Below are 56,766 nucleotides of genomic sequence, written 5' to 3'. Positions count from 1 at the left end.
CTGCTCGGCCGGGACGAGGACGTCGCCGCGGTGGAGGCGCTGCTGCGGACCTCCCGCGTGACCTCGATCGTCGGGCCCGGCGGTCTCGGCAAGACCCGGCTCGCCAACGCCGTCGCCCGCCGCGCCGAGGTGCCGACGGTCACGCTCGTGCCGCTCGCCGGCATCGTCGCCGACGACGACGTGGCCCGCGAGGTGGCGACGGCCCTCGGGGTGGGCGAGCACCGGACGCCGGGCGCGGTCGGGCACACCTCGGGCACTGGCGACGTCGCCGTCGCCATCACGGCCGCGCTCGCCACCAACCCGTCCCTGCTGGTGCTGGACAACTGCGAGCACGTCGTCGCCGGAGCCGCCGACCTGGTCCACACGCTGGTGTCGATGACCGCCGAACTGCGGATCCTCACGACCAGCCGGACGCGGCTGGGATTGTTGTCGGAGTCGGTCTACCAGTTGCCGGCGCTGAGCCTGCCGGTGAGCGTCGAGCTGTTCGGGCAGCGGGCGCGGGCGGCGCGGCTGGGCGTCGACCTGCCCGCGGCAACCGTGGAGGAGCTGTGCCGCCACCTCGACGGGCTGCCGCTCGCGGTCGAGCTCGCCGCCGCACGGGTGCGGATCATGTCGGTGGCCGAAATCGCCCGGCGGCTCGACGACCGGTTCGGCCTGTTGCGCGGCGGTGCCCGGGATGCCCCGCAACGCCACCACACGCTGCACGCGGTTGTCGACTGGAGCTGGAACCTGCTCGAACCGGCCGGCCAGGCGGCGATGCGGGCACTGTCGGTGTTCCCCGACGGGTTCACCACCGGCTCCGCGCGCCTGCTGCTCGAAGCGCCGCCCACGGACACGCGCACGGTGGACGTGCTCATGGTGCTCGAGCACCTGGTCGACCACTCGCTGATCAAGGTGTACGACACCCCGTCGGGCAGCCGGCTGCGGATGCTCGAGACGGTCCGGGAGTTCAGTGCCGCGCGTTTGACGGCGGCGGGTGAGACCGACGACGTGACGACCGCGTTTCTGGGGTGGGCACGGGTGTTCGGCATGACCAACCACGCGAGCCTGCTCGGCGCCGACCCCTACGACGCGCTCGACGCGGTCCAGGCGGAGCAGGAGAACCTGCTCCAGGCGCTCCGGCTGGCGCTCGGCCGCGACGACCGGCCCACCGTCGCGGCGATCGCCGCGGTGCTCGGCGGCCTGTGGAGCCTCCAGTCGGACCACCCGCGGCTCACGACGCTGATCCGGCAGACCTCCTGGTCGCTGTCGCACTACCGGCCGGAGCCGGCCTTTGTCGAGCTGACCCGGGCCGCCCTGACCATAGCCGTGGTGTCGACGTTCGGCGCCGAGGGGCCACGGCCGGCGCGGGCGGTCGTCGCGCTGCGCCGGCTCGGCCTGGCCCAGCCGGACACGGTGATCCGGGCGATCGGCCCGGTGATCGGCGCGCTGGGCGACCCGGTGGCGTTGCAACGGCTGTGCGACAGCACCGAGCCGCTGCTGTCCGGCACCGCGAACCTGCTCGCCAGCTACTCCTGGCAGACCGCAGGCGACGTCGACACGGCGCTGAAGACCGCCCGGGAGGCGCTTGACGTCTTCACCGACCGGGACCTGCCGTGGCTGCGCTCGCTCGGCCACGGCCGGGTGGCCGAGCTCTGTCTGCAGCTGGAGCAGGGTGCGCAGGCCCGTGATCACCTGGTCGCGGCGCTGCCGCTGCTGCAGCGACTCGGCGCCCGGGTCGACGCGGTCGGTGTCCGGGCCTGGCTCGTGCTGGCCAACCTGCAGATCGGCGACACCGTCGAGGCAGAGCGGTGGCTGGACGGACTCACGCAGGTCGCGCTCGACGAGGAGGAGGTCAGGACGGTCGGCTACGACCTCGGCATCCGGGGCGAGGTGCTGCTCGCCCGCGGTGAGGTGGAGGCCGGCCTGCGGCTGTGGCGCCGCGTCGTCGACCGGGTCCGGGAGGTCGGCACCACCGCGTCCGCCGGTGTCCCGCTCGAACTGGACCCGTGGGTGGTGGAGGCGCGGTCGGTGGCCGTCGTCGCGCACGCCCGGCACGGCCGGCTCGACCTCGTCGCCGACGTCGCCGACGCGCTGCCGGGACGGCTGACGCACCTGTTGACCCATCCGCTGGTCAGTCCGCCGCCGCACCTGATCGAGCAGACGATCTGCGGCACCCTGCTGCTGGCCATCGCCACGGCGGACCTGGCGCGCCAGATGGAGCGACGACCCGGACCTCGCCCGGTCGGCGGCCCGGATGATCGCGCTGGCCGAGCGGAGCCGGTTCCTGCGCAACTTCCAGCCGACGATGGCCGCCGCGTCGGCCCGCGCGGATGCCGAGCAGGCCGACCGGGCAGCGTACGAGGAGGCCGTGTCGTCCTACGCCGGCCTGGACCGGGCCGGAATCCGCGCGGCGGCGGCAGACCTCCTGCTCGAGCGCCCGATCGATCAGGAGACGACCGCGGACGGGTGCCAGCTCGATCAGTGAGGCCCGACGACGCGGCCCGGGCCCGGCACGCCGGAACCGGGCCGCGAGGACTGGTCAGCGGGTGCGGTCCCGGTTGTAGAGCCGCTTCGCCCACACGTAGCCGACCAGTGCGATCACGGCGCACCAGCCGAGCGCGAGCACCACGCTGTTGCCGATCGGGGTGCCGAGGAGCAGGCCGCGCAGCGTCTCCATGATCGGGGTGAACGGCTGGTAGTCGGCGAACCACCGCAGCCCGACCGGCAACGTGTCGGTGGGCACGAACCCGCTACCGAACAAGGGCAGCAGCAGCAGGGGCATGGGCAGGTTGCTGGCCCCCGCGACGGTCTTCGCCACCAGGCCCATCGCGACAGCCAGCCACACCAGGGCGAGCGTCGTCGCGGCGAGGACCCCGGCCGCGGCCAGCCACTCGATCGCGGTCGCGTCGGGCCGGAAGCCGACGAGCACGGCCACGGCGAGGACGACGGCGAGCTGGAACAGGGTCTGCAGCACGCTGCCCAGCACGTGCCCGGTCAGGACCGACATGCGGGCGATCGCCATGGTCCGGAACCGCGCGATGATGCCCTCCGTCATGTCCATCGCCACCGCGATCGCGGTGGCCTGAACGGCGCCGGCGATGGTGATGAGCAGGATGCCGGGCGTGACGTAGTTGACGTAGACGCCACGACCGCCCGACCCGCCGCCAAGGCCGACGCCGAGCGTGCCGCCGAGCACGTAGACGAACAGCAGCAGGATGATGATCGGCACGGCGAGCAGCGACAGCATCGTGGACAGGTTGCGCGAGGTGTGCCGCAGCTGACGGCGCAGCATCGTGGCCGAGTCGCGGACGGCCAGGGTCATCGTGGTCATCGTGCGGTCACCTTTCCGGAGGCGGAAGCGATTGCCGGAGCAGCGGCCGAGGCGGCCTGACCGGTCACGGCGAAGAACACGTCGTCCAGGTCGGGTGTCTGCACGGTGAGCCCGTCCACCTGCACCGCGGCCGCGTCGAGGCGGTCGAGCAGCACCTTCAGCGAGCGGACGCCACCGTCGCCGGGCACCCGCAGGACCAGCGACTCGTCGGCCGGTTCCGGTGCGACGTCCAGGATCGCGGCGGCAGTGGTCAGGGCGCGGCCGTCGGCGAACCGCAGCTCGACGTGCCCACCGGGCACCAGCCGCTTGAGCTCGGCCGGGGTGCCCTCGGCGACGAGCCCGCCACGGTCGAGCAGGGCGATCCGGTCGGCGAGCTGGTCCGCCTCCTCGAGGTGCTGCGTGGTGAGGAGGATCGTCACACCCCGGGCGGCGAGGTCCCGGACGATCTGCCACATGTCGCGCCGGCTGCGCGGGTCCAGCCCGGTGGTCGGCTCGTCGAGGAAGACCACCCGGGGGTTGCCGATGAGGCCCATGGCGAGGTCGAGCCGGCGCCGCATGCCGCCGGAGTACATCACGGCGGGCTTCCCCGCCGCCTCCCCGAGGCCGAACCGCTCCAGCAGGTCCGCTGTCCGCCGCCGCCCCTCGGCCCGGCCCAGGCGGTGCAGGTCGGCCATGAGCCGCAGGTTCTCCTCGCCGGTGAGGAAGCTGTCCACCGCGGAGAACTGGCCGGTGACCCCGATCGCCGCTCGGACGCGATCGGGATCACGGAGCACGTCGTGACCGCAGACGCGGACCTCACCCGCGTCCGCACGGATGAGGGTCGACAGGATCTGGACCATGGTGGTCTTGCCGGCCCCGTTGGGGCCGAGCAGCGAGAAGATGATGCCCTCGGGCACCTGCAGGTCGATGCCGTTGAGCACCACCTGGCTGCCGTACGACCTGCGCAGGCCGGTGATGGCTATCGCCGGGATGTTCGTCATGCGCACGACGGTGCCGTCGGGCCGGATTACGGCGGTTTCACCGTGGTTTCAGCGCCCCCGTCCGACCGGCGTCAGGTCGACAGTGACCGCAACGGCCGCCCCGCCCCCGTCGGTCGTGCGTGTGCAGGCTGCCGGCCACCCGATCCGAAGCATGCCGATCGCGCCGGACTGCGCCGGCCGCCCACTCAGCTGCGGGTGACGCCGGCGGGCCAGAGGACGTGGACCGGGCGGCCGAGGGAGCGGGCGTGGGCGACGACGTCGGCGGTGCCGCCGCGGCCGGCGGCGGGCCGGCCGTCCCAGACCGCGAGCAGCACCGAACAGCGCTCGACGACGCGGATACCGGCGGCCATGAACGCCTCCTCCGATGGTGCGGGGAACGGCAACCACTCCACCGAGGCCGCGGCGGACAGCAGCCGTCGGTACCGCCGCGCGTCGGCCGGTGTGCCGAAGGCCGCGTCGTAGCCGTCGCACGGGACCACGACGTCGAGCCGCCCGCCGAGGTCGGCCACGACGGCCGCGAAGAGCTGATCCGCGCCCGCCGCGAGGCTTCCGACGCCCGTCACGGGTGGCTCGAACGCGCCGAGCAGGTCCCGGATGCCCGCCGTGACGTACGCGAGCGCGCCGGCCGGGATGTTCTGGTGCCCGGTCACCCCGATGGCGCTCACCGACCGCCGGACGAGGTGCCCAGGTCGGCCTTCTCCTTGACCCGCAGCTCATCGGGCTTCGCCTGCCAGGCCTGCCGGTCGGTGACCTGCGGAAGGGGCATACGAACCGTCTTACCCACTCGCGGGGCGCGCCGCAACCGCTCGTGTCCGCTTGGTGCGGGGGCGTACGGGGTGGTTCGGCGGGTGCGCAATCTGGTTCGCTGATCGGCTTCACCCTCATGGGATTCCGTCAACTCGGTGCCACGTGCGCCACGCCGCCCGGCGACGCGCCCGCACTCGTCAAAAGAGCTGTGTTCCCTCATGTCGGCGCGGATGGTCGCCCCGACGAACCTGACACCACCGGCGGGCGCCTCGAGGTGGGGCGCCCGCCCAGACCCGGCGTCAACGCCTCCGGCGGCGCGTGTGTCAATGACGCGGCGCGTACATGATGATGACGACGCCGACCAGGCAGACAGCGGCGCCGATGAAGTCGTAACGGTCGGGTCGGAACCTGTCGACGACCATTGCCCAGCCGAGGGAGCCGGCGACGAAGACACCACCGTACGCGGCGAGGATGCGGCCGAAGTTGGCGTCGGGCTGGAGGGTGGCGACGAAGCCGTAGGCGCCGAGCGCGGCGATGCCGGCGCCGATCCACAGCAGGCCCCTGTGCTCGCGGACGCCCTGCCAGATCAGCCAGGCGCCGCCGATCTCCGCGAGCGCGGCGACGAGGAACAACAGGATGGACCGGATGATCGTCATGGTCGTATCGCAGCACACCACCGCGGCTCGACCAGCCGTCGGGCCGGTCAGCAGCCACACCCGGCGCCGCCGCACCCGCACCCGGCCGCGGCGGCATCGTGGGTGCTGCGGCGGCGGTGGAGCCACCACATGCTCAGGGCCAGCACGACGAGACCGGCGGACACGGCCAGGAGGGTCTTCTCGATGATCGCGGCGCCGGCGGTGGTCAGTACCCCGGCGGCGATGAGGAGCGGCAGGGCGCAGCAGGCGGCACAGGCCACGACGGCCAGGCCGCCGGACACCTTGCTGCGGGTGGGCGGCGCGGTGTCGACGGCCGGTGCCCGGTGCTGGTCGCGGGTGGTGGGTGTCGGCAGGGGCAGGCTCATGCGGGTGCTCCGTCGGGGTGCTCGGTGGTGCCGATGGTGAGGAACGGGATCGGGCAGTCGGCGCAGGTGCAGTTGGTGAGGCTGTCGCAGCGGGCGTCGACGACCTCGGTGAGCGTGCCGCGGATCGCCACCAGATCGGCGATCTTCGCGTCGATCTCGGTGATCTTGTCGATCGCGCGTTGCCGGAGGTCGGCGGACGGGTGCCGGCGGCGGCCGGTGTCCAGGAGCTCGGCGACCTCGTCGAGGGTGAACCCGAGCCGCTGCGCCGCCTTGATCACGCCGAGCAGGGCGACGGTGTCGGCCGGGTACACGCGGTGCCCGCCGTTGCTGCGGGCCGGCTCGGCGAGCAGCCCCCGGCGTTCGTAGTACCGCAACGTCTGGATGTTGACCCCGGCCTGCTCGGCGACCTCACCGGTGCGCAGGCCGAAGCGTTCGGGCGGGGTCAAGCGGGCCGCCCGGTGAGGGACGCCAGGACGTCGGCGTGCTCGGCGGGCACCCGCACGTCCAGGGTCAGTGCCTCACCCTCGTCGACCGGCTCGGGGGTGACGGTGAAGGCGAAGAACGAGCAGCACGCGGTCTCCCGGGCGGCCAGGTCCCGCACCGTCGCCTCGAGCCCCGCGGGCCCGCTCAGCCGCAGCCGTGCGTGGGTGGCAGAGACGGTCTCGACGTGGCGGACGGCGGTGGTGAACAGGCGGTCGAACTCTGCCAGCCGCACCGGCTGCTCGGCCGTCGGCAGTGTGCAGGCGGCGGGGACGACGACGTGCATCGCAGGCTCCTTGCTCGGCTCGGTCGGCGCCATCGCGACGCCGTTCCTCCGACGGTAAGCCTGTACCTGGGTACCGGATGCAAGCCCGGCGCGTTGCGCGTCCCTGGCCGGACATACGGAGTCTTGACGGCCGGGGGCGTCGCGAGTGGGTTGACTGGCAAGGGATCCGCCGATTGTGCATGCGGTCCGGTCGGGTTCGTCCGTCGACCGATCCTCGCCGTCACGGTCCGTCGCGGGCGCTGCACGGCGCGGCGTCGGGTGTCGTGGTTCGCTGGGGCGCTGCTGTCCGGGCCCGGCTGCGGAAGGTCTTCGCCGGCGCCGCCGATGGGCGGTGCCGCCCGCATCCGGTGCTGCCCCCCACCCGAGCAGGGCCGCGAACCCGATCAGGGCCAGCTCGGGCCAGGTGTCGTTGTGCAGGGAGAGCTCGCCGAAGTCGTTGACGAGAAATCCGATGAACATGAGCATCGCGATGCCGGTGACACTCAGGACGGCCCACGAATCCCTGACCCTGGCCGCGTAGACTCCGACGGCGATCGCCAGCACGAGCACCCGTCCTGTCGTGTCACCGTCGGGGAACAACGCCGCGGCGGCCACAACGGCACCCACGACCGCCGCGCAGCCGCCGGCCACGCTGATCCCGGTCGGCGTGCGCAGCCGTCCGCTCGGGGATGAGGGACCACGTCGCATCGCTGTCATCGCCCTTCACGAGGCGGCGACCGAATGACCGCCGGCCGCCACCTCGATCACAGCCGCTTCCGGCCGACGCGACCAGTGCCCTTGACGAAACCAATACGCCGAACGCTGTCGGTGCCCGGTTGAAGCCCGCCGCCACGCCGGCGCATACATTTTCCTGACGTCCCACCGGCTCCTCCGTCGGCACCGCGGCCGGTCGCCGGACGTTGCAGTTCATCGTACGCTGAATACAGCTGGCGCTGTACAGTGGCGTTGTGGAGACCTTGACGCACGGACAGGTCCTGGCCAGATTCGGTCACGCTCTGTCCGATCCGGTCCGGGCCAAACTGCTGCTGGCGCTGCGGGACGGCCCCGGGTATCCGGCCGAGCTCGCGGAGACGCTGGGCACCAGCCGGCAGAATCTGTCCAACCACCTGGCGTGCCTGCGCGGCTGCGGTCTCGTGGTGGCCGTGCCGGAGGGCCGGCGCACCCGCTACGAGCTCGCCGATGCCCGGCTCGGACACGCGTTGGGCGACCTGCTGGGCCTGGTGCTGGCCGTGGATCCGGCCGCCTGCCCGGTCGCGGCCACCGAGGGGTGCTGCTGATGACCGTTCCGCTGTCGCTGACACCGGTCGGACCGTCGCCCGCCCGGCGGGCGGAGCTGACGCGGCGGGTGCGGCTGTTCGTCGCCGCCACGATCACCTACAACGTCGTCGAAGCGGCCATCGCGCTGACCGCCGGCACCATGGCGTCGTCGACGGCGCTGATCGGATTCGGTCTCGACTCGGTCATCGAGGTGTCGTCGGCGGCGGCGGTGGCGTGGCAGTTCTCGGGGTCCGACCACGAGCGTCGCGAGCGGACCGCGCTGCGGATCATCGCGGTGTCGTTCTTCGCGCTGGCCGCATACGTCGGGGTCGAGTCGGTCCGGGCGCTGCTCGGCGCGGACCAGGCGGGGCACTCCACGGTCGGGCTGGCGCTGGCGGCGGTGTCGCTCGCGGTGATGCCGGTGCTGTCAGCCGCGCAGCGACGCGCTGGGCGTGAACTGGGCTCGGCGTCCGCGGTGGCGGACTCCAAGCAGACCCTGCTGTGCACGTACCTGTCCGCGGTGCTGCTGGTCGGGTTGGCGGTCAACTCGCTGTTCGGATGGTGGTGGGCCGATCCGGTGGCGGCACTGGTGATCGCGGCCGTTGCCGTCAAGGAAGGGCGGGAGGCGTGGCGCGGCGACGCGTGCTGCGGTCCCGCCGCGGCACTGAGATCCGATGCGTGCACGGACGGCTGCTGCGAGCCGCAGGAGCGCGCGTAGCCACGCCGGCGGCGGCTCAGCCGACGTGGACCAGGGGGCGGCGCTCCGGGTCGCGCTCCGCCTCCCGCAGGACCTCGCGGGTGACGGGCGCGATCTCGCCGTCGCCGAGGAAGAGGTAGCGCAGCAGGTACACGACGGGGTTGCCCTCGGTCCAGTTGAAGTAGATGTGTGGCAGGTCGCCGGTGTCGTCGCGCAGGTGCAGCAGCAGTGCGGCGATCGCGTTGGCGATGGTGGGGCTGGTCATCTTCAGGATGCGGTAGCCGTGGCGCTCCTCGCCGGTCACGTGCAGCGCCGCCTCGAAGTCGGACGGGTCGGCGACGGTGACCTCGAGGAACAGCGGCCAGGAGCGGGCCGGGATGTGGTTGTGCTTGCGCTGCTCGAACTCCTTGTCCCGGTATTCGGCCTCGTCGCGGGCGTCGGGTTCGTTGGCGATGATGCGGATCTCGCCGGCCTCGGCGGCCTCGTCGACGAAGCGTTGCGCGAGCGGGTCCAGGCGGACCTCGGTGATCCGCAGTTCGGTGACGCGCAGGATGCGGGACAGCAGCGAGGTGGCCACGATGGCGAGGATGAACAGCGAGGCGATCTTGACGCCGTCCGGCCGTTCGACGACGTTGTCCACGGTGGTGTACGCGAAGACGACCGTGACGACGGCGAAGGCGATCGTCGTCTTGCGGTGACCACGGCGGCGGGCCGACATCGTGACCGCGACCGCGGCGGAGGTGATCAGGACCAGGACACCGGTGGCGTAGGCACCGCCCTGCGCGTTCACGTCCGCCGCGAAGATGACCGTGATCAGGAACGCCGTCAGGGTGAACACGACGACCAGCGGCCGCACCGCCCGGGTCCACTTCGGCGCCATGCCGTAGCGCGGGAGGTACTGCGGCACCAGGTTCAGCAGTCCGGCCATCGCCGACGCGCCGGCGAACCACAGGATGAGCACGGTGCTGATGTCGTACACGGTGCCGAAGCCGTTGCCCAGGTAGGAGTGGGCCAGATACGCCAGGGCCCGGCCGTAGGCCTTGCCGCCCTCCTCGAACTCCGGCTGCGGGATGAGCAGCGTGGTGACGAAGCTGCTGGCCACCAGGAACACGCTCATGATCACGGCGGCGGTGGTCAGGAGCCGGTGCGCGCCGCGGATCCGGCCGCGTGGCTCCTTCGGGTCGTCGCCGGGGTCGCCCTTGATCAGGGGCATCACCGCGACGCCGGTCTCGAACCCGGACAGGCCCAGCGCGAGCTTCGGGAAGACCAGCAGGGCGACGAGCGCGATACCGAAGAAGTCGGGATGCTCGGCGATCAGCAGCGCCCGCCAGTCGGCGACCACGTGCGGGTGCGCCGCGACGTGCTGCAACGCCACCGCGACGACGACCGCGTTGAGGGCCAGGTACACCACGACGATCCCGACGGCGATCCCGATGGCCTCCTTGAAGCCGCGGAGGAACACGCTGCCGAGCAGCGCGATCAGGATCAGGGTGACGATGACCTGCTGACCGTGCAGGGCATCGGGCACGTACGGGTTCTCCAGCACGTGCGCGGTGGCGTCGGCGGCGGACAGGGTGATCGTGATGATGAAGTCGGTGGCGGCGAAGCCCAGCAGCGCCAGGACGAACAGCTTGCCGGTCCAGCGGGGCAGGATCCGCTCCAGCATGGCGATGGAACCCTGCCCGTGCGGGCTCTCCCGGGCCACCCGCCGATACACCGGCAACGCGCCGAGCAGCGTCAGCAGCACCAAGATCAGGGTGGCCAGGGGCGAGACGGCGCCGGCGGCGAGTGCGGCGATGCCCGGTTGGTAGCCCAGTGTGGAGAAGTAGTCCAGGCCGGTGAGGCACATCACCTGCCACCACGGCCGTTGATGTGCGGTGCTCGGCTTGGCGTGCGGGCCGCCGGCCTGCTCGGCGTTGAGATCCTCCAGCAGCCACCTGCGCAGTTGCCGCCGGGAAGTCTGCTGCTGTGCCGCCTGCCCCACCGCTGTTCCCTTCACCGTCCACGTTGCCGGCACCATCCTCACCCGGCTCGGACCGGCCGGTACGCCGACAGGCGTTAAGAACGCGACAAGATCCGCGCCGGCGGCGGCAGGAGGCGCACCGATCGCTCTGTTCGGGCCCGTACGTCGCTACGCTGTGCTACGGCGTCCCCGGTGGCGGGACGCAGTATGCGGTGACGAGGAGGTGCCGGCACGTGGTGCAGCGCAAGGGGTGGCAGCTTCCGAACATCCGTCTGCTGTCCACGGCCGCGGCGCCCGAACCCGTCATGGCGCCGTCGCGTGAGGGTCCCGCGGTGGTCGACTGCGCGCTGTACAGCGGCGGCATCCGGCAACCCGGTGAGCGCAGCGTCAAGGAACTGTTCGAAGCGGCCAGGGACACCGCGGACGCGTTCGTGTGGATCGGGCTGCACGAGCCGACCGAGGCGGAGATGGCCGAGGTCGCCGAGGTCTTCGACCTGCACCCCCTCGCCGTCGAGGACGCCCTGTCCGATGAACAGGGCCCGAAGCTGGAGCGGTACGAGGACACCGCGTTCCTCGTCGTGCGGGCCGCCAGCTACGTCGAGCACACCGAACTCACCGAGACCAGCGAGGTCGTCGAGACCGGCTCGGTGCGGATGTTCGTGGGGGAGAAGTTCGTCGTCACCGTCCGTCACGGCTCCATCGGCGGTCTCACCGCGGTCCGCGCCGACCTGGAGGCACATCAGGACCTGCTGGCGCAGGGCCCGTGGGCGGTCGTCCACGCGATCTGCGACCGGATCGTCGACGTCTACCTCAAGATCGCGGCGGCGTTCCAGCGTGACCTGGACTTCGTCGAGACCCAGGTGCTGCGGCGCGAGGCCGGCAGCACGATCGGGCAGATCTACCAGCTCAAACGGGAGCTGGTGGAGTTCCGCGGTGCGGTCCTGCCCCTGCAGCAGCCGCTGACCATGATCCTCGACGGCCGCACCGTCAAGATGAGCAAGGAGATCCGTCGGTACTTCCGTGACGTCAACGACCACAACAACCGGGTCGTGGACCGCATCGCCGGCTACGACGACCTGCTCAACTCGCTGCTGCAGGCCCGCCTGGCCCAGGTCACCGTCGACCAGAACAACGACATGCGCAAGATCGCCTCATGGGCGGCGATGGCGGCGCTGCAGACCGCGTTCGCGGGCATCTACGGCATGAACTTCAAGTACATGCCCGAGCTCGAATGGCGCTACGGCTACCCGGGCCTGCTCATCGTCATGCTCATCACCACCGCGCTGCTGTACCGCTCCCTCCGCCGCGCCGGCTGGCTCTGATCCGCCGGGAACCCGACGCGGGACTACACGTCGATGTGGGAGCCCATGATGACCGTGCGGTCGCGGGGCAGGCCGAACTGCTCGGCGGCGTCGGCGGTGATGTGTGAGGTGGCCATGAAGAGGTGTTTGCGCCACCGGGCCATGGTCGGGTCCGGTCCGCTGCGGAGCTCGATCTTGGACAGGAAGTACGAGGCCTGGTCGAGGTCGAGCTGCCCCTCGGTCTGGTCCGGGTCCAGGGTCTGCAGGGCGGCCGGGATGTCGGGGGTCTCGGTGTAGCCGTAGCGGACGGTGAGGTGGATGACGCCGTCGTCGGCGTGGCCGAGGTGATCGACGGTGGTCCGCTCAGCGGCGGGGACGCGGGGCACGGGGTCGGTTTGGACGGACAGGATGACGACGTGCTGGTGGCGGATGTGGTTGTGTTCGACGTTGGCCCGCAGCGCCAGGGGAGCGGTCTGTGCGCCGCGGTTGAGGAACACGGCGGTGCCGTGGACGGTGCTGGTCGGCAGGGTCCCGTCGGCGAGCTCGGCGACGAACTCGGTCAGGGAGCCTTCGTGTCGCTGGCGTTCGGCGGTGACGATCGCACGGCCACGTTGCCAGGTGGTCATGATCGTGAAAGCGGTCAGGCCGATGAGCAGGGGCAGCCACGCGCCGTGCAGGAGTTTGGTCAGGTTGGCCGCGACGAACATCCCGTCGATGAGCAGCAGCACGGACGCGCTGGTGACGAGCAGCCACGTGGGTGCGCCCCAGCGGAGGCGGGCGACGTAGAAGAACAGCAGGGTGGTGATGGTGATCGTGCAGATGACCGCCATGCCGAACGCGAACGCGAGCGCCGCTGAGGTGCGGAACGCGAAGACGAGCGTGAGGACCGAGACCAGGAGCAGCCAGTTGATCCACGGGACGTAGATCTGTCCGATGGTGGACGCCGAGGTGTGGGTGATGCGCAGCCGCGGCAGGTAGCCGAGCCGGGCGGCCTGCGCCGCGACCGAGAACGCGCCGGTGATCACGGCCTGGGAGGCGATGACGGTGGCGGCGGTGGCCAGCAGCACGATCGGCCAGCGGGCCCAGTGCGGTGCGAGCAGGAAGAAGGGGCTGCTGATGGTCGTGGGATCGGCCAGGACCAACGCGCCCTGCCCGAGGTAGCTCAGGACGCAGGCGGGGAAGACGAGGATCATCCAGGCGCGGGTGATCGAGCGCCGCCCGAAGTGGCCCATGTCGGCGTACAGGGCCTCGGCGCCGGTGACGGCCAGGACGATCGCGGCGAGGGCGAAGAACGCGATGCCGAAGTTGCCGGCCAGGAACTCGAGGGCGTAGGTCGGCGACAGCGCCTTGAGGATGGCCGGATACCGGGCGATGCCGGCGACCCCGCACGCGGCGATGGCCAGGAACCAGGCGATCATCACCGGTCCGAAGACCCGTCCGACGGCGGCGGTGCCGCGCCGCTGCACCGCGAAGAGCGCCACGATGATCGCCGCGGTGATCGGCACGATCAGGTCCTCGAGGGACGGTTGGACGACCTTGAGGCCTTCGACCGCGGACAGCACGGAGATCGCCGGGGTGATCATGCTGTCGCCGAAGAACAACGCGGCGCCGAAGATGCCCAACGCGGCCAGTGCGCCGGCCGCGCGGCGACCGCGCGGCGCGTTCCATCGGCGCACCAGCGTGATCAGCGCCATGATGCCGCCTTCGCCGTCGTTGTCGGCGCGCATCGCCAGCAGCACGTACGTGACGGTCACGATGATCGTCACCGACCAGAAGATCAGGGACACGACGCCGAACACGTTGTCGGTGGTGAGCGGCACCGGATGCGGGTCGGCGGGACTGAACACGGTTTGCAGCGTGTAGATCGGGCTGGTGCCGATGTCGCCGAACACCACCCCGAGCGCGCCGACGACGACCGCCAGGCGCACCACCTCGCGTCCGCCGACCCCGCCACCGTCGCCATGCGGTGCGGCGGGTTCACCCTCCGTGTGCTGCCGACCGGTCACGATGCTGCCCCCACGCCGCAAGGTAATGATCATCTCCCAATCAGCACAGTACCGGGCCGGGCACCTCCGCGAGGCACGACGGATCGGAGGTCCAGGTCGCCGTGCGCGGCCGATCGGCGCCCGGCGCGGAGGACAATGCGGGCGTGGATGGTGACGAGACCGGCGGGCCGGCGCCGCGTGGAAGCCGGCTCGGGGTGGCGGTCGCCGTGCTGGGCCTGGCAGTTGTCACAGCGACGCTGGTCCCGCTGCGCGGTGACGTGTCGCTGGCCAGCGTGTCGTTGCTGTACCTCGTGCCGGTCGTCGCCGCCGCGGCCGCCGGCGGGGTGTGGCCCGCGCTGCTCGGCGCGGTCGGCGCCGATCTGCTGGTCAACTTCTTCTTCGTCGCGCCGTACCGCACGCTGAGCGTCGACAGTCCCGGCAACGCGATCGTGCTGGTCGTGTACGTGCTGGTCGCCGCGACCGTCGCGGTCGCCGTGGACATCGCCGCACGGCAGCGGGCCGCCGCCACCCGGCGCGCGGTGGAGGCGCGGCTGCTCGCCCAGATCAGTGCGGCGCCCGCCGCCGCGGGGTCGCTGCCGCAGCTGCTGGAGCAGGTGCGGCTCGCGTACCGGATGCGGGCCGTCGCCCTCCTGCGCGGCGACGAGACCGTCGACCTGGCGGGCGATCCGCCGTCCGGCGGGCCGGTGCTGCACGTGCCCGCCGGGCCCGGGTTCCGGCTCACCGTGTGGGGGCGGCACGTCTCGGCCGAGGACCGCCAGACCCTGACCCGCCTCGCCGCCGCCGCGTTCCGCCTCTCCGAGAACCAGCGGCTCGCCGACGAGGCGGCCCGTGCCCGCGAGCTGGCCGAGATCGACCGGCTCCGCGCCGCGTTGCTCAACGCCGTCGGTCACGACCTGCGCACCCCCCTCGCGGGGATCAAGGCCGCGGTGTCGAGCCTGCGCCAGCCCGACGTCGACTGGGCGCCGCAGGATCAGGCCGAGCTGCTGGCAACCGTCGAGGAGTCCACCGACCGGCTCGTCTCCGTGCTGGAGAACCTGCTCTCCCTCAGCCGCCTCCAGGCCGGGGTCCTTTCCGCCGTGGTCGAACCCGTCGCGCTGGACGCGGTCGCCGCCGAGGCGCTGATCCACCTGCCCGACCGGGGACGGGTCGACTTCGACGTGCCCGACGACCTGCCGCTCGGACTCGCCGACCCCGGGCTGCTGGAGCGGGTGCTGGCGAACCTGCTGCTCAACGCGGTTGCGGCCGGCCCGCCCGACGGCCGGATCCGCGTCAGCGGCGAGGCGTCGGGCGGGTGGCTGCGGCTGCACGTCGTGGATCACGGGCCCGGGCTGCCGGCGCAGGACCGGGAGCGGATGTTCGAGCCGTTCCAGCGCCTGCACGACCGGGGCGGCGGCCTCGGGCTGGGACTGGCGATCGCCCGCGGGTTCACCGAGGCGATGGGCGGCACGCTGATGCCGTCCGACACGCCGGGAGGTGGCCTCACCATGACCGTCGCCGTCCCGGCCGCGATCCGGGCCGAGGAGTAGCGCTCAGCTGACGAACACGATGGGCCGCCGGTCCGGATCCGGTTCGGCCTCCTGGAGCAGGTGCCGGGTGAGCAGGACGGTCTGGCCGGTCCCGAGCAGCAGGAACTGCAGCCACTGCGCCAGCGGGTGCCGGTCCGGCCAGCAGAAGTGCACGGAGGGCGTCAGCCCGGTCCGGTCGCGCAGGTGCAGCAGCACCGCGGCGATGGCGTCGGCGACGTCCCAGGACTCGGTGCGCAGCACCGTCCGCCCGTCGCGGCGCTGCGCCGCGACGGTCAACGTGGCGATGTGCCTGGCGTCGCCGGGGGCGGCGACCTCGAGCACCAGCGCGGCTCCGAGCTCGGGCGGCGGGACCGCACTCGGGGGCCCACCCTCGGGGGTGGGCACGCATGCGAAGAGCCGCAGGCCGCCGCCGTCGGCCGCCTCGTCGACGAGGCACGCCGCCGCCGCGTCCAGGCGCACACCCGGCAGTCGCGGGGCGTAGATCCGGCAGAGCCGCGCGCCGACCCAGACGGCCAGCAGCAGGGCGAGCGTGCCGCCGGCCACCACCAGCTGCACGGCTCAGCCCGCCGGGCGCGGCCGGCGGGTGGCCGCCGGCCGCATCGCGATGGTTGTCCAGGGGCCGACGTGGATCCGGAGCGACGGCATGTCAGTGGCCGCTGTGGTCGGCGTCGCGGGACAGCAGGTCGGTGAGCGACTCGCGGCGGACCAGCGTGCGGACCTGCCCGCCGGCGACGCTGAGCAGGGCCGGCCGGCCGACCAGGTGGTAGTTGGAGGCGCGGGAGTGGTGGTAGGCGCCGGTGCCGGCGACGGCGAGGAGGTCGCCGGGGTGCACGTCGGCGGGCAGCTGCAGGGTGGGCACGACCACGTCGTCGACGTCGTTGTGGCGCCCGACGACCGTGGCCGGTTCCAGGCCGGCGCGGCTGGCGCGGCCGATGAGGGCGGCGGTGTGGGCACCACCACACAGGGCGGCGGTGGGGCAGTCGGTCATGCCGCCGTCGACGGCGACGACGCGGCGGCCGTCCTGGCCGCGGATGACGGACATGATGCGATACAGCGTGAGCCCGGCCCGGGACACGACCGCCCGGCCGGGTGACACGGTCAACGCGGGTTCGGGGAGCCGGTGCCGGTCGAGCTCCAGGTGCAGGACCGCGCGGATGCGACCGGCGAAGGCGTCGAGGGCGAAGCCGAGGTCCGCGCCGGAGTAGGCGACCGCGTGGCCGCCGCCGAGGTTGAGCTGCGACACGTCCACGCCGTGGCGGGCGTGCACGGCGGCGCAGAACTCGACGATGCGGCGCACCTCCCGTTCGTAGACGCTGAACCGGCTGACCTGGTGGCCGACGGAGCAGTCGAACCCGACGAGCCGCAGCCCCGGCTGGCCGGCGATGCGGGCGACCGCCGTCTCGGCCTCGCCGGTGCCGATCCGGGGTCCGAACCGGTGGTCGGACGCGCCGGCCGGTTCGGGTCCGGCGAGCACCCGCAGCAGCACCCGCTGCCCGTGCGGGGCTGTCGCGGCGAGCCGGGTGACCTCGGACAGGGACTCCACGACGATCGTGCCGACGCCGGCGGCGTACGCGGCGTCGAGGTCCTCCGGTGTCTTCGCGCTGCCGTAGAGCGTCACGCGGTCCATGGGGAAGCCGGCCGCCTGCGCGACCCGCAGCTCACCGGCGGACCCGACGTACAGGCCCAGCCCCTCCTCAGCGATCCAGCGGGCAAGGCCGACGCTCACGAGTGCCTTCGCGGTGTAGCTGACCCGGCCGGCGCCGAACGCGGCGAGGTACTGCCGGCAGCGCAGCCGCACGTCGGCCTCGTCGATGACGTACGTCGGTGCGCCGTGGGAGGCGGCGAGCTCGGTCAGGCCGACGCCGCCGACGACCAGGTCGCCGTGGGCGGCCCAGCGTGCGTCCGCCGGCCAGACGTCGCAGTTGAGCGACGGCGGTAAGGATGCGCGCAGCGAAGGGATGTTGTCGGCGAGGGTCATCGGGCGGCCCTCCGCAGCGAGCGGGCGTACGGTGCCCGGAACGTGACACTCGTCGCCGACGGGTGCCACGGCAGCGGCGGGCAGGGCAGGTCCGGTGCGGGGGTCAGGTCCGCCTGGCGGACGACGAGGTGGGTGGTGGTGCTGACCGCGCCGCCGTCGGTCCGCATGGCGGTGAGCAACCGGTCCAGCGCGATCAGGTCGGGGCAGCGCACCTGGACCGCGAGGTCGATGTCGCCGATGACGTGCCAGGCGGCGACGACACCGTCGGTGTCGCTGAGGAACCGCTCGAACGGCACCGGACTCGGATCAGCGAGCCGGACGAACACCAACGCTTGCAACGGATCGTTCCTGGTCATGCCGTCCACGCTGGCACCGCGGGCCGGGCGGGCCAAGACCTCCATACGCGATCCCTACGCGTCTTGACGGTACCCATATGCGTGGGCCGGTCACGGCTGGAACCGGTACCCCATGCCCGGCTCGGTGAGCAGGTGCCGCGGCCTGCCCGGGTCGTCCTCGAGCTTGCGCCGCAGCTGGGCGACGAACTGGCGCAGGTAGTGCGCCTCGTTGACGTACGTGGGGCCCCAGACGTGCCGCAGCAGCTCCCGCTGGCTGATCAGCCGGCCCGGGTTGTGCACCAGCAGCTCCAGCAACCGCCATTCGGTGCGGGTCAGGTGCTGGCGCCCGGCGTCGTCGCTCCGGGCGTCATGGGTCGCCAGATCGACGGTGTACCGGCCGATGCGGACCTGGACCGGTTCGCCGGTGCCGCCGTGCCGGCGGCTGACCGCCCGCAGCCGGGCGAGCAGCTCGTCGACGTTGAACGGTTTGGTGACGTAGTCGTCGGCGCCGGCGTCCAGGGCGTCGATCTTGTCGGTGCTGCTGCGGCGCCCGGACAGCACGATGACGGGAACGGGGGTCCAGGCGCGCAGCGCCCGGATGACCTGGACGCCGTCGATGTCGGGCAGGCCGAGGTCGAGCACGACGACGTCGGGATGTTCGGTCTCGACGGCGGCGATGGCCTGCGTGCCGTCGGCGGCGGAGACGACGTCGTAGTGGCGGGCCTGCAGGTTGATCCGCAGGGCGCGCAGGATCTGCGGTTCGTCGTCGACGATGAGGACGCGGGTCATGCCGTCCCCTCCGCTGCGCTCCGGTGCCGGCCTGACTGACACTGCTGCACCCCTGATGACCGGCCCGAGGCGCTCCGCTGGCCGGTCATGCCGTCCCCTCCGCCGTGCTGTGGTCCGTGCTGTGGTCCGTGTGGAACTCGTCGAGCCGTTTGAGCAGCACCGGATCGGCGTTCTCGTCGGGGGACGGCGGGCGCCGGTGCTCGTCGAGTTCCACGGTGCGCAGGATGAGGGTCATGGTGAGGCCGCCGCCGGGAGTGTTCTCCGGTTCGAGCCGCCCACCCATGGCCTCGGCGAGTCCGCGGGACAGGGCGAGGCCGAGGCCGACGCCGGTGGTGTTGTCGCGGTCGCCGAGACGCTGGAACGGCTGGAAGATCCGGTCCCGGTCGGCGGCGGGCACACCGGGGCCGTGATCGACGACGCGGACCTCGACGAGGCCGGCGTGTTCGCTGACGCTGATCAGCGGCGGCTGCTCGGCGGGGCTGTACCGCAGGGCGTTGGCGAGGATGTTGACGAGGATGCGTTCCAGCAGGGTCGGGTCGGCGTACACCTCGGGCAGTTCGTCCGGGATGCTCACGCGCACGCCGGCGGCGGTGTCGCCGAGGTCGTCGATGCTGCGGGGCACCGCCTCACCCACGCTGATCGGCTGTGGGTTCATGCCGAGCGCCCCGGCCTGCAGGCGGCTCATGTCGAGGAGGTTCTCGACCAGACGGTTGAGCTTGTCCAGGGACTCCTCGGCGGTGGCCAGCAACTCCGCCTGGTCGTCGGCGGAGAAGTCGACGTCGGGGCTGCGGAGGCTGCCGACGGCGGCCTTGGCGGAGGCGAGTGGGGTGCGCAGGTCGTGGCTGACCGCGGACAGCAGCGCGGTGCGCAGCTTGTCGACCTCGGCGAGGGACCCGGCCGCGGCGGCCTGCTCCGACAGCCGTTGCTGGCGCAGCGCGATGGCGGCGTGCGCGGCGAACGCCTCGATGAGGCGGCGGTCCGCCGCGGCGAGGGTCGGGCCGCGCAGGACGAGGGACAGGTCGTCGTCGATCGGGACCTCGGTCTGTCCGTCGGCGGGGGACGTGCACGGCTGGCCGCCGACGGTCGCGGCGATCTGCCAGGTGTCGGCTTCTGCGCGCGGCTCGGAGTCGTCGGTGCGGCGTTGCAGCAGGGTGACGCTGGTCAGGCCGAACGACTCGCGGACCCGTTCGAGCAGGGCGGGCAGCGGCCGGTCGCCGTGCAGGACGCTGCCGGCGAGCGTGGACAGGGTCTGTGCCTCGGCGCTGGCCCTCGCCGCCTCCCGGGTCCGTCTGGCCGCGAGGTCGACGACCGTGGACACGGCGACGGCGACCAGGACGAACGCCAGGAGCGCGAACAGGTTCTCCCGTTCGGCGACGGTGAACCGGTGCAGCGGCGGCGTGAAGTAGTAGTTGAGCAGCAGGAAACTGCCGACGGCGCCGAGCAGCGCCGGCCACAGCCCGCCGACGAGGGCGACGGCGACGGTCAGGATCAGGAAGGCAAGGATGTCGCTGGGCAGCGAGATGTCCGCCTGCACCGCGTTGAGCCCGACCGTCAGCAGCGGCAGCCCGAGCACGGCGAGCGCGACCCCCGCCAGCCGCCGGCCCAGGGTGAGCCCGCCGCCGGTCGCGATGCGGAGCCGGCCGCGCCTGACCTGCTCATGGGTGACCAGGTGGACGTCGATGGAGCCGGACTCGGCGGTGGCGGTCACCCCGACGCCGGGGGACAGGAGCTGCGCGAGCCGGTTGCGGCGGCTGGCGCCGAGGACGAGCTGGGTGGCGTTGACGCCGCGGGCGAAGTCGAGCAGCGCGGCCGGGATGTCGTTGCCGACGACCTGGTGGTAGGTGCCGCCGAGGGTCTCCACCAGGACCCGTTGCCGGGAGAGGTTCGCCGGATCGGCGCCGGCGAGCCCGTCGCCGCGGATGACATGCACCGCGAGGAGGTCGGCGGCCTTGGTGCGGGCGGCGACCCGGGCGGCCCGCCGGATCAGGGTGTCGCCCTCGGGGCCGCCGGTGAGGGCGACGACGACCCGTTCGCGGGTCTCCCAGGTGGCCTCGATGCCGTGCTGGGCCCGGTACCGGTCGAGCTGGTCGTCGACCTTGTCGGCGAGCCACAGCAGCGCCAGCTCGCGCAGGGCGGTGAGGTTGCCGACGCGGAAGTAGTTGCCCAGGGCGGCGTTGACCTTCTCGGCCCGGTAGATGTTGCCGTGCGCCATGCGCCGGCGCAGCGCCTCGGGGGTCATGTCGACGAGCTCGATCTGTTCGGCGCGGCGGACGACGGCGTCGGGGACGGTCTCGCGCTGCGGCACGCCGGTGATCTGCTCGACCACGTCGTTGAGTGACTCGAGGTGCTGGATGTTGACGGTGGTGAGCACCGTGACGCCGGCTTCGAGGAGCTCCTCGATGTCGTGGAACCGTTTGGCATGGCGGCTGCCGGGGACGTTGGTGTGCGCGAGCTCGTCGACGACGACGACCTCGGGACGGCGGGCCAGGACCGCGTCGAGGTCCATCTCGGTGAACTCCGCGCCCCGGTAGGTCATCGGCTTGCGCGCGACGATCTCCAGGCCGGAGAGCATCGCCTCGGTGAACGGCCGGCCGTGCGTCTCGACGAACCCGACGACGACGTCGGTGCCGCGCTGCTGGCGGCGGCGACCTTCTTCGAGCATCTTGTAGGTCTTGCCGACGCCGGGCGCGGCGCCGAGGTAGACCCGCAGTTGTCCGCGCGCCATTGTCGCACCGTACTTTCTGCGAAGGCCGGCCCGCCGCCGGCTGGGCGGCGGGCCGGCGCGGGTCAGCCGCGGACCGGGTGCGCGGCGTCGAGGGCCAGGTTCAGCTGCAGGACGTTGACGCCGGGTTCGCCGACGAATCCGAGGACCCGCCCGGTGGTGTACTTGTCGACGAGCTTCTGTGCGTCGGCCGGCGACATGCCGCGGGCGCCCGCGACCCGGTTCACCTGCAGCCGCGCGTAGGCGACGCTGATGTGCGGATCGAGGCCGCTACCGCTGGCGGTGACCGCGTCGGCGGGCACCACCGGGTGTGCCGGGGCGTCGCCGCGGATCGGCGTGACGACGCCCTTACTGTAATCCCCGTCCGGCGTGGCGAGCTCGACCTTGACCCCGTCGTAGGTGGCGACGAACGGTTCGGCCGGGGCCGTCTCGTTGAGGCTGACGACCCGGGTCACCGGGCCGGTCGCGCCGTCGCGGTGGAACACGGCGAGGACCGCGCCGACCCCGCCCGGCGTGCAGTACGGCCGGCCGCCGTCGACGCCCTCGACCTCGCCGATCGCCCTGCTGCGGGCGCAGACCTGGGTGAGGAGACTGGGCTTGTCCGCGGTGTCCACCACGTTCTCGGGCCCGAGGTTGCTGGCCGACGTCGAAGTGGGGTCGTAGCCGTCGCCGGCGGCGGACGGGCGGGACTGGAAGTACTGCTTGAGCGGCTTGCCGTCGGCGTCGGTGAAGGACTGCCCGATGAGGCGGCTGCCGACGGTCCTGCCGTCCCTGTCGATGAAGGAGCCGTCGGCCCGGCCGGACAGGCCAGGTAGCTGACCGATCCCGACCATGAGCAGCGGGTACACGATCCCGAGCAGGACGGTGAGGACGATCAGGGCGCGGAACGCGGCGAGGTGCTGGCTGAGCCAGGCTGGCAGGCGCATCAGGAGATCCCCGGGATGAACTGGATGATGAGGTCGATGAGCTTGATGCCGATGAACGGCACGATGACGCCGCCCGCGCCGTAGACGAGCAGGTTGCGCCGCAGCATCGACGCGGCGGAGCCGGGCCGGTACTGCACCCCGCGCAGCGCGAGGGGAATGAGGGCGACGATGACGATCGCGTTGAAGATGACCGCGGACAGGATCGCCGAGGTCGGCGAGTCGAGGCGCATGATGTTGAGCTTGTCCAGGCCCGGGTAGATCGCGGCGAACATGGCCGGGATGATCGCGAAGTACTTGGCGATGTCGTTGGCGATCGAGAACGTGGTGAGCGCTCCCCGGGTGATCAGCAGCTGCTTGCCGATCTCGACGATCTCGATGAGCTTCGTCGGGTCGGAGTCGAGGTCGACCATGTTGCCGGCCTCTTTGGCGGCGCTGGTGCCGGTGTTCATCGCCACGCCGACGTCGGCCTGGGCGAGGGCGGGGGCGTCGTTGGTGCCGTCGCCGGTCATCGCGACGAGCTTGCCGCCCTCCTGCTCGCGCTTGATGAGGGCCATCTTGTCTTCCGGGGTGGCCTCGGCGAGGAAGTCGTCGACGCCGGCCTCCTTCGCGATGGCCGCCGCCGTCAACGGGTTGTCACCGGTGATCATGACGGTGCGGATGCCCATCCGGCGCATCTCGTCGAAGCGTTCCCGCATGCCCTGCTTGACGACGTCCTTCAGGTGGATGACGCCGAGGGCGCGGGCCGGTCCGGTGCCGACGCGTTCGGCGACGACGAGCGGGGTGCCGCCCGCTGCGGAGATGGCGTCGACGATCTCACCGACGTCGCTGGTGGGGTGACCGCCGTGGTCACGGACCCACTTCATGACCGCGATGGCGGCGCCCTTGCGGACCTGCCGGCCGCCGACGTCGACGCCGGACATCCGGGTCTGCGCGGTGAACGGCACCCAGGTCGCGCCGCCGAGCTCGCCCGGGGTGCGTTCCCGCAGGCCGTGCACGGTCTTCGCGTAGACCACGATGCTGCGACCCTCGGGGGTCTCGTCGGCGAGGCTGGACAGCTGCGCGGCGTCGGCCAGTTCCGCGGGGGTCACGCCGTCGACGGTGAGGAACTCGCCGGCCTGCCGGTTGCCGAGGGTGATGGTGCCGGTCTTGTCCAGCAGCAGCGTGTTGACGTCGCCGGCGGCCTCGACGGCCCGCCCGGACATGGCCAGGACGTTGCGTTGCACGAGGCGGTCCATGCCGGCGATGCCGATCGCCGACAGCAGCGCCCCGATCGTGGTCGGGATCAGGCACACCAGCAGCGACACCAGGACGATGCCGGTGACGCCGTCGCCGTTCAGCGCGAGGCTGTCCGGTGCGAACGCCTGCACGCCCTTGGAGTAGATGGCCAGGGGCTGCAGCGTCGCGACGGCGAGCAGGAAGATGATCGTCAGCGACGCGAGGAGGATGTTGAGGGCGATCTCGTTCGGCGTCTTCTGCCGGTTGGCGCCTTCCACAAGGGCGATCATCCGGTCGATGAAGCTCTCGCCCGGCCTCTGCGTGATCTTCACGACGATCCGGTCGGACAGCACCTTGGTGCCGCCGGTGACGGCACTGCGGTCGCCGCCGGACTCGCGGATGACGGGCGCGGACTCGCCGGTGATCGCGGACTCGTCGACGGAAGCGATGCCCTCGATGACGTCGCCGTCGCCGGGGATCACCTGGCCGGCCTCGACCACGACGATGTCACCGAGCTGCAGGGCCGCGGCCGGCACCTGTTCCTCGACCCGGTCGGTCCCGACCAGGCGCCGGGCGAGGGTGTCGGTCTTGGCCCGGCGCAGCGTCTCCGCCTGAGCCTTGCCACGGCCCTCGGCGACGGCCTCGGCGAGGTTGGCGAACACGACGGTCAGCCACAGCCAGGCGGTGATCAGCCAGGCGAACACGCTCGGGTGCAGGACCGCGAGGACGGTGGTGAAGACCGAGCCGATCTCCACGATGAACATGACCGGGTTGCGCCACAGCGTGCCCGGGTTGAGCTTGCGCAGCGCGTCCGGGGTGGACTTCCACAACTGCCCGGGGTCGAGCAGCCCACCGGCGACGCGACGTTGCGACAGTGCGTTCGGGGTGGTCATCGGACACCTTCCGCGAGCGGGCCAAGGGCGAGGGCCGGCAGGTAGGTGAGCAGGACCACGACGACCGTGACCGCGACGACCATGCCGATGAACAGGGGTTGGTACGTCCGCAGCGTCCCGGCCGACTGCGGCACCGGCGCCTGGCGGGCGAGAGAGCCCGCGAGACCGAGGACCAGGATGATCGGCAGGAACCGGCCGAGCAGCATGCACAGCCCGAGGGCCGTGTTGTAGAACGTCGTGTTGACGCTGATGCCGGCGAACGCGGAGCCGTTGTTGTTCGACGCCGACGTGAACGCGTACAGCACCTCGGACAGGCCGTGCGCGCCCGGGTTGGCCATCGACGACCGTGCGGTCGCCGAGCCCATCGCGATCGCGGTGCCGACCAGGACGAGCGCCGGTGTGGTCAGCAGGTACAGCGACGCGAACTTGATCTCCCTGGAACCGATCTTCTTGCCCAGGTACTCAGGGGTCCGCCCGACCATGAGCCCCGCGACGAAGACGGTGATGACGGCGAGGATGAGCATGCCGTACAGCCCGGATCCGACACCGCCGGGCGCCACCTCGCCGAGCATCATGTTCAGCATGGTGATCATGCCGCCGAGCGACGTGTAGGAGTCGTGGAACGAGTTGACCGCACCCGTCGACGTGAGCGTGGTGATCGCGCCGAAGGTCGCGGACTGCGACACGCCGAAGCGGGTCTCGGTGCCCTCCGTGGCGGCGCCGACGGCGGTGGGGACCGTCCCGCCGTGCGCGAGCTGCAGGGCGTTGATCGCGATGACGCTGCCGATCGCGAGGATCGCCATGATGCCCGCGATGGCGAGGCCCTGCCGCTTGTCGCCGACCATCCGGCCGAACACCCGGGGGAGGCTGAACGGGATGAACAGGATGAGGAACAGTTGCAGCCAGTTGGTCCATCCGGTCGGGTTCTCGAACGGGTGGGCGCTGTTGGCGTTGTAGAACCCGCCGCCGTTGGTGCCGAGTTCCTTGATGACCTCCTGGCTGGCCACCGGGCCGCCGGTGATGCTCTGGCCGGCACCGGCGAGGGTGGTGACGTCGGTGCCGCCGCTGAGGTTCTGCACCACGCCGCCGGCGATGAGGAGGGTCGCGCCGATCACCGCGACCGGCAGCAGGATCCGCACGCAGATACGGACCAGGTCGACCCAGAAGTTGCCGACCTCGGTGGTCTTCGACCGGGCGAACCCGCGCACCAGGGCGACCGCGACGGCGATGCCGACCGCGGCGGAGGTGAAGTTCTGCACCGCCAGACCGGCCATCTGCACCAGATGGCCCATGGTCGACTCGCCGGAGTACGACTGCCAGTTGGTGTTCGTCACGAAGCTGACGGCCGTGTTCCACGCCTGGTCCGGTGCGACCGGGTCGAAGCCCAGCGACAGCCACAGGTGGTTCTGCACCCGTTGGAACAGGTACAGCAGCAGGATCGAGATGGCGGAGAACGCCAGGACGCTGCGGGCGTAGACGCCCCAGGACTGCTCGCCGCCGGGGTTCACCCCGACGGCCCGGTAGACGAGGCGCTCGGCGCGGGAGTGCCGGTCGGAGGTCACCGTCCGGTACATGTAGTCGCCGAAGGGCTTGTACACCAGCACCAGGGCGATGAGCAGCGAGGCGATGAAGGTGACGCCCGCTTCTGCGGAGCTCATCAGAACTTCTCCGGGAAGAGTAGGGCGGTCACCAGGAACGCCGTGAGGGCGATCGCGAGGATGAGACCGACGAGATTCTCGGCGTTCACAGCCGCTCCACCGCCCGCACCGCAAGGCCGAGGATCGCGAACGCCGCGATCGTCAGCAGCACGAACCACAGGTCAGCCACGAGGGATCTCCTCCTTGTAGGGATCAACGGCCCGGCCGCCGGATCGCCGGCCGGTCGTGTCCGTTCGAGCCGGACCATCGGTCCTGCCCGGCCGGTAGGCAGCCATGCCGCCCTCATCACGTCCCTGCCTCGAACGGCCGTTCCAGACGGCCGACGTCCGGCCGCCCCCGAAGTGAAGACCCGCGGCCCCGCCCTGCCCAGGGGCGTTGATGAAATCCATACGCCGGCGGTCCGGTCTTGACGGTTCCTTAACGCCGGTCCACCCGGCGCCCGTCCGCGCCCGTCATGGGGCGAAGCGTTGCGATCGACCTTGCTCAACGTCCGGCTGATGTCCGCTCACCGATAGGTCGGGCGTACCTGACGATTCGCTGCATCGCACCAGGGACGTTCGGGCAAACGATCGTCAGCTATGGCAACGAATGCGTCTGCGGTCGCCATGAGGCCTTCCGCCGCCTTGCGGTGGATGCTTGACTGGCGCGACGGTGACTGGCTAGGTATGGAGGGAACGTCGCGTGGAACCCGTGACCTTGGATCCTCGCTCCAAGGCAGGTGATCGGCAACCGTCAGTAACGGCGAGGACCGGGCATCCGAGCGATGACAATGACAGCCGCCTCGAGGCGGTGCCGGATGCACTGCCGGACGATTACCGACCGCGGGAGCTCCTTCCGGATTCACCGGCCCCCGAGCCCGAAGGCGTCGTGCTGCTCGCGATCATTGCGTGGTCAACCGTGGTGGGCCTGGTATTTGTCGCCGCGGCAACCCGCGGCGCGCTCCTGGTGTTCTTCGGCGGTCCGAAGTGGTATCGCGAGGTATACGTGGCGCTGTGCGTCGGCGTCACCCTCAGTGTCGCCGGATCCTTCATGCTGTCGTATCGGCCGCACGCCCGGTGGATCATGTTGGCGCTGGCGTCGTGCCTTGCCGCCGTGCTGCTGGTATTCACCGCGAAGGCAGTGTGAGGGTGACGTCCTCGCGCAGGTATTTCATCGGATGCGGCACAACTCGATACTCTGCCCAATCAGGCTTCGAGGACCGCCCGGAACTGGCCGACGAGGTCCGGCGCATCGCCGAGCTGTTCACCAGATACCTGCCGTATCAGCTCGTGCCCGGCTTCGGGCCCGATCTGTCGCGGGCCGAACTGACGCAGCAACTCAGCCGGTTCTTGACCTCGCCGGAACGGCGCGACGACGACATCGTCGTTTTCTACTACACCGGCCACGGCCAGGCGGACAATCGGGATCTCATTCTGCCGTTCCCAGAGACCAGCGCCGATCTGTCCCGCACCGGCGTCTGGGCCAGCGAGCTGACGAACTGGCTCATCCGGGGCACCGTGGTCCAGCGATTCCTGGTCATCTTGGACACCTGCTTCGCGGCGGCTGCGACGCACGAGGTCAGCAGGGGAGCACTGGACTATCTGGACTCACTCGGCGGCATGGCGGGCAACCCCAGCATCGCGCTCCTGGCCGCCGCACGGCCGCACGAGAACGCGGCGTCGGGCGCCTTCAGCCAGGCCCTCGACGCGGCCGTGCGGCACCGTGCCAGCGGCGGACACGAGCCACGGTATCTCGCCCTCAACACGGTCTACGACATCGCCCGCCACCAGCTGCCGAAATGGCAGCGCGCCCGGATCTTCCAGGCCGACGACGGCGACAACGTCACCGAGTTCCTCCCGAACCCCCGCTACAGCCAGATGTTTCACGGCCTGAACCTGCGGACCCAACGCGACCACGAGCAGCAGGAGGCGCGGCGAGCGGAGTTCGAGAGTCACGTGCTGCCCAGGGCGCAGGGTCTCGACGTGGCGATGGACGGGATCTGGCTGTTCACCGGCCGTCGCAAGGCGTTGGAGGCGTGTGCGGCATGGCTGCGCAAACCCCACCACGCCAACCGGCCCGCAGCGCTGGTCGTGACGGGTGACCCGGGCTCCGGAAAGTCGGCGCTCCTGTCCCGCCTCTATGTCCTGAGCGACCGCCGTCTCCGCAGCCGGATCCCCGCGGCGTACGACAGCGCCGAGATGGACCTGCCGAGGGAGAAGCTGGCCAGGTTCATCCACGCCCGTGGGCAGACCGCCAGCCAGCTGTTCGACGCGGTGTGCGAGGCGTTTCAGGTCGACTACGCCAACGACGTGAGCGACCTGCTGTCGGCGATCTCGGCCCGCGAGGACGACGTCACCGTCGTGATCGATGCGCTGGATGAGGCATCGGACGTCGAGAGCGTGTTGAAAGACGTCGTCCAGCCGCTGCTGCGCGGCGCGGCGCAGACCAACGCGAGGTTCCTGATCGGCACCCGCCGGCATCTGGTCGACCGCCTCGGCAAGAGTCTGGTGACCCTCGACCTCGACGACGAGACCTACGCCGACCACGAGAGCGTGCGGCTCTACTCACGCAGGTGTCTCATCGAGCTCAACCCCGCGAGTCCCTACACGACCGTTGCCGAGAAGGTCGTCAGCAGCGTCGCGGATGCCATCGCCGAGTCCGCCGGCAACTCCTTCCTGGTGTCGCTGATCACGGCACGGAGTCTGGCACTGCGCGACTACGCGGTGGATCCGGGCGACACCCAATGGCGTCGCTCGCTGCCACGGTTCGCTGCCGACGCAATGCGACGGGACCTGGAGGACCGGCTCGGCGACGAGGCGCAGAAGGCCCGCGACCTGTTGCTCCCATTGGCATACGCCGAGGGTGCGGGAATGCCCTGGGAAGACATCTGGGCGCCGCTGGCCAGCACCTTGAGCGGGACGAAGTACACCGACAGTGACCTCGACTGGCTCGTTGAGCACGCTGGCTACTACGTGATCGAGGCGTTGTCGAACCAGCGGTCCGTGTATCGGCTCTACCATGAGGCTCTCGCCTCCTACCTGCGTTCGAAACATGCCAACCGATCCGTTCAGCAGGCAATCTTCGAGTTCTTCGACGCGCACTCCAAGGACGCGTCCGAACGAGTTTCCGGCTGGTCCGCCGCGCACCCCTACGTCCATGCGAACCTGGCGATTCATGCCGCGGCATCGGGCAACCTCGACGGACTGCTCATGGATCCGCTGTTCCTCGTCGCGGCGGATCGGAACCGGCTGCTCGCCGTATGCGACCGTGCCGCCACGAGCGCGGGTCTGGCGGCCGGGCGAGCCTATCGTGAGGCGGTCTACCAGTTCGGTGATCCGGCGATCGAAAGCCGCTTGAGCTATCTGGAGCTCGCGGCGTTGCAGTACGGGGCGACGGAACTGGCGCAACAGGTCGCGGCCCAGCACGTCGATCGTCCGTGGCAGACCAGATGGGCGATCTGGACGCCGCCGCACCCTCATCGGATTCTCGGTCGGCCGGTCGAGGAGGTGACCGCGATCGCCGTCGGCAGCGGGAGCCCCGCCGACGTGGTGCTGAGTGGCACCTCGGCCGGCTCGGTGCACTCCTGGAATCCGTTGAAGAACCCTGCCCTGATGTCGACCCGCCGGCTCGGGAAGACCACGGTCCAGGTGCTCGACGTAGTCGATTTCGCCAAGCGCGACCTCCTGGTGATCGCGTACCGGAGCGGACGGATCATCGTCAGGAGCCTCGCGGATCTCAGTGCCATCAGGCGTATCCGGCGCGCATCGGTGAACGGCTGCCACGGCTTTGTGTCCTTGCGGGTCGGGCACCGTCTCATCGCTGCCGCCGCGGTCGGCAAAGCGCTGCTGATCTATGACCTGCGCGACAAAGGATCGGGCCGCCCGAAACGCATCCGGGTGATGCAACCTGAGCCGCGACCGAGGTTCGTCGACGACGAGTTCGGCCGGTTCTCATGGTTCGATCGCGTGCGCGGGTTCGTCAAATGGTGCTGGCGGCGGGCGGTACCCGACCGTGACTTCGTGCATGAGTCAGCGATCACCGCGGTCGTCGTGATGTCGCTGGACAGCAAGACGCTGTTCGTCACGGGCACCGCGGACGGTCGTCTCTACGTCTGGAACGCGGCCAGCGGGCGTCTGCATCGGGACCGCAATGCTCATGGGACGGCGATCACCAGCCTGGCCGTCTCGGACGACGGAGCAAGCCCGATCCTCACCTCAGGCGCGGTGGACGGCGAAGTCATGAACTGGCGCGTCGAGGAGCGGGGAAACACGGTCCAGCTGCATTCGGAGCATTCTCCGCGGTTGGCCCACGGAGGCGCGGTCACCGCCATGACCTCGCTCCAGGTCGGTCTTGAGAGCATCGTGGTCACCGGCGGCGCGGATGGTCTGGTACGCCCGTGGAACGTGCCTTCCATGCGACCGCTCGGTCCGGCCTGGCGCGGCCATACTGGTCCGGTCAATGCCCTGAAGCCGGTGGTCATCGAGCAGCGGGCGCTGATCGCCAGTGGCGCCGACGACGGAAGCGTCCGGTTGTGGGACCTCGAGGCGCGGCCGCCGGCCGCCGATGCCTGGCAAGGGCACACCCGCGCCGTCGTCGATATGATGCCGGTCGAGGTGGAGGGGCGAATCGTCCTGGTGACCGCCAGCCGCGACGGCATCATCCGCGTGTTCGACGGGACGTCGGGAGGGCTGCTGCGCAGCTGGTTCGCCCATTCCGGGGGAGTCGCCTGCATGGTCCTGGGCAAGCGCACCGGTCTACCGGTCGCGATCACCGCGGGCGTCCACAGCGGCGTGCGGATCTGGGACCTCTCGACCGGTGACATCGTCGGCGAGCCCTACAGCCTGGCGAACCGCCGGGTCACCGCGCTCGGCGCCGGATACACGCTCGACGGAGGCTTCGGCTGCGCCGGCGACTCGGACGGCCTGCTGTGCACCTGGAGTCTCGAGAACAGCCAACTGATCGCGCAGACCGTCGACCCGAGCGAGTCCCCGATCACCGCGGTGTACGCCCAACACGGCCCGAACGCCCGGGCGGTCCTCGTCGGAAACCGTTCGGGTCGCGTCGTGCGATACACGAATGAGCTTCTGGCGTCGACCGCCTCGGACAGTGTCATCGGCAACGGGCCCGTCAGGGAGCTGGGTGTGCACAGCACGGCGGACGCCCACACCATCATCGCGGTCGTGGGCGAGGACCTGGCCCTGTGGAAACTGCCCGACAACGAGGTGGTGGTCCGTTCGGTGCCCGGTGTGACGTGCGCCCTGATCACTCCCGACGCGTACGTGTATCTCGGCTACGACAACGGCGTCGTCGCGCGGTGGGACGTCCGGTTGGCCAAGTTCTCAGGTTCGCGGACGTCGCCCGTGGGTGGCCGCATCGATGCGATCTCCGCCTTCGACGCCGGCGCCGGGCTCATCCTCGCCGCCGCCAATGAGGACGCGTCGATGGAGGTCTGGCGGCTGGCCGAACGTCCGACCACGGCGCCGCCGCCCGCGCAGCTCAAGGGCGGCGTGCAGGCGGTCAAGGCCCTCTCCATCAAGGGTGAGCAGATGGTGGCGACCGTCGGGGAGTTCGGGCACGTCGTCTTCCGCCGGGTCGCCGACGGAGCGCAGGCCGCCAATGCCTGGGCGGGACACGACGGCTGGATCAGGTCCCTCGTGATCGGAGTCTCGAACGACACGACGTTCGCCGTGACCGGTGGCGAGGACGGTGAGGTCCGGGTGTGGGACACGAACCGCTCGCTCTGCGTCAGGCAGTACTACCGCAGCGAGGTCGCACCGCAGTCCTCGGTCGGATTCGCCGTTGTCGACAACAAGCGGATCGTCATCTCCCCGTCCCCGGTCCGCCCTTCGTCCTGGTGGGGGATCGAGATGTACGACGTCGAGGCGTGGAACATCGAAGGTGCGCCGCAGCGGCTGGGAAAACCCTGGCGGAGGCATCGGGGCCGGGTGACGGTGATCGCGACGGCCGTGACGGGCAAGAAGGTGATCGCCTTCACCGCGGGCCTGGACTCGCTTGCCTGCTGGTGGAACGTCCGCACCGGCCGGCTGCTGGGCTCGTTCCGGTTCCGCGACCCGGTGACCTGCCTGGTGGTCAACGAGTCCGGCAACAAGATCTACTTCGGCAGCGGCAACACGCTGTTCTCCCGCCCGATCGATGCGTCCGCGCGGCGCGGCGGTCAGATGCAGAAGGCGCACGTGTTCGACGGACTCATCACGGCCGTCGCGATCGATCAGGCGAGCGGCACGGTCGCGGTCGGACTGCAGAACACGATCGTCGTGGTTGATCAAGCCTGGAAGGAACTGTATCGAATCGAACTGAACTCGCCGGTCGCCTCCCTCGAGTTCGTCGATCGCACCACGCTGGCCGCGGGCTGCGCGGCAGGCGTTGTCACATTTTCGCTGAGCTGACGCCGTCGCGTCGAGCCATTGCCAGGCAGGAGCGTTGATCCGTTGAGCAGAATTGTCGGAGTGCACGGCGTCGGCAATCAGTACCGAAACTCGGGTGTCATGCACGCCGACTGGTTCCCGGCGATATCGGGTGGACTCTCCAGGGCCGAGGTCGCGCCCGACGACCTCTCCTGCGCCTTCTACGGCGATCTCTTCCGCCCGGCTGGACGGATGCTCGGCGCCGCGGAGCCGGCCGAGACCCAGGTCGAGGACCCGTTCGACGTCGAGCTGCTGTTTGCCTGGTGGGCTGAGGCGGCGCTGGTCGACTCCGCCGTGGTGCCGCCCGACGCGCGGACGTTGGCGCGCACGCCACGCAGCGTGCAGGCCGCCCTGAACGCGCTCGCCAACTCCCGGTTCTTCGCCGCCGCGTACCGCCGCGCGCCGGGCGTGTTCGACCGGCTGCTGGTGTCGGACCTGCAGCAGGTCCGCCGGTACATGACGGAGCCGTCGCTCCGCCAAGAGGTGCGGGCGCGGGTCGAGAACGCGGTGACCTCGGAGACGAGGGTCGTCGTCGCCCACTCGCTCGGCAGTGTGGCGGCATATGAGGCGCTCTGCGCGCATCCCGAGTGGAAGGTGAACACGTTCATTACGCTCGGTTCGCCACTCGGGATCCGGCAGCTCTTCTTCGATCGGCTCGATCCGTCACCGCGGCACAGCGACTCGGGCGAACTCGTCGGCGTGTGGCCGGGAGCCGTTGAGCACTGGACGAATCTGGCCGACGACGGCGACGTGGTCGCGCTGGTCAAGGACCTGCGCTCGCGATTCGGGCCGAAGGTGGTGTCGATCATCGTGCACAACGGTGCCCACGCCCATGACAGCTCGCGGTATCTGTCGACCGTCGAGGTCGGCGCGGCGATCGCGGCGGGCCTGGCCGCCGCCTAGTCATGGGCGCGACCACCGCCACGCGTCATTTCCAGGGCAGCACCTCGCCGTGGCGGACCAGTTCGCCGTAGTGCGCCGGGTCGACCGGGCCGAGGGCCAGGTCGAGCAGCGCCACCGCGGCCTGCTCCGGGCTCGGGGCGCCGCTGACGTCCCACCACTGCCCGGACGTCGGGGTGTTGATCATTCCGGGGCAGACCGCGGCGAGCAGGACGCCACGCTCCAGGTCCGACGATCGTCGTTGCGCCGCCACGGTACGGATGGCAGCCACCTGGGCGATCTTCGACGGGATGTTCAGGAACGCCGGCCAGGCCCCTGCCATGGCGGTGCCGTCGCGGACCGCGTCCCGCCAGCGCAGCGCCTGCGTGTCGACCTCGTCCAGGTCGGCCAGGTCGTCGAACCGGTCGTGCAGCGCCGGGGCCAGATACCGCAGGCTGCCGAACGTGCTCGCCACCACGATCGCCCGGCCGCCGTCGCGCAGGAGCGGCAGGAACGCGCGCAGCACCCCGGTCGTGCCGAGGTTGTTGACCGCGACGTACTCCTCGATCACCGCGGCGGGCGGGTCGGCCGGCCCGGTCCTCATGACGGCGTTGTTGAACACGATGTCGATGCCGCCGTGCCGCTGCCGGATCTGCTCCGCGACCCGCCGCGCCGCGCCGGGCTCCGCGACGTCGAGCACCTCCCCGCTGACGCCGAGGTCCTTCGCCGCCGCCGCGACCCGGCCGGCGTCCCGGCCGGTCAGGTACACGGTGTCCCGCTCGGTGAAGCGCTGTGTGAGGCCCTGCACGAGGGCGCGGCCGAGACCCTGGGTGGCGCCGGTGACCAGGGCGACCCTGGGCGTGCTGTCGGTTGTCATGCGGGCAACGCTAGGAACGTCACGGCCATGCGGCCAACGAACATCTCGCAACCCTGGTATGCGTAGATGTCATGACCTTCGCGGACGTGTCCATCGTCGGGCTGCGCGTGTTCCGGGCCGTCGCGGAGCGCGGGACCCTCACCGCCGCGGCCGGCGCGCTCGGCTACACCCAGTCCGCGGTGTCCCGGCAGGTCGCGTCGGTGGAGCGGGCCGCCGGGACCCGGCTGCTCGAACGCCGGCACGACGGGGTGCACCTGACCCCCGCCGGACAGCTCGTCCTGCGCCGCGCGGTGACCGTTCTGGATCAGCTCGACGCCACCGCCCGGGAGCTCGCCGGCCTGCCCGACGGGGCCGGCACCGTCCGCCTCGGCTGGTTCACCTCCGCGGGTGCCGTCCTCGTGCCCCAGGCCCTCGCCGCGCTGCGCCGCAGCCACCCCGCGGTGACCGTGGTGAGCCGGGAGGGCAGCACGCCGTCGCTGGTGCGGGCCCTGCGGGCCGGCACGCTGGACCTGGCGCTGCTCGCCGCGGCCCCACCGTTCCGCCCGCCGGACGGCTCGCCGGCGCTGGCGCTGACCACCCTCGCCGAGCGCGGCCTGCGCGTCGCGGTGCCCGCCGGGCACCCCCTCGCCCGCGCGACCGCCGTCGACGTCGCCGACCTGCACGGCCTGCCGTGGATCGCGAGCCGTTCCCAGGGCGACGAAAGCCTCCTGGGCGTATGGCCCGGCCTCGACGAACGCGCCGAGATCGCGCACACCGCCCGTGACTGGCTCGCGAAGCTCCACCTCGTCGCCGCCGGCTGCGGCGTGACGACGGTGCCGGCGTCCCTGGTCTCCGCCGTTCCCGCCGGGGTTCGGGTCCTGACCGTCCGCGACGGCCCGCAGGAGCAGCGCAGGCTGCTGCTCGCCCACCTGCCGCACCGACTGTCGGATCCGGCCAGGCACGTCGCCGCCGCCCTGCGCGCCGCCGCCGTCGCATGATCGAAAGTCGGCTCGCGGGGCAGCGGGACGGCGCGCCCGTTCGGCACAATGTGATCATGACTGACGAGACGCGACCGCTCCTGATCCTTCCCGGTGAGGGGGAGACGATCGAGGCGGCCGGGGTCGACCACCTGTTCCGGCTGACCGCCGCGCAGACGGGCGGCCGGTTCGCTTTCGAGGAGTTCAGTCTTGCCCCGGGCACGATGGGCGCCCGGCCGCACGTCCACCACGGCCACGATGAGTACTTCTACGTGCTGGAGAACGAGCTCACCGTGCACAACGGCGACGGTGAGGTCACCGTCGGCCCGGGCCACCTCCTCGCCGCGCTCCGTGGCACGCCGCACGGGTTCCGCAACGCCGGGGACGCGACCGTGCGGGGGCTGTGCCTCTACACACCGGCCGGCTACGAGGACTACTTCCGGCAGGTGCACGACGCGGTCGCCTCGGGCGCCGTGGTCGACGACGCGATGCTCAACGAGTTCCGCGCCCGGTTCAACACCACCCCGCACGTCGTCGCCGCCCAGGACTGACCGCCGAGCGGAGCGTGACGACCGACACGTGTCTGCTTGTTGTGTGGGGGCGTACGGGGGTGGTTCGGCGGGTGCACAATCTGGATCGCACACGTCACGACGCGCGGGAGTGCGCGGATCGGGCGACGGGGTTTGGAGTGGTCCGTGCGCGGTCAGTCGCTGGTCGGCAGGGTCGCCGTGGTGGTCACCGCGGTGCGCGGGGGTGATCGGCCCGGCGAGATCCGGGTCGTCGTCCAGGGCGTACCCCACCACTATCTGGCGTTCGCCGCGCAGCCCCTGCCGGCCGGCGCCCACGTGCTCGTCGTCCACTTCCGTGGTGCGCGCCAGGTGGACGTCGAACCGTGGTCGCCGATGCCCGGGGACCACACCACCACTGGCTGAGAGAGGCCAACCCATGTTCGGTTACCGTGTTCCCGCCCCGAACGAAGCCCTGCTGATCAGCGGCAGGAAGCAACGAGGGGCAGACGCACTACCGTTCAAGATCGTCACCGGGCACGGCGCGTTCGTCGTGCCCGTGTTCTCCAAGGCCACCCGGCTGACCCTGGCCATGCAGGAGGCCGAGGTCGAGGAGGACTGCTACACCCAGCAGGGCCTGACCCTGCACGTCCAGGCCGTCATCGCGTTCAAGGTCGGCGACGACCACGAGTCGGTCGCGGCGGCGGCCCGCCGGTTCCAGGGCGACCAGACGCAGATGCCCGTCCTGGTCGGGCGGATCTTCAGCGGGCACCTGCGCAGCATCATCGGCAGCATGACGGTCGAGGCGATCATCCGGGAGCAGCAGACCCTGGCCGACGCGATCGTCGACGCCAGCAAGACCGAGATGGCCCGCATCGGCCTGGACATCGACTCGCTGCAGATCAGCAGCATTCACGACAAGGGCGTCGGATACATCAAGGCCCTCGCGGCGCCGCACCAGGCCCGGGTCAACCAGGAGGCCAACGTCGCCCAGGCCATCGCGGACCAGGCCAGCGCGATGGCGCAGCAGGAGAGCCGGCGCAACCAGGCCGAGTACGCGCGCCAGACCGCCATCGCCCAGGCGCGCTACCAGGCCGAGATCGACCAGGCCCAGCAGACCGCCGCGCAGGCCGGTCCCCTCGCGGCCGCGCAGGCCCAGCAGCACGTGCTGGTCGAGCAGGCCCTCGTCGCGCAGAAGCACGCCGAACTGCGCCAGGCGCAGCTCATCGCCGAGGTCGTCCGCCCCGCGCAGGCCGAGGCGGAGCGGATCGTCACCCTCGCCCGCGCGGATGCCGACGCCACGAAGCTGTCCGCGGAGGCGGCCGCCGCGCAGGGCCGCATCGCCCTCGACCAGATGATGATCGAGCAGTTGCCCGACCTGCTCCGGGCCGCGGCGGAGGGCCTGCAGGGCGCCAACCTGACCGTGCTGGACGGCGCGGAGGGCCTCAACAGCGTCGTGGCGTCCCTCGCCGCACAGGGCACCGCGCTGCTGGAGGCCGTCCGCAAGGGCATGGCTCCCACGCCCGCCGGCGAATCCACGGCGGGCACCGCGGTCGTCCGACGCGACGCGGCCTGAACCCGGTCTTTACCGGGCCGCGATGCATCGGCATGCTTGATTGGTGGATACCGTCAACACATTGTCGTGTGTCGTGATCGATGAACCTTCAGGAGAATGACGCCGAGCGGCTGCGCGCCCTGCGGCAGCGGCTGACGGCGCAGCTGGTGGCGGCACACCGGGCGGCCGGCGAGCCGTCGTACAGCGCGATCGCCGGCCAGCTCGGCGTCTCCAAGTCCACGGTGTCCCGGATGCTCAACGGCGTCGGGGAGCGGTCGCCGAAATGGCACCATGTCGACGACATGCTCGAGGTGTTCGGCCGCAGCGACCGCGACGTCGAGCAGCTCCGGACGCTGTGGGTCGAGATCCGCGGGCTGGAGAAGCCGGCGCCGCCGTGAAACACCGGCACCCGGGCGGTCCTTGAGACGCCGTCCGGGTCGCCAGTGGGCGGGGCACTATCGAACCGCCGGCAGCCGAATGTCAGGTCGCGCCGGCGAGGGTGCCGTACACCGTGTCCCGGTTGTAACTCAACGTCTTCATGCGCGTGGGGATCGCGCCGGACGGCAGGCTCACCGTCGTCCCGCCGAACGCGGTGGCCGGGCAGAGCGTGACCTTCGTGGCCGAGCGCGACCTCCTGCTCGGGGTCACCGCCTGCCCGGCGGCAACGGCCAACGGCGGCCGCACCCTGCCACTCGTGGTCGAGATCGGCACGCCATGACCACGCAACCGGCCGCGGCGGAAACGCCGAACCGCCGCAGCCCGGGACCTGGGCTGCGGCGGCGCGACGTGCTCAATCAGCTGGTGATGATCAGGCGAGGCCGTTCTTGATCGCGGTGATGAGCTCGCCGTTGCTGGTGTCGCCGGAGAACTCCCAGAAGAACGCTCCGCCGAGACCCTGGTTCTTGGCGTAGGTCATCTTGCCCGCGATGGTCGAGGGCGTGTCGTAGCTCCACCAGTTGCTGCCGCACTTCGAGTACGACGTGCCGCCGACGGTGCCGGTGGGCGGGCAGCTGTTCTTGAGGACCTTGTAGTCCTCGATGCCCGCCTCGTACGTGCCGGGGGCCGCACCGGTGGCGGTGCCGCCGGGCGCGGTCTGCGTGACGCCGGTCCAGCCGCGGCCGTAGAAGCCGATGCCGAGCAGCATCTTGTTGGCCGGCACGCCCTTGCTCTTGAGTTTCTGGATCGCCGCGTCGGACCAGAAGCCCTGAGTCGGGATGCCGGTGTAGGAGTTCAGCGGCGAGTGCGGTGCCGTCGGCCCCTGCGGGGCGAAGGCGCCGAAGTAGTCGTAGGTCATCGGGAAGACCAGGTTGAGCTTGGCGATGCCGGAGGCGTAGTCGGCCGCGTCGAGCTTGCCGCCGTTGGAGCCGTCCGCCGAGATCGCCGAGGTGATCAGGAAGCTCGAGCCGAACTTGTTGCGCAGCGCGGAGATGACGTTGTTGTAGCTGGCCGGGCCGCTGGCGTCACAGCTGAGACCACAGGCGTTCGGGTATTCCCAGTCGATGTCGATGCCGTCGAAGACGTCGGCCCACCGGGAGTCCTTGACCAGGTTGTAGCAGGAGTTCGCGAAGCCGGTCGGGTTCGCCGCCGCCTGGGTGAAGCCGCCGGACCAGGTCCAGCCGCCGAACGACCAGATCACCTTGATGTTTGGGTACAGCCGCTTGAGCTTGCGCAGCTGGTTGAAGTTGCCGCGCAGCGCGCCGGCGTCCCAGGTGTCCGCGACGCCGTCGACCGAGTCGGCCGCGGTGTACGCCTTGTCGTAGTCGGCGTACGAGTCACCGATGGAGCAGTTGCCGCCACTGGTGTTGCCGAACGCGTAGAGGATGTGGGTCAGCTTCGACGCCGAGCCGCTGGTGACGATGTTCTTCACGTGGTAGTTACGGGCGTAGACGCCCCACTCGGCGAAGTAGCCGACGACCGCCTTGCCGCCCGGCTGGGTCGGCGGCTGCGAGGTCGGCGGGTTGGAGGTGGGCGGGTTGCTGGTCACCGGCGGGGTGGTGGGGGTGGTACCGCCACCGCACGCGCCGTTGTCGGCCCAGACGCCCCACTGGCCGCTGGCGGTCGGCACCTCGTTGGTGGTCCACCACTTCGCGGTGTAGTTGTGGGCCTGGTATGAGACGACGTTGTCTTTGACGTAGACGGCCGAGGCGCTCCACGCCGGGGCACACGCGGCGGCGGCGTTCGCCTGAACCAGGGGCACGACCGCGACCGACGCGGCCACGACCGTTGCGACGGCCCCGACCAGGAGGACCTGGCGAAGGGATCGTTTCACGTTCACCTCACCAACAGTTAGGAAACTTTGTTAATAGCGGTGGAGTGACGGTAGACACATCTACGACCTTCAGTCAAGGTGGCGGTCGATATTGAGGCCTGGCGATGTGGTCAATCCGGTTGCGGGCGTGACAATCCTCTGTTTCGCTGTGCAGGTCTTGTCCACGAGCTGAGGAGCCAGGGATGCGAGCTGCGTCTGTGTTCACCCAGATGGCCATCACCGCCTATCTCGAGGACCTGACGCCACTTGCGTACTCTCAATCTCGGCATCCTGGCGCACGTCGACGCCGGTAAGACCAGCCTCACCGAGCGGCTGCTGCACGCCGCCGGCGTCATCGACGAGCCCGGCTCCGTCGACGACGGCAACACCCAGACCGACACGCTCGCGCTGGAGCGACGGCGCGGCATCACCATCAAGTCCGCCGTCGTGTCGTTCCACGTCGGCCCACCCGGTGACGAGGTCACCGTCAACCTCATCGACACTCCCGGCCACCCGGACTTCATCGCCGAGGTCGAGCGGGTCCTCAGCGTGCTCGACGGCGCCGTGCTCGTCGTGTCCGCGGTCGAGGGCGTCCAGGCGCAGACCCGGATCCTGATGCGGACCCTGCGCCGCCTGCGGATCCCCACGATCGTGTTCGTCAACAAGATCGACCGGTCCGGCGCGCGCGGCGACGGCATCCTGCGGGAGCTCGCCGAACGGCTCACGCCCGCGCTCGTGCCGATGGGCGCCCCGACGGGCCTGGGCACCCGAGCGGCTGGCTTCGTGCCCGTGCCGCCGCCGCTCGATGTGCTCGCCGAGCACGACGACGCGCTGCTCGCCGCGTTCGTGGAGGGCGCGGCCGCGCCGTTGCCAGACGTGCACCGGGTGCTGGCCGAACAGACCGCACGCACCCAGGTGCACCCGGTGTACTTCGGTTCGGCGATCACCGGCGCCGGCCTCGACGCGCTCACCGAAGGCATCACGGCGTTCCTGCCGGCGGCCACCGGCGACACCGCCGAGCCGGTGTCCGGCAGCGTCTTCAAGGTGGAGCGCGGCCCGGCCGGGGACCGGATCGCCTACGTGCGGATGTTCGCCGGCACCATGAAGGCCCGCGAGCGGGTGCTGCTGTCCGGCGGCGTCGAGGCGAAGGTGACCGGCATCGCCGTCTTCGACGACGGCGGCGCGACCGGGTCCGCGGCCCTGCCGGCCGGCCGGATCGGCAAGGTCTGGGGCCTCGGCGGCGTCCGGATCGGCGACGCGGTCGGCACCGCCCGGCAGGGGATCCGGGACCACCACTTCGCGCCGCCGAGCCTGGAAGCGGTCGTCGAGGCGGTGCATCCGCAGCAGCGCGGTCCGTTGTACGCGGCGCTGACCGAGCTCGCCGAGCAGGACCCGCTCATCGACGTCCGGCACGACGACGCGCGCCGGGAGACGTCGGTGTCGCTGTACGGCGAGGTGCAGAAGGAGGTCATCCAGGCGACGCTCGCCGAGGAGTACGGCCTCGAGGTCACCTTCCGGGACACCACGACGATCTGTGTCGAACGGCCGGCCGGGACCGGCGACGCGTTCGAGGTCGGCGAGAAGGACGGCAACCCGTTCCTCGCCACGATCGGGCTGCGGGTCGAGCCGGCGCCGGCCGGGGCGGGCAACTCATTCCGGCTCGGGGTCGAGGCCGGCGCGATGCCGGCGGCGTTCTTCACCGCGGTGCAGGACACGGTCGGCGCCGCCCTGACCCAGGGCCTGCACGGCTGGCAGGTCGAGGACTGCACGGTGACGATGACCCGCTCCGGCTACTGGCCCCGGCAGAGCCACGCCCACCAGCAGTTCGACAAGAGCATGTCCAGCACCGGCTTCGACTTCCGCAGCCTGACCCCGCTGGTGCTCATGACCGCGCTGCGGCGGGCCGGCACCGTGGTGCACGAGCCGGTGCACCGGTTCCGGCTGGAGGCACCCGCCGACCAGCTCGGCGCGCTGCTGCCCGTCCTTTCGCGCCTGCAGGCGGTGCCACGCAACACCGTCACCCGGGGCGCCGTCTGCGTGCTGGACGGGGACATCCCGGCGGCCCGGGTGCACGAGCTGCAGGTGCGGCTGCCCGGGCTGACCCGCGGTGAGGGCGTGCTCGAGTCGGCCTTCGACCGGTACGAACCGGTGGCGGGCGTGGCACCGAGCCGCTCCCGGACCGACCACAACCCCTTGGACCGGGAGGAATATCTGCTGCGGGTGGTCCGCAGGGTCACCTGAGCTTCCGGGCGCATCAACCACATGGTGGATTTCCGGGTCAGCCGCATCCGCGTTCCGGCGTAGCCGGGAGATCGATCCGGATGCGGCGCCGGGCCCAGATGCTTGAGACATGGCGGTCATCGAGGTCATGGACCTCCGCAAGCGGTACGGGGATCTGACGGTGCTGGACGGGGTGTCGTTCAGTGTCGAGGAGGGCGAGATCTTCGGCATTCTCGGCCCGAACGGTGCCGGCAAGACCACCGCCGTGGAGTGCGTGGAGGGTCTGCGCCGGCCCGACGGCGGGTCGATCAGGGTGCTCGGGCTCGACCCGGTCGGGAACCGGCGCGCGCTGTGCGAGCAGGTCGGCGTCCAGCTGCAGCACACGCAGCTGCCGGACAACCTCAAGGTGTGGGAGGCGCTGGATCTGTACGCCTCGTTCTACCCGAAACCCGGTGACTGGCGGGAGCTGCTGGTGGAATGGGGGCTGCAGGACAAGCGCGACACCCGGTTCGGCAAGCTGTCCGGCGGGCAGAAGCAGCGGCTGTTCATCGCGCTGGCGCTGGTGGGCAACCCGCGGGTGGCGTTCCTGGACGAGCTGACCACCGGCCTGGACCCGCAGGCCCGCCGTGCCACCTGGGCACTGATCAAGCGGATCCGCGCGACCGGTGTGACCGTGGTCCTGGTCAGCCACTTCATGGACGAGGTCGAGGAGCTGTGCGACCGCGCCGCCATCTTCGACCAGGGCCGGATCGTCGCGCTGGACACCCCGGCCGGCATCGTCGACGAGATCGACGCCGACCACGAGATGCGGTTCACGCTCATGGCCGGCGAACTGGCCGACCTGACCGACCTGACCGGCCTGCCCGGGGTGGCCAGGGTGACCAGGACCGGGGACCGCGTCGTCGTGACCGGCCGGGGTGACTTCGCCACCGCCGTCACCGCCCAGCTCGCCCGCCACCACGTCCTGGTCAGCGACCTGCGCATCGACAAGCGCACCCTCGACGACGCGTTCGTCGCCCTGACCGGCCGGCCCCTCGAATGAAGATCATGATGAAGCTCGCCGTCGTCGAGGTGAAGCTGCTGACCAGGGAGCCCGGGGCGATCTTCACGCTGCTGATCCCGCTGTTCATCCTGGTGGTGTTCGGCAGTTCCATCGAGCCGGGCGACACCGTGCTCCTGCCGATGGCGTTGGCGATCGCCGTGGGACTGGTCGGGCTGTACCTGCTGCCGACGACCCTGGCCACCTACCGCGAGCGGGGCATCCTGCGCCGGATGTCCACCACGCCGGTCCGGCCCGCGAACCTGCTCGCCGTCCAGGTCCTCCTGCAGCTGGTGCTGGCGCTGACCACGTGCGCGCTGCTGATCACGGTCGCCGGCACCGTCCTCGACGCTCGCCTACCCACCGCCGTGGGGCGGGTCGCGGTGACGTTCCTGCTCGGCACCGGTGCCATGTTCGCCGTCGGCCTGCTCATCGCCGCGCTCGCCCGCAACGGCCGGACCGCCAACGGCGTCGGTGTGCTGCTGTACTTCCCGATGGCCTACCTCGCCGGGCTCATGCAGCCCACCGACCAGATGCCGCAACTGCTCGCCCGCATCGGCGAATACACGCCGCTCGGCGCCTTCCGGCAGGGCATGCACCAGGTCTGGGCGGACACCACGCCCAGCCCGGTCCTGCTCGGGGTCCTCGCTGCCTATGCTGTGACGATCAGCGCCGTGGCGGCCAGGTACTTTCGCTGGGAGTGACCATGACGGAGCGGCTGGAGCGGTGGGAGCGGCTGCAGGCAAGGCAGCTGGCGGCGACGCCGTACGTGCTGCTGGCGGCCTCCGTGGTCCTCTGCCTGGTGACGGGGGAGCGGCCGTGGCCGATGCTCGCGTTGGCCGCGGCCGCCACCGGCTGGCTGTGGCTGGTGCCGCGCGGCCCGGTCCACGTCGCCGGGCTGATCGCGCTGATCGGCCTGCTGTGCACGCAGGGGACATGGTTCGCGTCGTTCTTCGGCTTCGTCGGCTACCTGCACTCGTGGTGGCACCTGCGGGGCCGCTGGCGCTTCGTCGGGGTGAGCGCCACCGCGGCGATCAGCGTCATGACCTACAGCGGTGGGCCGCCCGGGGCCACCCCGTCCGGCATCCTCACGTTCCTGTTCTTCACGGCGGCGATCGTGGGCGGGGTCACGATGTTCAGCTTCTTCGGTGAGGTCACCATGGAGCGCAGCGCCGAGCGCACGCGCATGGTGCAACAGCTCCAGGCCACCATGCGGGAGAACGCCGGCCTGCACGCCCAACTGCTGGTCCAGGCACGTGAGGCGGGTGTCCTGGACGAGCGGCAGCGGATGGCGGCCGAGATCCACGACACCCTCGGCCAGGGCCTGACCGGCATCATCACCCAGCTGCAGGCGGCGCGGCGCAGCGAGGACTGGCAGCGGCACGTGGACATCGCGGTCCGGCTGGCGCGCGACAGCCTCGCCGAGGCCCGCCGATCCGTGCACGCGGTCGGTCCCGGCCATCTGGCGGCCGCGCCGCTGGACGAGGCGCTGCGGGCAGTCGTCACCGAATGGGGGGAGCGCACCGAGGTGACCGCCGAGTTCACCGTGACCGGCACGGTCCGGCCCATGCACCCGGAGATCGAGGAGACGCTGCTGCGCACCGCGCAGGAGGCGCTGGCCAACGCGGCCAAGCACGCCGGCGCGTCCCGGGTCGGGCTCACCCTGTCCTACATGGACGACGTCACCACGCTGGACGTGCGTGACGACGGCGCCGGATTCGACCCGGCCCGGGCCGGCGGGGGTGGCGGCTTCGGCCTCACCTCGATGCGCCGGCGGGTGGACCGCCTCGCGGGCACGCTGGAGATCGAGTCGGCGCCGGGCGCCGGCACCGCGATCTCGGCGAGCGTCCCGGCGGTGACCCGTGGGTGACCCGCCGATCCGGTTGCTCATCGTCGACGACCATCCCATCGTCCGGGGTGGCATCCGCGGGATGTTCACCGGCGACCCGCAGTTCGAGGTCCTGGGCGAGGCCGCCAACGGCGCGCAGGCCGTGGACCTCGCCCGCGCGCTGGGCCCGGACGTGATCCTCATGGACCTGCGGATGCCCGCGATGGACGGGGTCACCGCGATCAAGGAGCTGGTCAGGGTCGGTGTCACGGCCCGCGTCCTGGTCCTGACCACCTTCGACACCGACCGCGACGTGCTGCCCGCCATCGAGGCCGGCGCCACCGGGTACCTGCTCAAGGACGCCGGCCGCGACGAACTCGTCCACGCCATCCGCACGGCCGCGCGCGGCGAGGCGGTGCTGTCCCCGTCCGTCGCCACCCGGCTGCTCGGTCAGGTGCGCACCCCGGTCGACGCGCTCAGCGCCCGGGAGCTGGAGGTCCTGCACCTCATCGCGGACGGCGCCACCAACCGTGCGGCCGCCGCGACGCTGTTCATCAGCGAAGCCACCGTGAAGAGCCACCTGCTGCACATCTACACCAAGCTCGGCGTCAACGACCGGGCCGCGGCCGTCGCCGAGGCGTTCCGCCGGGGCCTGCTCGCGGTGGACGGAGGCTGACTACGCCCGGCCGAGGAGCGGGAACGCGACCTCGATCTCCAGGCCGCCGCCGGGGCGGGCCCGTGCGGTGAGCGTCGCGTCGTGGGCGGTCGCGATCGCCCGGACGATCGACAGGCCGAGGCCGTGGTGCGTGGTGTCGGCGGTGCGGTGCAGCCGCTGGAACGGCTCGAACAGCCGGTCGACCTGGTCGGGCGGGATGACCTCGCCGGTGTTGGCGACGCTCAGCACGACCCGGCCGGGGCGGCGGTGGACACCGACCTCCACGGTGCCGCCAGGCACGTTGTAGTGGATCGCGTTGTCGCACAGGTTGACCAGCAGCCGCCCGAGCAGCACGGGGTCGCCCGGCACCCGCACCGGCTCCAGGTCAATCCCGACCCGCAGCCCCCGCCGGTCGGCGTCGGGTGCCCGCTCCCGCAGCGTCGACACGGCCAGGTCGGCGAGGTCGACGGGGTCGTCCGCGCCCCGGCCGTGCTCGCTGCCGGCCAGAGTGAGCAGCGACTCCAGGAGCTGCCCGCGCTGCTCGCTGATCACCAGGAGGCGGGCGAAGTTGGACCGGAACGTCTCGAGGCTCGCCGACGGGTCGATCAGCGGCTCCTCCAGCAGTGCCCGCTCGACCGTCAGCGGTGTCCGCAGCTCGTGGGCGGCGTTGGCGACGAACCGTTTGTGCGCGTCGAGCGCGGCCTCCAGGCGGCCGAGGAGCCCGTCGACGGTGTCGGCCAGGTCCTTGAGCTCGGTGCGGCGGCCGGGCAGCGCGAGGCGCTCGTGCACGTTGCGGTCGGAGATCTGGTGCAGGCGCCCGGTCATGGTCAGCACCGGGCGCAGCACCCGGCCGGCGATGAACCAGCCGAGGAACAGCGAGAGGACCGCCAGGATGGCCAGCGCGACCAGCGGCTGGACCAGGTCGGCGCCGACGTCGATCTGCGGCACCGCCACCCTCGGCGTCGGCAGCGGCCTGGGCAGGTCCGGCTCGGGCAGGTCCGCCGGCATCGGCGACGGCGGGGCCACCTGATCGACGAAATCCGGCGGGACTCCCAGGTCCAGGCTCTTGCCCAGAGCCCACATGATGACCAGCAGGACCGTGCTCGACGTGACGGACACGAGGCAGTACAGCAGCGTCAGCCGCAGCCGCAGCGGATGCTTTCCGAGGCGCATCGTCAGATCCGGTATCCGGCGCGGGGGATCGTCTCGATGAGCGGCGGGTCGCCGAGCTTGGCCCGCAACCGGTTCATCGTGGCCTTGACCGTGGTGGTGAACGGGTCGGCCGCCTCGTCCCAGACCTTGTCCAGCAGCTCCTCGGCCGGCACCACCCGGCTGCCGCAGCTCAACAGGTATTCCAGGACCGCGAACTCCTTGGGGCTCAACGGCAGGCGCGCCCCGGCCCGGGTCGCGGTGCGCTGCGCCGGGTCGAGGCGCAGGTCGCCGTGCACCAGCAGCGGCGGCACCGCCGGCTGCGAACGCCGGGCCACCGCACGGATCCGCGCCACCAGCTCGGCGTAGGCGAACGGCTTGGGCAGGTAGTCGTCGGCGCCCAGGCCCAGCCCCTCGACCCGGCTCGCGACGGTGCCGGAGGCGGTCAACATGAGCACCCGGCTCGTCGAGGCCCCGTTGACGAGGGTGCGGCACACGTCGTCGCCGTGGACGACCGGCAGGTCGCGGTCGAGCACGACGACGTCGTAGTCGACGATCGCGGCCCGTTCCAGCGCCGCGCCGCCGTCGTAGGCGACATCGACGGCCATGCCCTCGCGGCGCAGCACCCGCGCCACGGAGTCGGCCAGGTCAGGTTGGTCTTCGACCACGAGTACCCGCATCACACACCTTCCCATCCGTGATCACCGTAGCGGCCGGCCCGTCACGGCCCGGTCACAGCCGCGCGGACCGGGCCGTGACCGCCCGCTGACTAGAAATGGGCGGCAACCAACCATCGGGAGGGACGCGATGACACCGGTCATCCGAACAACGGCGCTCAGCAAGCGCTACCGCCACCGGCTCGCGCTGGACGACTGCACGGTGACGGTGCCCGCCGGGCGCATCGCCGGCCTGGTCGGACCCAACGGCGCCGGCAAGTCGACCCTGCTCGGGCTCGTCTGCGGCATGGTCGCGCCGACGAGCGGCAGCATCGAGGTGCTCGGGCACCGGCCGGCCGACAGCGCCGAACAGCTGGCCAGGGTCGGGTTCGTCGCCCAGGACGCACCCGTGTACACCCGGCTGACCGTCGGCGACCACCTGCGGCTCGGCGCCCGGCTGAACCCGAGGTGGGACGCCGAGCTGGCGGAGCGGCGGATCCGGCAGCGGGGCCTGGACCCCGCCCAGAAGGCCGGCTCGCTGTCCGGCGGCCAGCGGGCCCAGCTCGCCCTGACGGTCGCCGCGGCCAAGCGGGGCGACCTGCTCGTCCTCGACGAACCGGTGGCGGCCCTGGACCCCCTCGCGCGGCGCGGGTTCCTGCGGGACCTCCTGGAGTTCGTCGACGAGCTCAACGTCAGCGTGGTGCTCTCCTCGCACCTGCTCGGTGACCTCGAACAGGTCTGCGACCACCTGATCGTGCTCGCCGGCGGCCGGGTGCAGCTCGCCGGCGACGTCGCCGACCTGCTCGCCGTGCACCACCGGATCACCGGCCCGGCGGCGCGGCAGCCGCTGCCGCCCGGGGCCCAGCTCATCCACGCCGAGCAGACCCGCGGCGAGACCTCCATGGTCGTCCGCGGGTCCGGACCGGTCCCCGGCGGCGCGCCCGTCGACCTGGAGGACCTGACCCTCGCCTACCTGACCCGGGCCACCGACGTGGGCCCGGCCGCCATGACGGGAGCGCACCGATGACCTGGCTGACCTGGCGACAGTTCCGCGTCCAGGCCCTGGCGGCCGCCGGCGCCGTGGCCGTGCTCGCGCTGTACATCATCCACCTGCGCGACAGCATCGGCGCCTTCATCGACGCCAGGATCGTCGGCTGCGCCGGCGAGGCGTGCAGCATCGCGCGGATGGAGCTGCGCGGCGACTACGAGGGCCAGCTCGCCGTCGTCCTCGGCAGCCTGCTCCTCGCGCCCGCCCTGATCGGCATCTTCTGGGGCGCCCCGCTGGTGGCCCGCGAGCTGGAGGAGCGCACCGACCGGCTGGTGTGGAACCAGAGCGTCACCCGCACCCGCTGGCTGGCGGTCAAGCTCGCCGTCGTCGGCCTGGTCGCCGCCCTGGTGACCGGCCTGCTCAGCCTGGCGCTGACCTGGAGCCTGAGCCGCTACGACGCGCTGATGGGGCAGCGGTTCGCGGCCTTCAACTTCGACACCCGCAACGTCGTGCCGATCGGCTACGCGCTGTTCGCGTCCGTCCTCGGCACCGTCGTCGGCATGCTCACGCGGCGCACCCTGACCGCCATGGCGATCACGCTCGTCGCCTTCACCGCGCTGCAGGTGCTGGTCCCGGCGGTCGTCCGGCAGCACCTGCTGCCCCCGGTCACCCAAACCGTCATCATCGACGCCGACGTCCTGAGCCGCGAGATCGGGCTCAGCCTGGGCAACGACAACCTGTTCACCGTCCACGGCTACACCGTGCCCGGCGGCTGGGCGCTGAGCGACGGCGCGCCGGTGTTCAAGGCGGACGGCACGCGGTACACCGGCGAGGACGACCGGCCCTGCATCGCCAACATCAGTGACCGGGCCGCCGTCAAGGCCTGCATGGTCGCGAAGCACCTGCACTTCGAGCACACCTACCAGCCGGGCAACCGGTACTGGACGTTTCAGTGGATCGAGCTGGCGCTGTACACGGCCCTCGCGGCGCTGCTGGCCGGCTTCGGCTTCGTCTGGCTCCGCCGCTCCCGGTAGCCCTTGCTAGTCCGGCAGTGGGAGCGGCCGGGGCGGCACGGGGGTGGAGACGACGATCGAGGTGGTCGTCTGCCCGTACAGCAGGAACCGGTCGAGCAGTTCCTCCAGCTCACCGATCGACGGCGCGTGGACCTTGAGCAGGAAGCAGTCCTCGCCGGTGATGCGGTGGCACTCGACCACCTGCGGGGTCTCCTGCGCGAGCTGGGTGATCTTCGGCAGCTGGCCCGGCCCCGGCCTGATGCGCACGAGGGCCGTGGCCGGCATGCCGAGCGCGGCCGGGTCGATGTCCATCCGGTACCCGAGGATCACGCCCGCCGCCTCGAGGCGCTGCACCCGCTCGGTGACCGCCGGTGCGGACATGCCGACCCGGCGCCCCAGCTCCGACATGGACAACCGCGGGTTGGCCTGCAATTCGGCCAGCACCCGCAGGTTGACGGCATCCAAGGCATTCTGGCTTGAGTTCTTAGGCAAGTCGTGCCACCCACCTTCAACTTGGCCTTCACTGCCGACTCAATGCTTTGGAAGATACTCCCGTGCGGGAACAGACACGGGACCGGCTGACCGCGACCGGCTCGATCGCGGTCAGCTCGGTCTTCCACTACCTCGGCCCGGCGTTCGCCGTGCTGCTGTTCGCCCATGTCGACGTCTTCGGGGTCGCCTGGCTGCGGATCGCCACTGCGGCGCTGGTGTTCGCGATGTGGCGGCGCCCCTGGCGACTGCTGCTGCATCCGGACCAGCTTGCTCTGGGCGCGGTCCTGGCGGCGATGAACACGGTGTTCTACCTGGCGATCGCGCGGCTGCCGCTGGCCACCGTCGGCTCGATCGAGTTCCTCGGCGTCATCGTCCTGGCCGCGGCCGGCGTCCGTGGCCCGCGCAACGCGCTCGCGCTCGGGCTCGCCGCGGCCGGCGTGTTCACCCTCACCGGGATCCGGTTCGCCGGCGAGCCGCTCGGGTTCGCGTTCGCCTTCGCGAACTGCGCGCTGTTCATGCTGTACATCACCCTCGGCCACCGCATCGCGGGCACCTCCGGCAGCGTGGACCAGCTCGGCGCCGCCATGCTCGTCGCCGCGGTCGTGGCCACGCCCCTGGGCCTCGCCGGTGCCGCGCCCGCCTTCGGGCACCCCGGCCTGCTGCTGGCCGGTGTCGGTGTCGGCGTGTGCTCGTCGGTGATCCCGTACGTGGCGGACCAGCTCGCCATGGCCCGGCTGCGGCGCGCGACGTTCGCGCTGACGCTGAGCCTGCTACCGGCCTGCGCCACGGTCATCGGCCTGCTCGTCCTCGCCCAGCGACCGACGGTCCGCGACCTGCTCGGCGTGGCACTGGTGGTCGTCGCGGTCGCGACGCACACCCCGTTCAAGGAGGAACCCGCATGCAGTACACCCGTCTAGGTTCGTCAGGTCTGCGGGTATCGCGGATCGGCCTGGGGATGATGAGCTACGGCGACCCGGCCGACGAGCCGTGGTTCCTGCCCGAGGACGCGGCCGCCGGCCTGGTGCGGCAGGCCGTCGAGGCCGGCATGACGTTCTTCGACACCGCCGACATGTACTCCGGCGGCGTCAGCGAGGAGATCACCGGACGGCTGCTCGGCAGGTACTTCGCCCACCGCGACGACTACGTGCTCGCGACGAAGGTCTTCTTCCCGATGGGTTCGGGCCCGAACGACCACGGCCTGTCCCGCAAGCACGTCATGTCCGCCGTCGACGCCTCACTGCGCCGCCTCGGCACCGACCACATCGACCTGTACCAGATCCACCGCTGGGACGACGAAACCCCCATCGAGGAAACCATGGCGGCGCTGCACGACCTGGTGCGGGCCGGCAAGGTGCGCTACCTCGGGGCGTCGCTGATGTACGCGTGGCAGTTCGCGAAGGCCCAGCACACCGCGCAGGCGGGCGGCTGGACCAGGTTCGTGTCGATGCAGACCCGCTACAACCTGGTCTACCGCGAGGAGGAACGGGAGATGCTGCCGCTCTGCGCCGACCAGGGCGTGGGCGTGCTGCCCTACAGCCCGCTGGCCCGGGGGCTGCTCGCCGGGGCCCGGGACACCGCGCGGGCGGTTGCCGAGCGGTCGGAGAACTGGGGCCGCGACGACAACGACGCCGAGGTGGTGGCGGCGGTGCGGGCGGTGGCCGCCGCGCACGGGGTGCCGCCGGCGCGGGTGGCCCTGGCGTGGCTGCTGCGCCGGCCTCAGATCAGCGCGCCGATCGTCGGGGTGACGAAGCCGCATCACCTGGACGATGCGCTCGCGGCCACGGAACTGGTGCTCAGCGACGAGGACGTGGCGAGGTTGGAGGCTCCCTACCGCCCGCATGCGCCGTACGGCTACTCGTACCGCCCGCGCCGATGAGGCGTTGTTTCCTAGGTTGGCCTTGACCTCGGGCTGGCTGGCATCGACCCCGGCGGATCATAGGTGCAGCGCTTGACCGATCATTCCTCTTCCCCGCCACCGCAGCCGCACACGCCTGGTGGAGCCGCGCCCGTCACCGTCGTCCGATGACGGCCGTCACCATGACCGTGTATCCGATCATCAGCAACGGCCTGGACTCCTGTCCGCCCGAGCTCGCGCCATCCTTTGTTTGACTCGCACGCACCAACAGCACGCTCGCTGCCATCGCTCCGGACCCGCGTGCGGGGCGGCCTTTCGGCGACAGCGGCCGGGGGCGCGACAGTCATGGCACTGTCTGGTGGCGGTGCGCCCGTGACGACGAAACTGCGCCCCGTTGCACGGTCTGCCGTTGTTGAGCGTGCCCGGTCGTGGTCATTCGTAGGGGTGAACGGGTGGGTGGCGTGTGCGACGTCAGAGTCGCCAAGGACCCTGAGCTGGTTCTGCCGCTAATCGATCGATGCATGCCGCTACACCTCGCATCTGCCCACTGTGCATGATCCCGCCGGTGCGCTGACTGGCGGCTCATCGTGCTGGTGCCGTGCATACAGCACCGCTCTCCGAATGATCGCCTGTTACCCGTGCTGTAGCTGGATTGTGGGCCGGCACACCACACCGCTGGGCCGATTCCTCGTTCCCTCCTGCCAGCTCAGGCGGTGAAACGCTGCCGTTCGAGATCGTGGGGCGACGCTATCCGCATGACGGTCCGCAGCGTTTCGGTGAGCATTCCCGCAAGGGCGACCGCCTCCTGACCCGGCATGGGCCAACGAAACTCGCACCGCCAGTTGTAGTAGGACGGCGGGTCCGGGGGGTTCCAGCCCAGGGCGGCGAGGTGCCGCTCGGCATCGGCGGTGAGCTGGTGCTCAGGGGGTAAGGCGTAATTCGAGGCCGCCTCGACGGTGAGGACGGTCGGGAGCTGCTGGAACTGCACGTACAACGGCTCGCTTATCAGGATGACGGTGTCCCTGACGTCCAGCTGGGGGAGCAGTTCAGCGAGTTCGTCGGTGAACGTCGCCCACAGGTCTTCGGTCACGTTGGTTCCTCGCGCAGGTTGTCCCAGCGGTCCTGGAAGGCATTGTTGGCCCAGGCGAGGTTGATGGCGGCCTTGTTGTGCTTGACCATGATCGTGGTGTCCGCCGATCGCCAGCGGGCCTGCTGTGCACGGCCAAGCACGCGGCTGGTCGGTGGCCCGAGCACTTCGGCGGCCACGGCGACCGCGGCGGCGAAGGCGTCCTGCGCGAAGATGCGGGCCTCGGCCTGTTTCGTCGGCACCGTGTCGGTGAGCCGCATGGTGATGTCGTCGACCGTCGCGCCGGAGTAGGCGATCTCGATCTCCTCTGGATCGCCGACGTTCCATCCCGCCTCGGCGACGGCCCCTTTGCCGTCCAGGACCAGGACGATGTTCCAGCCAAGTCGCTCGGCCAGTAGCGGCACCTGGTCGGCGGTCCAGCTCCAGTGTTCGGTGCGGATGGCGGCCAGCAGCCGACGCAGCGTATCGCCGTCAATGACACGCCAGTATTGCCGTGCGTTCACTGGTCCTCCGGACGGTCGGGTGTTCCTGCCACCGTGATGCGCATGCCTTGCAACCGCACCGTGTCGAATTGGTAGTCGGTCCGCTTGATGTTGCCATATTCGTTGGTGTCCACGCGGATGACGCGGACCCGGCCGTCGTCGACGGCTTGTTGGACGGTGGCGCGCATCGCGGGGTCCGCCCCGAGTGCCCTGGCGAGTTTGTAGTCGTGCCGCGCCATGTGCGTCACGTAGGGAAAGCTGCACTGCTGGGCACGGATCCTGTCCCCATCGGGATTGTCTGGGTCATCGACGAACCGGCTGGTGAGCCGGCCGCCGACGCCCTTGCCTTCGACACAGACGAGGGTGCCATCGTCCCTGATGTCATAGACCCAGCGGTCGGCGTTGCCGGATGTGCCGCGCTCGCCGTCGTCCGAGGTCAGTGTGATCCCGTTGGGGATCTCGCGCGCCACGACAACTGCGGCACCAGCGGTGCCGATACGTTCACTGCAAGCGACGAGCTGATCCGTCATCTGCGCGTACTCACGGCCGGCTGCCCGCAGCACCATGCGCTCAGCGGCGCTGAGGAAGGGCGCGGCCTCCGACAGCAGATCGTCGATGTGGCCCACGCTGCACGCTGGGGCGTCCACCGTGATGTCGTGCGCGCGGAGCTTCTCGGCGATCGCGTCGAGCTGCTCGTCCCACAACGTCTGGCGCTGGCTCGCGACGTCCGCGCGGGCCTGAAGAGCCATTCTGACCTCAACGTCGACGCTCTGGTTGCCAGTGGCCGTGTGCGAGGCCACCTTTGACGTGTCGGGCACGCCACGGACGCCGATACCGTCGGCCGCCGGCGAGTTGTCGTCGGTCTTGTAGCGTCTATTGCGGCTGTCGAGCAGCTGGCCTGTCGGGGCGCGCACGGTGCCGACGAGGTCGTTGAGGAAGTGCAAATCCCCGTTGCTGTCCTTCCACAGCTCCTTGCCGTAGGTCGTGTCGCGCTTGCCGGTCGGGGTGAGTTCGTCGCCGTACCGTGGCACCGACTGGAGCGCCTACCTCGCCGCCCGAACCAGCACCTGAAGCAGCACGCCCGCCTCGGGCCGCCGACGAGGGACCGTCCAGATCATCAGCCTCAGGAATGCAGCGGGGTTCGTATTCAAGTACTCCGCTCGGCATGTCGACGAGCGATGGCGCTGCGGTGGTAGGCACTCGCCGCCACGTGACACCGGCCGTGACGAGACACGCGAACAGACCGACCCCAACGGCAGTCACTCCCATGCCCGCAGCAGTCAACGCGAAGGTGAGGCAGAACGCGAGGTAACACGGCAGACTGCGCACCAGACCGCCGAGCGTGTGGACGCCGGCGACCAGACCGTCGCGCCGCACCGCGAGCACGCTGAGCGTCGTGCACATGGTGGGGAAGGCAGCCACCGCCCCCGCTACCTCGGGACCGGCGAGCCGGCGACTCACCACGGCGGCCCCAACGATGGCCATCGCACCCAGACACGTCGCCGCGGTGGACGACCAGTGCCGCGGCGAACCACGTCGCAGCTCCCCGGAAGGCATCATGCGCGGGGCGAACCACAACGCCCCAACGGCGGCGGCGACCGCGAGGACCACCGGCATCTGCTCGACCAGCACCGATCCGGCGCCATAGGCGGCAACACCACAGACGGCACCACACAGCAGGCCCCGCCGCGACAGGACGTGGGCGAACACCAGGCCGAAAACCACCTGCGCAGGAACGTGGACGGCCGCGCTGAGGGCCATAGCGGCTGCCGTGGCGGGGTTCGTGTCGAGGATGACGGCGAGCACCGCGACCGCGAACGCGACCGGCAGCGCCCCCACCCAACCGGCCGCGGAGGGTCCGAGCCGTCGTTCGATCAGCGTGGCGGCGGCCATGACGACCGGCGCGCAGACAAGGGGAATCAGTACCACGCCTCTCAGCGTCCCGGACGCAATCGTTCGCATCCAGTTCCGGTTTACGAATCAAAACCGTGGGAGAATCCGAACAATGGAGCTGCGACGCCTACGCCTCTTGGACGCGCTTGCCCGCCTCGGCACGGTCGCGGCCGTCGCCGACGCGCTGTCGTTCAGCGCGTCGAGCGTGTCGGTGCAACTCGCCCAACTGGAGCGGGAGGCCGGCGTCGCACTACTGCGCCGCGTCGGCCGCAACGTCGAACTCACCCCCGCCGGCCGCCGGCTGGCCACGTACGCGGCCGACGCCCTCACCGCCGACGAAACGATCCGCGCCGAAATCGCCGCCGCCGACGACGCGCCAGGTGGCCGCCTCCGCATGACCATCGTGCAAACCCCGGCCCTGGCCCTGCTGCCCGCAACCCTCGACCGGCTGGCCACCACCGCACCGAACCTGGAGGTTGAGGTCGTCCAGCAGGAGACCGCACCAGCCCTGGACAACCTGCGCGCCCGCACCGTCGACCTTGTCGTCGGCATCGAGTACGACCCCGTCCCGGTCGCCCGGCAACGCGACATCGACCGCCGTGACCTCCTGCGCGAAGACGTCCTGCTGGCCCTGCATCCCGGACACCCTCTCGCCGCCGACCGTGCCGTCGGACTCGCCGCCTGCGAGCACCAGGCATGGGCCACCGGGCACCGTGGCACCGGCCTCGACGCGGTTCTGCGCAACATCTGCAACCGCCTCGCTGACTTTGAACCCACCATCAGGCACCGCAGCGACGACGGGCTCGTCCTCGGCGCTCTGGTCGCCTCCGGACGAGCCGTCGCTCTCCTCCCGGAACTCCTGACCACCGTGCTGCCGCAGATCACCACACGTCAGCTCATCGAAGAGCGACTGCAACGCACGATCTTCACCGCGGCCCGTGCCGCCGCCGCCACCGCACCCGGCATCATCGCCGTTCGCAGCGCACTGCAAGCAGCCGCAGCCACGCCGGGCCGCGACACCATCAACGGCACGTCCTGAACACGAGCCGCCACACCGAACAGCCGCGAAGAAGAAGCAGCCAGTGCCATCCGGGAATTGGAGCCGGTTCGCATACAAGCACTCCACCAGTTTGAGGTATGTAGGTTCTCACCGAACGTGTCGGTGTCTCACCAACTTGTCGGCCTACTTTTCGGATCCGACATCTTCGTGAGACGCCGTACGGCGTTAGTTGTCCGGTCTCGATGAGACCAATCCAGCGAACTCGACGAACAGCAGTGCGCGTTCAAAGCCGCCGTCGATAGAACGCTCAGCGGCGCCTTCTGCAGCCTCGGTGTTGCCGCGTTGGAATGCAGTCAACGATATGGCGTAAAACGCCCGATTTCGCCAATGGCGTCCTGGAATGCTATCTGCCACCCCCATTGCCCAATCGAGTCGAGCAGGATCACGACACGCCATTTGCGCTACGTATGATGCAGCCTCTGCACGGCGCAACTCATCGGAGATTTTGTTGGAAATATCGAGGGCAACATCGAAATCACTGCGGTTCGCCGCATTGCGTACAATTTCGAGCAGCAGAACAGCGATGTGGGCAGGCGAGAATTCGGATATCCGATTCGAGCCCCGAACTGTCGAACTCGAACTCACGGTCGCTGTCGAGCGCGGGACTGAACGATCCGGCAAGATCCGGTTTTGGGTGCTTGACGGGTCGGCTAAGAGTTCACGCGATATGGCAACCACCCAGCGCATTACCCTATCTCTGGAGCCCGGGCTGTCATCGGATCCTTCACGCCGACCGCTGATTTCTGGATCTGCCGAGACTGACGAGATTTGACGGTAGTGTCCGGCCGCCCTTCCGCGATGAGTTGGGCGCAGTTGTTTTTCAATGATCGG

General features: G+C 70.8%; 52 protein-coding genes and 1 pseudogene (1 of these 53 only partly in view). 25 read left to right on the top strand and 28 right to left on the bottom strand.

What is annotated here, in order from left to right; translation table 11 throughout:
* A pseudogene (locus tag Dsi01nite_RS59125) lies at positions 1-366 on the top strand (AfsR/SARP family transcriptional regulator); its annotated part reaches 765 nt to the left of the window's first position; the annotation flags it as partial.
* Between the two features lie 2,155 nt (positions 367-2,521).
* Here the strand turns inward: Dsi01nite_RS59125 and Dsi01nite_RS53570 are convergent.
* The 8 genes from Dsi01nite_RS53570 to Dsi01nite_RS53540 all read right to left on the bottom strand — a co-directional run bounded on the left by Dsi01nite_RS53570 (position 2,522) and on the right by Dsi01nite_RS53540 (position 6,827).
* On the bottom strand, positions 2,522-3,313 hold the full coding sequence (locus tag Dsi01nite_RS53570) for an ABC transporter permease (protein ID WP_203854238.1): 792 nt from the start codon (positions 3,311-3,313) through the stop codon (positions 2,522-2,524).
* Positions 3,310-4,293: an ATP-binding cassette domain-containing protein gene (locus tag Dsi01nite_RS53565; RefSeq protein ID WP_203854237.1), complete on the bottom strand. Its 984-nt coding sequence runs from the start codon at positions 4,291-4,293 to the stop codon at positions 3,310-3,312. Before Dsi01nite_RS53565 ends, Dsi01nite_RS53570 begins: the two co-directional genes overlap by 4 nt.
* Before the next feature lie 185 nt (positions 4,294-4,478).
* Positions 4,479-4,958, bottom strand: coding sequence for a hypothetical protein (locus Dsi01nite_RS53560; RefSeq protein WP_203854236.1), 480 nt, complete (start codon positions 4,956-4,958; stop codon positions 4,479-4,481).
* A complete protein-coding gene (locus tag Dsi01nite_RS58115) occupies positions 4,955-5,059 on the bottom strand; it encodes a DUF899 domain-containing protein (protein ID WP_239137148.1) in 105 nt (34 codons plus the stop codon). Before Dsi01nite_RS58115 ends, Dsi01nite_RS53560 begins: the two co-directional genes overlap by 4 nt.
* Before the next feature lie 304 nt (positions 5,060-5,363).
* Positions 5,364-5,696 carry a YnfA family protein gene (locus Dsi01nite_RS53555; protein ID WP_203854235.1) on the bottom strand — a complete coding sequence of 111 codons (333 nt, stop codon included), beginning with the start codon at positions 5,694-5,696 and terminating at the stop codon, positions 5,364-5,366.
* 47 nt (positions 5,697-5,743) lie between these two features.
* On the bottom strand, positions 5,744-6,061 hold the full coding sequence (gene merT, locus Dsi01nite_RS53550; protein WP_203854234.1) for a mercuric ion transporter MerT: 318 nt from the start codon (positions 6,059-6,061) through the stop codon (positions 5,744-5,746).
* Positions 6,058-6,507, bottom strand: a complete 450-nt coding sequence (locus Dsi01nite_RS53545; RefSeq protein ID WP_239137146.1) for a MerR family transcriptional regulator — start codon at positions 6,505-6,507, stop codon at positions 6,058-6,060. The genes merT and Dsi01nite_RS53545 overlap by 4 nt, the downstream gene beginning before the upstream one ends.
* Positions 6,504-6,827 carry a hypothetical protein gene (locus Dsi01nite_RS53540; protein WP_203854233.1) on the bottom strand — a complete coding sequence of 108 codons (324 nt, stop codon included), beginning with the start codon at positions 6,825-6,827 and terminating at the stop codon, positions 6,504-6,506. Before Dsi01nite_RS53540 ends, Dsi01nite_RS53545 begins: the two co-directional genes overlap by 4 nt.
* Before the next feature lie 947 nt (positions 6,828-7,774).
* Between Dsi01nite_RS53540 and Dsi01nite_RS53535 the strand changes: the two genes are divergently transcribed.
* The gene (locus Dsi01nite_RS53535) at positions 7,775-8,104 is read left to right on the top strand and encodes an ArsR/SmtB family transcription factor (RefSeq protein WP_203854232.1); all 330 of its coding nucleotides are present in this window, start codon (positions 7,775-7,777) and stop codon (positions 8,102-8,104) included.
* Positions 8,104-8,802: a cation efflux transmembrane domain-containing protein gene (locus Dsi01nite_RS53530; protein WP_203854231.1), complete on the top strand. Its 699-nt coding sequence runs from the start codon at positions 8,104-8,106 to the stop codon at positions 8,800-8,802. Before Dsi01nite_RS53535 ends, Dsi01nite_RS53530 begins: the two co-directional genes overlap by 1 nt.
* A 16-nt stretch (positions 8,803-8,818) precedes the next feature.
* On the opposite strand, the gene Dsi01nite_RS53525 is transcribed toward Dsi01nite_RS53530, so the two are convergent.
* Positions 8,819-10,780, bottom strand: coding sequence for an APC family permease (locus Dsi01nite_RS53525; RefSeq protein ID WP_239137144.1), 1,962 nt, complete (start codon positions 10,778-10,780; stop codon positions 8,819-8,821).
* Positions 10,781-11,049: 269 nt separating this feature from the next.
* On the opposite strand from Dsi01nite_RS53525, the gene corA reads away from it, so the two are divergent.
* A complete protein-coding gene (gene corA / locus Dsi01nite_RS53520) occupies positions 11,050-12,066 on the top strand; it encodes a magnesium/cobalt transporter CorA (RefSeq protein WP_203854246.1) in 1,017 nt (338 codons plus the stop codon).
* Between the two features lie 23 nt (positions 12,067-12,089).
* Here corA and Dsi01nite_RS53515 read toward each other — a convergent pair whose 3' ends face one another.
* Complete coding sequence (locus tag Dsi01nite_RS53515; RefSeq protein WP_239137140.1) at positions 12,090-14,051, bottom strand: potassium transporter Kup; 1,962 nt, start codon at positions 14,049-14,051, stop codon at positions 12,090-12,092.
* Positions 14,052-14,194: 143 nt separating this feature from the next.
* Here Dsi01nite_RS53515 and Dsi01nite_RS53510 point away from each other — a divergent pair, with 143 nt between their 5' ends.
* Positions 14,195-15,577 carry a sensor histidine kinase gene (locus tag Dsi01nite_RS53510; RefSeq protein WP_239137138.1) on the top strand — a complete coding sequence of 461 codons (1,383 nt, stop codon included), beginning with the start codon at positions 14,195-14,197 and terminating at the stop codon, positions 15,575-15,577.
* Between the two features lie 3 nt (positions 15,578-15,580).
* Here Dsi01nite_RS53510 and Dsi01nite_RS53505 read toward each other — a convergent pair whose 3' ends face one another.
* The 10 genes from Dsi01nite_RS53505 to Dsi01nite_RS53460 form a co-directional block, all read right to left on the bottom strand.
* Positions 15,581-16,132, bottom strand: coding sequence for a hypothetical protein (locus Dsi01nite_RS53505; protein WP_203854228.1), 552 nt, complete (start codon positions 16,130-16,132; stop codon positions 15,581-15,583).
* A gap of 91 nt (positions 16,133-16,223) precedes the next feature.
* Positions 16,224-17,555 (bottom strand): diaminopimelate decarboxylase family protein, encoded by a 1,332-nt coding sequence (locus tag Dsi01nite_RS53500; protein WP_203854227.1) that lies wholly within the window; start codon positions 17,553-17,555, stop codon positions 16,224-16,226.
* Positions 17,552-17,911, bottom strand: a complete 360-nt coding sequence (locus tag Dsi01nite_RS53495; RefSeq protein WP_203854226.1) for an Lrp/AsnC ligand binding domain-containing protein — start codon at positions 17,909-17,911, stop codon at positions 17,552-17,554. The genes Dsi01nite_RS53500 and Dsi01nite_RS53495 overlap by 4 nt, the downstream gene beginning before the upstream one ends.
* A gap of 90 nt (positions 17,912-18,001) precedes the next feature.
* Positions 18,002-18,679 carry a response regulator gene (locus Dsi01nite_RS53490; RefSeq protein WP_203854225.1) on the bottom strand — a complete coding sequence of 226 codons (678 nt, stop codon included), beginning with the start codon at positions 18,677-18,679 and terminating at the stop codon, positions 18,002-18,004.
* A gap of 85 nt (positions 18,680-18,764) precedes the next feature.
* Positions 18,765-21,404: a sensor histidine kinase gene (locus Dsi01nite_RS53485; protein ID WP_203854224.1), complete on the bottom strand. Its 2,640-nt coding sequence runs from the start codon at positions 21,402-21,404 to the stop codon at positions 18,765-18,767.
* A 62-nt stretch (positions 21,405-21,466) separates the two neighbouring features.
* Entirely contained in the window at positions 21,467-22,327 is an 861-nt protein-coding gene (locus Dsi01nite_RS53480) for a potassium-transporting ATPase subunit C (RefSeq protein ID WP_203854223.1), read from the bottom strand.
* Positions 22,327-24,435, bottom strand: a complete 2,109-nt coding sequence (gene kdpB, locus Dsi01nite_RS53475) for a potassium-transporting ATPase subunit KdpB (protein ID WP_203854222.1) — start codon at positions 24,433-24,435, stop codon at positions 22,327-22,329. Before kdpB ends, Dsi01nite_RS53480 begins: the two co-directional genes overlap by 1 nt.
* Complete coding sequence (gene kdpA / locus Dsi01nite_RS53470) at positions 24,432-26,093, bottom strand: potassium-transporting ATPase subunit KdpA (RefSeq protein ID WP_203854221.1); 1,662 nt, start codon at positions 26,091-26,093, stop codon at positions 24,432-24,434. Before kdpA ends, kdpB begins: the two co-directional genes overlap by 4 nt.
* On the bottom strand, positions 26,093-26,182 hold the full coding sequence (kdpF, locus tag Dsi01nite_RS53465) for a K(+)-transporting ATPase subunit F (RefSeq protein WP_203854220.1): 90 nt from the start codon (positions 26,180-26,182) through the stop codon (positions 26,093-26,095). The genes kdpA and kdpF overlap by 1 nt, the downstream gene beginning before the upstream one ends.
* Positions 26,179-26,340: a hypothetical protein gene (locus tag Dsi01nite_RS53460; protein ID WP_203854219.1), complete on the bottom strand. Its 162-nt coding sequence runs from the start codon at positions 26,338-26,340 to the stop codon at positions 26,179-26,181. The genes kdpF and Dsi01nite_RS53460 overlap by 4 nt, the downstream gene beginning before the upstream one ends.
* Before the next feature lie 434 nt (positions 26,341-26,774).
* Here Dsi01nite_RS53460 and Dsi01nite_RS53455 point away from each other — a divergent pair, with 434 nt between their 5' ends.
* From Dsi01nite_RS53455 to Dsi01nite_RS53445, 3 genes are all read left to right on the top strand, one after another.
* Entirely contained in the window at positions 26,775-27,218 is a 444-nt protein-coding gene (locus tag Dsi01nite_RS53455) for a hypothetical protein (protein ID WP_203854218.1), read from the top strand.
* The gene (locus Dsi01nite_RS53450) at positions 27,149-32,479 is read left to right on the top strand and encodes an AAA family ATPase (protein ID WP_203854217.1); all 5,331 of its coding nucleotides are present in this window, start codon (positions 27,149-27,151) and stop codon (positions 32,477-32,479) included. Before Dsi01nite_RS53455 ends, Dsi01nite_RS53450 begins: the two co-directional genes overlap by 70 nt.
* 99 nt (positions 32,480-32,578) lie before the next feature.
* Positions 32,579-33,400, top strand: coding sequence for a hypothetical protein (locus Dsi01nite_RS53445; RefSeq protein WP_203854216.1), 822 nt, complete (start codon positions 32,579-32,581; stop codon positions 33,398-33,400).
* Between the two features lie 25 nt (positions 33,401-33,425).
* Here Dsi01nite_RS53445 and Dsi01nite_RS53440 read toward each other — a convergent pair whose 3' ends face one another.
* Positions 33,426-34,253 carry an SDR family NAD(P)-dependent oxidoreductase gene (locus tag Dsi01nite_RS53440; RefSeq protein WP_203854215.1) on the bottom strand — a complete coding sequence of 276 codons (828 nt, stop codon included), beginning with the start codon at positions 34,251-34,253 and terminating at the stop codon, positions 33,426-33,428.
* Between the two features lie 71 nt (positions 34,254-34,324).
* On the opposite strand from Dsi01nite_RS53440, the gene Dsi01nite_RS53435 reads away from it, so the two are divergent.
* The 6 genes from Dsi01nite_RS53435 to Dsi01nite_RS53410 all read left to right on the top strand — a co-directional run bounded on the left by Dsi01nite_RS53435 (position 34,325) and on the right by Dsi01nite_RS53410 (position 37,988).
* Positions 34,325-35,230, top strand: coding sequence for a LysR family transcriptional regulator (locus Dsi01nite_RS53435; RefSeq protein ID WP_203854214.1), 906 nt, complete (start codon positions 34,325-34,327; stop codon positions 35,228-35,230).
* 56 nt (positions 35,231-35,286) lie between these two features.
* Positions 35,287-35,760, top strand: coding sequence for a cupin domain-containing protein (locus Dsi01nite_RS53430; protein ID WP_203854213.1), 474 nt, complete (start codon positions 35,287-35,289; stop codon positions 35,758-35,760).
* Between the two features lie 144 nt (positions 35,761-35,904).
* The gene (locus Dsi01nite_RS53425) at positions 35,905-36,141 is read left to right on the top strand and encodes an NfeD C-terminal domain-containing protein (protein ID WP_203854212.1); all 237 of its coding nucleotides are present in this window, start codon (positions 35,905-35,907) and stop codon (positions 36,139-36,141) included.
* 13 nt (positions 36,142-36,154) lie between these two features.
* Positions 36,155-37,291: an SPFH domain-containing protein gene (locus Dsi01nite_RS53420; protein WP_203854211.1), complete on the top strand. Its 1,137-nt coding sequence runs from the start codon at positions 36,155-36,157 to the stop codon at positions 37,289-37,291.
* An 80-nt stretch (positions 37,292-37,371) separates the two neighbouring features.
* Positions 37,372-37,668 (top strand): helix-turn-helix domain-containing protein, encoded by a 297-nt coding sequence (locus tag Dsi01nite_RS53415; RefSeq protein WP_203854210.1) that lies wholly within the window; start codon positions 37,372-37,374, stop codon positions 37,666-37,668.
* A gap of 140 nt (positions 37,669-37,808) precedes the next feature.
* On the top strand, positions 37,809-37,988 hold the full coding sequence (locus Dsi01nite_RS53410) for a hypothetical protein (protein ID WP_203854209.1): 180 nt from the start codon (positions 37,809-37,811) through the stop codon (positions 37,986-37,988).
* A gap of 90 nt (positions 37,989-38,078) precedes the next feature.
* Here the strand turns inward: Dsi01nite_RS53410 and Dsi01nite_RS53405 are convergent, their stop codons facing one another.
* A complete protein-coding gene (locus tag Dsi01nite_RS53405) occupies positions 38,079-39,539 on the bottom strand; it encodes a glycosyl hydrolase family 18 protein (protein WP_203854208.1) in 1,461 nt (486 codons plus the stop codon).
* Between the two features lie 246 nt (positions 39,540-39,785).
* Between Dsi01nite_RS53405 and Dsi01nite_RS53400 the strand changes: the two genes are divergently transcribed.
* The 5 genes from Dsi01nite_RS53400 (at position 39,786) to Dsi01nite_RS53380 (ending at position 45,281) form a co-directional block, all read left to right on the top strand.
* The gene (locus Dsi01nite_RS53400; protein WP_203854207.1) at positions 39,786-41,759 is read left to right on the top strand and encodes an elongation factor G; all 1,974 of its coding nucleotides are present in this window, start codon (positions 39,786-39,788) and stop codon (positions 41,757-41,759) included.
* Positions 41,760-41,868: 109 nt separating this feature from the next.
* Positions 41,869-42,780 carry an ABC transporter ATP-binding protein gene (locus Dsi01nite_RS53395; RefSeq protein WP_203854206.1) on the top strand — a complete coding sequence of 304 codons (912 nt, stop codon included), beginning with the start codon at positions 41,869-41,871 and terminating at the stop codon, positions 42,778-42,780.
* Between the two features lie 5 nt (positions 42,781-42,785).
* Complete coding sequence (locus tag Dsi01nite_RS53390) at positions 42,786-43,481, top strand: ABC transporter permease (RefSeq protein WP_203854205.1); 696 nt, start codon at positions 42,786-42,788, stop codon at positions 43,479-43,481.
* 2 nt (positions 43,482-43,483) lie between these two features.
* Complete coding sequence (locus Dsi01nite_RS53385; protein ID WP_203854204.1) at positions 43,484-44,647, top strand: sensor histidine kinase; 1,164 nt, start codon at positions 43,484-43,486, stop codon at positions 44,645-44,647.
* Positions 44,640-45,281, top strand: coding sequence for a response regulator transcription factor (locus tag Dsi01nite_RS53380; protein WP_203854203.1), 642 nt, complete (start codon positions 44,640-44,642; stop codon positions 45,279-45,281). The genes Dsi01nite_RS53385 and Dsi01nite_RS53380 overlap by 8 nt, the downstream gene beginning before the upstream one ends.
* Here Dsi01nite_RS53380 and Dsi01nite_RS53375 read toward each other — a convergent pair whose 3' ends face one another.
* Complete coding sequence (locus tag Dsi01nite_RS53375; protein WP_203854202.1) at positions 45,282-46,433, bottom strand: sensor histidine kinase; 1,152 nt, start codon at positions 46,431-46,433, stop codon at positions 45,282-45,284.
* Positions 46,434-46,435: 2 nt separating this feature from the next.
* Positions 46,436-47,089: a response regulator transcription factor gene (locus tag Dsi01nite_RS53370; protein ID WP_203854201.1), complete on the bottom strand. Its 654-nt coding sequence runs from the start codon at positions 47,087-47,089 to the stop codon at positions 46,436-46,438.
* Positions 47,090-47,216: 127 nt separating this feature from the next.
* Between Dsi01nite_RS53370 and Dsi01nite_RS53365 the strand changes: the two genes are divergently transcribed.
* A complete protein-coding gene (locus Dsi01nite_RS53365) occupies positions 47,217-48,092 on the top strand; it encodes an ABC transporter ATP-binding protein (RefSeq protein ID WP_203854200.1) in 876 nt (291 codons plus the stop codon).
* Positions 48,089-49,087: an ABC-2 membrane transporter-related protein gene (locus tag Dsi01nite_RS53360; protein WP_203854199.1), complete on the top strand. Its 999-nt coding sequence runs from the start codon at positions 48,089-48,091 to the stop codon at positions 49,085-49,087. The genes Dsi01nite_RS53365 and Dsi01nite_RS53360 overlap by 4 nt, the downstream gene beginning before the upstream one ends.
* Positions 49,088-49,093: 6 nt before the next feature.
* On the opposite strand, the gene Dsi01nite_RS53355 is transcribed toward Dsi01nite_RS53360, so the two are convergent.
* On the bottom strand, positions 49,094-49,558 hold the full coding sequence (locus tag Dsi01nite_RS53355; RefSeq protein ID WP_203854198.1) for an Lrp/AsnC family transcriptional regulator: 465 nt from the start codon (positions 49,556-49,558) through the stop codon (positions 49,094-49,096).
* A gap of 62 nt (positions 49,559-49,620) precedes the next feature.
* Here Dsi01nite_RS53355 and Dsi01nite_RS53350 point away from each other — a divergent pair, with 62 nt between their 5' ends.
* Positions 49,621-50,475, top strand: a complete 855-nt coding sequence (locus Dsi01nite_RS53350; RefSeq protein ID WP_239137136.1) for an EamA family transporter — start codon at positions 49,621-49,623, stop codon at positions 50,473-50,475.
* On the top strand, positions 50,457-51,434 hold the full coding sequence (locus Dsi01nite_RS53345) for an aldo/keto reductase (RefSeq protein ID WP_203854197.1): 978 nt from the start codon (positions 50,457-50,459) through the stop codon (positions 51,432-51,434). The genes Dsi01nite_RS53350 and Dsi01nite_RS53345 overlap by 19 nt, the downstream gene beginning before the upstream one ends.
* Before the next feature lie 685 nt (positions 51,435-52,119).
* Here Dsi01nite_RS53345 and Dsi01nite_RS53340 read toward each other — a convergent pair.
* The 3 genes from Dsi01nite_RS53340 to Dsi01nite_RS53330 are packed head-to-tail and all read right to left on the bottom strand — an operon-like array spanning position 52,120 to position 54,013.
* Positions 52,120-52,503: a TY-Chap domain-containing protein gene (locus Dsi01nite_RS53340; RefSeq protein WP_203854196.1), complete on the bottom strand. Its 384-nt coding sequence runs from the start codon at positions 52,501-52,503 to the stop codon at positions 52,120-52,122.
* Complete coding sequence (locus Dsi01nite_RS53335) at positions 52,500-53,003, bottom strand: DUF6301 family protein (protein ID WP_203854195.1); 504 nt, start codon at positions 53,001-53,003, stop codon at positions 52,500-52,502. The genes Dsi01nite_RS53340 and Dsi01nite_RS53335 overlap by 4 nt, the downstream gene beginning before the upstream one ends.
* Positions 53,000-54,013 carry a hypothetical protein gene (locus Dsi01nite_RS53330; protein WP_203854194.1) on the bottom strand — a complete coding sequence of 338 codons (1,014 nt, stop codon included), beginning with the start codon at positions 54,011-54,013 and terminating at the stop codon, positions 53,000-53,002. Before Dsi01nite_RS53330 ends, Dsi01nite_RS53335 begins: the two co-directional genes overlap by 4 nt.
* 974 nt (positions 54,014-54,987) lie before the next feature.
* Here Dsi01nite_RS53330 and Dsi01nite_RS53325 point away from each other — a divergent pair.
* A complete protein-coding gene (locus Dsi01nite_RS53325; protein WP_203854193.1) occupies positions 54,988-55,914 on the top strand; it encodes a LysR family transcriptional regulator in 927 nt (308 codons plus the stop codon).
* 361 nt (positions 55,915-56,275) lie between these two features.
* Positions 56,276-56,707 (top strand): trypco2 family protein, encoded by a 432-nt coding sequence (locus tag Dsi01nite_RS59120; protein ID WP_373318965.1) that lies wholly within the window; start codon positions 56,276-56,278, stop codon positions 56,705-56,707.
* Positions 56,708-56,766 lie beyond the last annotated feature (59 nt).

The sequence above is a fragment of the Dactylosporangium siamense genome (assembly GCF_016862795.1).
Taxonomy (GTDB): domain Bacteria; phylum Actinomycetota; class Actinomycetes; order Mycobacteriales; family Micromonosporaceae; genus Dactylosporangium; species Dactylosporangium siamense.
Note: the sequence above shows the minus strand (reverse complement) of the source record. Positions and strands in the feature narration are given on the sequence as shown.

Excerpts from the sequence above, each read along its gene's own strand:
- Dsi01nite_RS53440 (WP_203854215.1), bottom strand. The coding sequence starts at position 34,253 with ATGACAACCGACAGCACGCCCAGGGTCGCCCTGGTCACCGGCGCCACC.
- Dsi01nite_RS53430 (WP_203854213.1), top strand. The coding sequence starts at position 35,287 with ATGACTGACGAGACGCGACCGCTCCTGATCCTTCCCGGTGAGGGGGAG.
- Dsi01nite_RS53460 (WP_203854219.1), bottom strand. The coding sequence starts at position 26,340 with ATGGTCCGGCTCGAACGGACACGACCGGCCGGCGATCCGGCGGCCGGG.
- Dsi01nite_RS53410 (WP_203854209.1), top strand. The coding sequence starts at position 37,809 with ATGCGCGTGGGGATCGCGCCGGACGGCAGGCTCACCGTCGTCCCGCCG.
- Dsi01nite_RS53370 (WP_203854201.1), bottom strand. The coding sequence starts at position 47,089 with ATGCGGGTACTCGTGGTCGAAGACCAACCTGACCTGGCCGACTCCGTG.
- Dsi01nite_RS53390 (WP_203854205.1), top strand. The coding sequence starts at position 42,786 with ATGATGAAGCTCGCCGTCGTCGAGGTGAAGCTGCTGACCAGGGAGCCC.
- Dsi01nite_RS53480 (WP_203854223.1), bottom strand. The coding sequence starts at position 22,327 with ATGCGCCTGCCAGCCTGGCTCAGCCAGCACCTCGCCGCGTTCCGCGCC.
- Dsi01nite_RS53530 (WP_203854231.1), top strand. The coding sequence starts at position 8,104 with ATGACCGTTCCGCTGTCGCTGACACCGGTCGGACCGTCGCCCGCCCGG.
- corA (WP_203854246.1), top strand. The coding sequence starts at position 11,050 with ATGGCGCCGTCGCGTGAGGGTCCCGCGGTGGTCGACTGCGCGCTGTAC.
- Dsi01nite_RS53360 (WP_203854199.1), top strand. The coding sequence starts at position 48,089 with ATGACCTGGCTGACCTGGCGACAGTTCCGCGTCCAGGCCCTGGCGGCC.
- Dsi01nite_RS53420 (WP_203854211.1), top strand. The coding sequence starts at position 36,155 with ATGTTCGGTTACCGTGTTCCCGCCCCGAACGAAGCCCTGCTGATCAGC.
- Dsi01nite_RS58115 (WP_239137148.1), bottom strand. The coding sequence starts at position 5,059 with ATGCCCCTTCCGCAGGTCACCGACCGGCAGGCCTGGCAGGCGAAGCCC.
- Dsi01nite_RS53375 (WP_203854202.1), bottom strand. The coding sequence starts at position 46,433 with ATGCGCCTCGGAAAGCATCCGCTGCGGCTGCGGCTGACGCTGCTGTAC.
- Dsi01nite_RS59120 (WP_373318965.1), top strand. The coding sequence starts at position 56,276 with ATGCTATCTGCCACCCCCATTGCCCAATCGAGTCGAGCAGGATCACGA.
- Dsi01nite_RS53395 (WP_203854206.1), top strand. The coding sequence starts at position 41,869 with ATGGCGGTCATCGAGGTCATGGACCTCCGCAAGCGGTACGGGGATCTG.
- Dsi01nite_RS53345 (WP_203854197.1), top strand. The coding sequence starts at position 50,457 with ATGCAGTACACCCGTCTAGGTTCGTCAGGTCTGCGGGTATCGCGGATC.
- kdpB (WP_203854222.1), bottom strand. The coding sequence starts at position 24,435 with ATGACCACCCCGAACGCACTGTCGCAACGTCGCGTCGCCGGTGGGCTG.
- Dsi01nite_RS53495 (WP_203854226.1), bottom strand. The coding sequence starts at position 17,911 with ATGACCAGGAACGATCCGTTGCAAGCGTTGGTGTTCGTCCGGCTCGCT.
- Dsi01nite_RS53555 (WP_203854235.1), bottom strand. The coding sequence starts at position 5,696 with ATGACGATCATCCGGTCCATCCTGTTGTTCCTCGTCGCCGCGCTCGCG.
- kdpA (WP_203854221.1), bottom strand. The coding sequence starts at position 26,093 with ATGAGCTCCGCAGAAGCGGGCGTCACCTTCATCGCCTCGCTGCTCATC.
- Dsi01nite_RS53490 (WP_203854225.1), bottom strand. The coding sequence starts at position 18,679 with ATGACCCGCGTCCTCATCGTCGACGACGAACCGCAGATCCTGCGCGCC.
- Dsi01nite_RS53565 (WP_203854237.1), bottom strand. The coding sequence starts at position 4,293 with ATGACGAACATCCCGGCGATAGCCATCACCGGCCTGCGCAGGTCGTAC.
- Dsi01nite_RS53445 (WP_203854216.1), top strand. The coding sequence starts at position 32,579 with ATGCACGCCGACTGGTTCCCGGCGATATCGGGTGGACTCTCCAGGGCC.
- Dsi01nite_RS53435 (WP_203854214.1), top strand. The coding sequence starts at position 34,325 with ATGACCTTCGCGGACGTGTCCATCGTCGGGCTGCGCGTGTTCCGGGCC.
- merT (WP_203854234.1), bottom strand. The coding sequence starts at position 6,061 with ATGAGCCTGCCCCTGCCGACACCCACCACCCGCGACCAGCACCGGGCA.
- Dsi01nite_RS53540 (WP_203854233.1), bottom strand. The coding sequence starts at position 6,827 with ATGCACGTCGTCGTCCCCGCCGCCTGCACACTGCCGACGGCCGAGCAG.
- Dsi01nite_RS53325 (WP_203854193.1), top strand. The coding sequence starts at position 54,988 with ATGGAGCTGCGACGCCTACGCCTCTTGGACGCGCTTGCCCGCCTCGGC.
- Dsi01nite_RS53485 (WP_203854224.1), bottom strand. The coding sequence starts at position 21,404 with ATGGCGCGCGGACAACTGCGGGTCTACCTCGGCGCCGCGCCCGGCGTC.
- Dsi01nite_RS53500 (WP_203854227.1), bottom strand. The coding sequence starts at position 17,555 with ATGACCCTCGCCGACAACATCCCTTCGCTGCGCGCATCCTTACCGCCG.
- Dsi01nite_RS53385 (WP_203854204.1), top strand. The coding sequence starts at position 43,484 with ATGACGGAGCGGCTGGAGCGGTGGGAGCGGCTGCAGGCAAGGCAGCTG.
- Dsi01nite_RS53570 (WP_203854238.1), bottom strand. The coding sequence starts at position 3,313 with ATGACCACGATGACCCTGGCCGTCCGCGACTCGGCCACGATGCTGCGC.
- Dsi01nite_RS53415 (WP_203854210.1), top strand. The coding sequence starts at position 37,372 with ATGAACCTTCAGGAGAATGACGCCGAGCGGCTGCGCGCCCTGCGGCAG.
- Dsi01nite_RS53365 (WP_203854200.1), top strand. The coding sequence starts at position 47,217 with ATGACACCGGTCATCCGAACAACGGCGCTCAGCAAGCGCTACCGCCAC.